The 55,747-nt window shown below is 68.1% G+C and carries 47 protein-coding genes and 16 pseudogenes (1 of these 63 cut by a window edge); 30 read left to right on the forward strand and 33 right to left on the reverse strand.

From position 1 onward, the window contains the following. Positions 1-137 precede the first annotated feature (137 nt). Positions 138-1,014 (forward strand): IS5 family transposase gene (locus ACZ4V1_RS32540; protein WP_468343638.1). Its coding sequence is split into 2 segments (ribosomal slippage): positions 138-344 and positions 346-1,014, totalling 876 coding nucleotides; the frame shifts between segments, so codons are not numbered across the junction. Between the two features lie 52 nt (positions 1,015-1,066). Here the strand turns inward: ACZ4V1_RS32540 and ACZ4V1_RS32545 are convergent. After that, positions 1,067-1,780, reverse strand: a complete 714-nt coding sequence (locus tag ACZ4V1_RS32545; protein WP_468343641.1) for an alpha/beta fold hydrolase — start codon at positions 1,778-1,780, stop codon at positions 1,067-1,069. Between the two features lie 354 nt (positions 1,781-2,134). Between ACZ4V1_RS32545 and ACZ4V1_RS32550 the strand changes: the two are divergent. Together ACZ4V1_RS32550 and ACZ4V1_RS32555 are read left to right on the forward strand one after the other, a co-directional pair. Further along, a pseudogene (locus ACZ4V1_RS32550) lies at positions 2,135-2,413 on the forward strand (DUF317 domain-containing protein); the annotation flags it as partial. A gap of 62 nt (positions 2,414-2,475) precedes the next feature. Beyond that, positions 2,476-2,811 (forward strand): annotated as a pseudogene (locus ACZ4V1_RS32555) (helix-turn-helix domain-containing protein); the annotation flags it as partial. A gap of 94 nt (positions 2,812-2,905) precedes the next feature. Here ACZ4V1_RS32555 and trxA read toward each other — a convergent pair. The 5 genes and pseudogenes from trxA to ACZ4V1_RS32580 form a co-directional block, all read right to left on the reverse strand. Then, complete coding sequence (gene trxA, locus ACZ4V1_RS32560; RefSeq protein ID WP_468343783.1) at positions 2,906-3,292, reverse strand: thioredoxin; 387 nt, start codon at positions 3,290-3,292, stop codon at positions 2,906-2,908. An 889-nt stretch (positions 3,293-4,181) separates the two neighbouring features. Next, positions 4,182-4,991, reverse strand: a pseudogene (locus ACZ4V1_RS32565) (transposase); the annotation flags it as partial. A gap of 155 nt (positions 4,992-5,146) precedes the next feature. Next, positions 5,147-6,831: pseudogene (locus ACZ4V1_RS32570) on the reverse strand (ISAzo13 family transposase). Beyond that, the gene (locus ACZ4V1_RS32575) at positions 6,828-7,181 is read right to left on the reverse strand and encodes a hypothetical protein (protein ID WP_468343644.1); all 354 of its coding nucleotides are present in this window, start codon (positions 7,179-7,181) and stop codon (positions 6,828-6,830) included. Before ACZ4V1_RS32575 ends, ACZ4V1_RS32570 begins: the two are co-directional and overlap by 4 nt. 54 nt (positions 7,182-7,235) lie before the next feature. Then, complete coding sequence (locus tag ACZ4V1_RS32580; protein ID WP_468343647.1) at positions 7,236-8,063, reverse strand: helix-turn-helix domain-containing protein; 828 nt, start codon at positions 8,061-8,063, stop codon at positions 7,236-7,238. Between the two features lie 114 nt (positions 8,064-8,177). On the opposite strand from ACZ4V1_RS32580, the gene ACZ4V1_RS32585 reads away from it, so the two are divergent. The 3 genes and pseudogenes from ACZ4V1_RS32585 to ACZ4V1_RS32595 all read left to right on the forward strand — a co-directional run bounded on the left by ACZ4V1_RS32585 (position 8,178) and on the right by ACZ4V1_RS32595 (position 10,515). Continuing rightward, on the forward strand, positions 8,178-9,038 hold the full coding sequence (locus ACZ4V1_RS32585; protein WP_468343650.1) for an alpha/beta fold hydrolase: 861 nt from the start codon (positions 8,178-8,180) through the stop codon (positions 9,036-9,038). Positions 9,039-9,225: 187 nt separating this feature from the next. Then, positions 9,226-9,633, forward strand: a pseudogene (locus tag ACZ4V1_RS32590) (transposase); the annotation flags it as partial. A 65-nt stretch (positions 9,634-9,698) separates the two neighbouring features. Beyond that, positions 9,699-10,515, forward strand: a pseudogene (locus tag ACZ4V1_RS32595) (IS5 family transposase). 28 nt (positions 10,516-10,543) lie between these two features. Here the strand turns inward: ACZ4V1_RS32595 and ACZ4V1_RS32600 are convergent. Both ACZ4V1_RS32600 and ACZ4V1_RS32605 read right to left on the reverse strand, forming a co-directional pair. Then, positions 10,544-11,629, reverse strand: a complete 1,086-nt coding sequence (locus ACZ4V1_RS32600; protein ID WP_468343653.1) for an FAD-dependent oxidoreductase — start codon at positions 11,627-11,629, stop codon at positions 10,544-10,546. A gap of 83 nt (positions 11,630-11,712) precedes the next feature. Next, a complete protein-coding gene (locus ACZ4V1_RS32605) occupies positions 11,713-12,153 on the reverse strand; it encodes a MarR family winged helix-turn-helix transcriptional regulator (RefSeq protein WP_468343656.1) in 441 nt (146 codons plus the stop codon). 341 nt (positions 12,154-12,494) lie between these two features. Between ACZ4V1_RS32605 and ACZ4V1_RS32610 the strand changes: the two are divergent. After that, positions 12,495-13,282, forward strand: a pseudogene (locus ACZ4V1_RS32610) (IS5 family transposase). Positions 13,283-13,344: 62 nt separating this feature from the next. Here ACZ4V1_RS32610 and ACZ4V1_RS32615 read toward each other — a convergent pair. After that, positions 13,345-13,641, reverse strand: a pseudogene (locus tag ACZ4V1_RS32615) (transposase); the annotation flags it as partial. On the opposite strand from ACZ4V1_RS32615, the gene ACZ4V1_RS32620 reads away from it, so the two are divergent. Further along, positions 13,624-13,896, forward strand: coding sequence for an RHS repeat domain-containing protein (locus ACZ4V1_RS32620; RefSeq protein ID WP_468343798.1), 273 nt, complete (start codon positions 13,624-13,626; stop codon positions 13,894-13,896). The pseudogene ACZ4V1_RS32615 and the gene ACZ4V1_RS32620 sit on opposite strands and share 18 nt — an antisense overlap. A 221-nt stretch (positions 13,897-14,117) precedes the next feature. On the opposite strand, the gene ACZ4V1_RS32625 is transcribed toward ACZ4V1_RS32620, so the two are convergent. Further along, entirely contained in the window at positions 14,118-14,750 is a 633-nt protein-coding gene (locus tag ACZ4V1_RS32625; protein ID WP_468343659.1) for a TetR/AcrR family transcriptional regulator, read from the reverse strand. A gap of 149 nt (positions 14,751-14,899) precedes the next feature. On the opposite strand from ACZ4V1_RS32625, the gene ACZ4V1_RS32630 reads away from it, so the two are divergent. The 3 genes and pseudogenes from ACZ4V1_RS32630 to ACZ4V1_RS32640 all read left to right on the forward strand — a co-directional run bounded on the left by ACZ4V1_RS32630 (position 14,900) and on the right by ACZ4V1_RS32640 (position 17,822). Next, the gene (locus ACZ4V1_RS32630) at positions 14,900-15,625 is read left to right on the forward strand and encodes an SDR family NAD(P)-dependent oxidoreductase (protein WP_468343662.1); all 726 of its coding nucleotides are present in this window, start codon (positions 14,900-14,902) and stop codon (positions 15,623-15,625) included. Between the two features lie 131 nt (positions 15,626-15,756). Next, a pseudogene (locus tag ACZ4V1_RS32635) lies at positions 15,757-16,463 on the forward strand (leucine zipper domain-containing protein); the annotation flags it as partial. Positions 16,464-16,754: 291 nt separating this feature from the next. Beyond that, on the forward strand, positions 16,755-17,822 hold the full coding sequence (locus ACZ4V1_RS32640) for a class I SAM-dependent methyltransferase (RefSeq protein WP_468343665.1): 1,068 nt from the start codon (positions 16,755-16,757) through the stop codon (positions 17,820-17,822). Between the two features lie 10 nt (positions 17,823-17,832). Here ACZ4V1_RS32640 and ACZ4V1_RS32645 read toward each other — a convergent pair. Then, positions 17,833-18,138: pseudogene (locus ACZ4V1_RS32645) on the reverse strand (helix-turn-helix domain-containing protein); the annotation flags it as partial. Positions 18,139-18,317: 179 nt separating this feature from the next. Beyond that, positions 18,318-18,905, reverse strand: coding sequence for a CGNR zinc finger domain-containing protein (locus ACZ4V1_RS32650; RefSeq protein ID WP_468343668.1), 588 nt, complete (start codon positions 18,903-18,905; stop codon positions 18,318-18,320). Positions 18,906-18,989: 84 nt separating this feature from the next. Between ACZ4V1_RS32650 and ACZ4V1_RS32655 the strand changes: the two genes are divergently transcribed. Then, the gene (locus ACZ4V1_RS32655; protein ID WP_468343671.1) at positions 18,990-19,883 is read left to right on the forward strand and encodes an alpha/beta fold hydrolase; all 894 of its coding nucleotides are present in this window, start codon (positions 18,990-18,992) and stop codon (positions 19,881-19,883) included. A gap of 243 nt (positions 19,884-20,126) precedes the next feature. Here ACZ4V1_RS32655 and ACZ4V1_RS32660 read toward each other — a convergent pair whose 3' ends face one another. Further along, a complete protein-coding gene (locus ACZ4V1_RS32660; protein ID WP_468343674.1) occupies positions 20,127-21,179 on the reverse strand; it encodes an aldo/keto reductase in 1,053 nt (350 codons plus the stop codon). A gap of 105 nt (positions 21,180-21,284) precedes the next feature. On the opposite strand from ACZ4V1_RS32660, the gene ACZ4V1_RS32665 reads away from it, so the two are divergent. Further along, on the forward strand, positions 21,285-21,914 hold the full coding sequence (locus ACZ4V1_RS32665) for a TetR/AcrR family transcriptional regulator (RefSeq protein WP_468343677.1): 630 nt from the start codon (positions 21,285-21,287) through the stop codon (positions 21,912-21,914). 30 nt (positions 21,915-21,944) lie between these two features. Here the strand turns inward: ACZ4V1_RS32665 and ACZ4V1_RS32670 are convergent, their stop codons facing one another. From ACZ4V1_RS32670 to ACZ4V1_RS32705, 8 genes are all read right to left on the reverse strand, one after another. After that, positions 21,945-23,027, reverse strand: coding sequence for a site-specific integrase (locus ACZ4V1_RS32670; RefSeq protein ID WP_468343680.1), 1,083 nt, complete (start codon positions 23,025-23,027; stop codon positions 21,945-21,947). Further along, positions 23,024-23,407, reverse strand: coding sequence for a hypothetical protein (locus tag ACZ4V1_RS32675; protein WP_468343683.1), 384 nt, complete (start codon positions 23,405-23,407; stop codon positions 23,024-23,026). Before ACZ4V1_RS32675 ends, ACZ4V1_RS32670 begins: the two co-directional genes overlap by 4 nt. Then, on the reverse strand, positions 23,404-23,730 hold the full coding sequence (locus ACZ4V1_RS32680) for a helix-turn-helix domain-containing protein (RefSeq protein WP_468343686.1): 327 nt from the start codon (positions 23,728-23,730) through the stop codon (positions 23,404-23,406). The genes ACZ4V1_RS32675 and ACZ4V1_RS32680 overlap by 4 nt, the downstream gene beginning before the upstream one ends. Beyond that, entirely contained in the window at positions 23,730-24,860 is a 1,131-nt protein-coding gene (locus ACZ4V1_RS32685) for a tyrosine-type recombinase/integrase (RefSeq protein WP_468343689.1), read from the reverse strand. Before ACZ4V1_RS32685 ends, ACZ4V1_RS32680 begins: the two co-directional genes overlap by 1 nt. 198 nt (positions 24,861-25,058) lie before the next feature. Continuing rightward, the gene (locus tag ACZ4V1_RS32690; protein ID WP_468343692.1) at positions 25,059-25,520 is read right to left on the reverse strand and encodes a hypothetical protein; all 462 of its coding nucleotides are present in this window, start codon (positions 25,518-25,520) and stop codon (positions 25,059-25,061) included. 444 nt (positions 25,521-25,964) lie between these two features. Continuing rightward, a complete protein-coding gene (locus ACZ4V1_RS32695; protein ID WP_468343695.1) occupies positions 25,965-26,684 on the reverse strand; it encodes an SGNH/GDSL hydrolase family protein in 720 nt (239 codons plus the stop codon). Next, the gene (locus tag ACZ4V1_RS32700; protein ID WP_468343698.1) at positions 26,681-27,151 is read right to left on the reverse strand and encodes a cupin domain-containing protein; all 471 of its coding nucleotides are present in this window, start codon (positions 27,149-27,151) and stop codon (positions 26,681-26,683) included. Before ACZ4V1_RS32700 ends, ACZ4V1_RS32695 begins: the two co-directional genes overlap by 4 nt. Positions 27,152-27,233: 82 nt before the next feature. Beyond that, positions 27,234-28,070, reverse strand: a complete 837-nt coding sequence (locus tag ACZ4V1_RS32705) for a helix-turn-helix domain-containing protein (protein WP_468343701.1) — start codon at positions 28,068-28,070, stop codon at positions 27,234-27,236. Between the two features lie 674 nt (positions 28,071-28,744). Between ACZ4V1_RS32705 and ACZ4V1_RS32710 the strand changes: the two genes are divergently transcribed. From ACZ4V1_RS32710 to ACZ4V1_RS32720, 3 genes are all read left to right on the forward strand, one after another. After that, positions 28,745-29,101 (forward strand): hypothetical protein, encoded by a 357-nt coding sequence (locus tag ACZ4V1_RS32710; RefSeq protein ID WP_468343704.1) that lies wholly within the window; start codon positions 28,745-28,747, stop codon positions 29,099-29,101. Between the two features lie 1,061 nt (positions 29,102-30,162). Continuing rightward, the gene (locus ACZ4V1_RS32715; RefSeq protein WP_468343707.1) at positions 30,163-31,158 is read left to right on the forward strand and encodes a hypothetical protein; all 996 of its coding nucleotides are present in this window, start codon (positions 30,163-30,165) and stop codon (positions 31,156-31,158) included. Between the two features lie 13 nt (positions 31,159-31,171). Next, positions 31,172-31,501 carry a hypothetical protein gene (locus tag ACZ4V1_RS32720; protein ID WP_468343801.1) on the forward strand — a complete coding sequence of 110 codons (330 nt, stop codon included), beginning with the start codon at positions 31,172-31,174 and terminating at the stop codon, positions 31,499-31,501. Here the strand turns inward: ACZ4V1_RS32720 and ACZ4V1_RS32725 are convergent. Next, positions 31,496-31,606: pseudogene (locus tag ACZ4V1_RS32725) on the reverse strand (IS481 family transposase); the annotation flags it as partial. The gene ACZ4V1_RS32720 and the pseudogene ACZ4V1_RS32725 overlap by 6 nt on opposite strands. Before the next feature lie 201 nt (positions 31,607-31,807). Here ACZ4V1_RS32725 and ACZ4V1_RS32730 point away from each other — a divergent pair. Continuing rightward, a complete protein-coding gene (locus ACZ4V1_RS32730) occupies positions 31,808-32,698 on the forward strand; it encodes a MerR family transcriptional regulator (RefSeq protein ID WP_468343710.1) in 891 nt (296 codons plus the stop codon). A gap of 98 nt (positions 32,699-32,796) precedes the next feature. Continuing rightward, a complete protein-coding gene (locus ACZ4V1_RS32735) occupies positions 32,797-33,225 on the forward strand; it encodes an IS5 family transposase (RefSeq protein WP_468343713.1) in 429 nt (142 codons plus the stop codon). A gap of 227 nt (positions 33,226-33,452) precedes the next feature. Here ACZ4V1_RS32735 and ACZ4V1_RS32740 read toward each other — a convergent pair whose 3' ends face one another. Further along, positions 33,453-34,082 (reverse strand): TetR/AcrR family transcriptional regulator, encoded by a 630-nt coding sequence (locus ACZ4V1_RS32740; RefSeq protein WP_468343716.1) that lies wholly within the window; start codon positions 34,080-34,082, stop codon positions 33,453-33,455. Between the two features lie 121 nt (positions 34,083-34,203). Between ACZ4V1_RS32740 and ACZ4V1_RS32745 the strand changes: the two genes are divergently transcribed. The 4 genes from ACZ4V1_RS32745 (at position 34,204) to ACZ4V1_RS32760 (ending at position 38,052) form a co-directional block, all read left to right on the forward strand. Beyond that, on the forward strand, positions 34,204-35,196 hold the full coding sequence (locus tag ACZ4V1_RS32745) for an aldo/keto reductase (protein WP_468343719.1): 993 nt from the start codon (positions 34,204-34,206) through the stop codon (positions 35,194-35,196). Positions 35,197-35,379: 183 nt separating this feature from the next. After that, complete coding sequence (locus ACZ4V1_RS32750; RefSeq protein WP_468343786.1) at positions 35,380-36,675, forward strand: ISL3 family transposase; 1,296 nt, start codon at positions 35,380-35,382, stop codon at positions 36,673-36,675. Between the two features lie 347 nt (positions 36,676-37,022). Next, on the forward strand, positions 37,023-37,127 hold the full coding sequence (locus tag ACZ4V1_RS32755; RefSeq protein WP_468343722.1) for a hypothetical protein: 105 nt from the start codon (positions 37,023-37,025) through the stop codon (positions 37,125-37,127). Between the two features lie 322 nt (positions 37,128-37,449). Continuing rightward, positions 37,450-38,052 carry an SMI1/KNR4 family protein gene (locus tag ACZ4V1_RS32760; RefSeq protein WP_468343725.1) on the forward strand — a complete coding sequence of 201 codons (603 nt, stop codon included), beginning with the start codon at positions 37,450-37,452 and terminating at the stop codon, positions 38,050-38,052. A 62-nt stretch (positions 38,053-38,114) separates the two neighbouring features. On the opposite strand, the gene ACZ4V1_RS32765 is transcribed toward ACZ4V1_RS32760, so the two are convergent. The 4 genes and pseudogenes from ACZ4V1_RS32765 to ACZ4V1_RS32780 all read right to left on the reverse strand — a co-directional run bounded on the left by ACZ4V1_RS32765 (position 38,115) and on the right by ACZ4V1_RS32780 (position 40,389). After that, entirely contained in the window at positions 38,115-38,237 is a 123-nt protein-coding gene (locus ACZ4V1_RS32765) for a hypothetical protein (RefSeq protein ID WP_468343728.1), read from the reverse strand. 22 nt (positions 38,238-38,259) lie between these two features. Continuing rightward, a protein-coding gene (locus ACZ4V1_RS32770) for an IS5 family transposase (protein ID WP_468343789.1) occupies positions 38,260-39,074 on the reverse strand; the annotation gives its coding sequence in 2 pieces (ribosomal slippage) (positions 38,260-38,714 and positions 38,714-39,074; 816 coding nt in all). A gap of 59 nt (positions 39,075-39,133) precedes the next feature. Next, positions 39,134-39,538 carry a type IV toxin-antitoxin system AbiEi family antitoxin domain-containing protein gene (locus tag ACZ4V1_RS32775; RefSeq protein WP_468343731.1) on the reverse strand — a complete coding sequence of 135 codons (405 nt, stop codon included), beginning with the start codon at positions 39,536-39,538 and terminating at the stop codon, positions 39,134-39,136. Further along, a pseudogene (locus ACZ4V1_RS32780) lies at positions 39,535-40,389 on the reverse strand (IS5 family transposase). The gene ACZ4V1_RS32775 and the pseudogene ACZ4V1_RS32780 overlap by 4 nt, the downstream one beginning before the upstream one ends. A 180-nt stretch (positions 40,390-40,569) precedes the next feature. Here ACZ4V1_RS32780 and ACZ4V1_RS32785 point away from each other — a divergent pair. The 3 genes from ACZ4V1_RS32785 to ACZ4V1_RS32795 all read left to right on the forward strand — a co-directional run bounded on the left by ACZ4V1_RS32785 (position 40,570) and on the right by ACZ4V1_RS32795 (position 43,274). Further along, positions 40,570-40,956 carry a hypothetical protein gene (locus tag ACZ4V1_RS32785; protein ID WP_468343734.1) on the forward strand — a complete coding sequence of 129 codons (387 nt, stop codon included), beginning with the start codon at positions 40,570-40,572 and terminating at the stop codon, positions 40,954-40,956. A 177-nt stretch (positions 40,957-41,133) separates the two neighbouring features. Next, positions 41,134-41,826, forward strand: a complete 693-nt coding sequence (locus tag ACZ4V1_RS32790) for a response regulator transcription factor (RefSeq protein ID WP_468343737.1) — start codon at positions 41,134-41,136, stop codon at positions 41,824-41,826. After that, the gene (locus ACZ4V1_RS32795) at positions 41,823-43,274 is read left to right on the forward strand and encodes a HAMP domain-containing sensor histidine kinase (protein WP_468343740.1); all 1,452 of its coding nucleotides are present in this window, start codon (positions 41,823-41,825) and stop codon (positions 43,272-43,274) included. Before ACZ4V1_RS32790 ends, ACZ4V1_RS32795 begins: the two co-directional genes overlap by 4 nt. A gap of 203 nt (positions 43,275-43,477) precedes the next feature. Here ACZ4V1_RS32795 and ACZ4V1_RS32800 read toward each other — a convergent pair whose 3' ends face one another. Then, a complete protein-coding gene (locus ACZ4V1_RS32800) occupies positions 43,478-45,628 on the reverse strand; it encodes an MMPL family transporter (protein WP_468343743.1) in 2,151 nt (716 codons plus the stop codon). Positions 45,629-45,890: 262 nt separating this feature from the next. Here ACZ4V1_RS32800 and ACZ4V1_RS32805 point away from each other — a divergent pair, with 262 nt between their 5' ends. The 4 genes and pseudogenes from ACZ4V1_RS32805 to ACZ4V1_RS32820 all read left to right on the forward strand — a co-directional run bounded on the left by ACZ4V1_RS32805 (position 45,891) and on the right by ACZ4V1_RS32820 (position 49,970). Next, positions 45,891-46,085, forward strand: a complete 195-nt coding sequence (locus ACZ4V1_RS32805) for a transposase (protein WP_468343792.1) — start codon at positions 45,891-45,893, stop codon at positions 46,083-46,085. 6 nt (positions 46,086-46,091) lie between these two features. After that, entirely contained in the window at positions 46,092-46,874 is a 783-nt protein-coding gene (locus ACZ4V1_RS32810; RefSeq protein WP_468343795.1) for an IS3 family transposase, read from the forward strand. Beyond that, positions 46,802-48,139 (forward strand): annotated as a pseudogene (locus ACZ4V1_RS32815) (IS30 family transposase). The gene ACZ4V1_RS32810 and the pseudogene ACZ4V1_RS32815 overlap by 73 nt, the downstream one beginning before the upstream one ends. Before the next feature lie 1,420 nt (positions 48,140-49,559). Next, positions 49,560-49,970, forward strand: coding sequence for a hypothetical protein (locus tag ACZ4V1_RS32820; protein WP_468343746.1), 411 nt, complete (start codon positions 49,560-49,562; stop codon positions 49,968-49,970). 50 nt (positions 49,971-50,020) lie between these two features. On the opposite strand, the gene ACZ4V1_RS32825 is transcribed toward ACZ4V1_RS32820, so the two are convergent. The 3 genes and pseudogenes from ACZ4V1_RS32825 to ACZ4V1_RS32835 all read right to left on the reverse strand — a co-directional run. Continuing rightward, complete coding sequence (locus ACZ4V1_RS32825; protein ID WP_468343749.1) at positions 50,021-50,188, reverse strand: hypothetical protein; 168 nt, start codon at positions 50,186-50,188, stop codon at positions 50,021-50,023. Positions 50,189-50,349: 161 nt separating this feature from the next. Next, on the reverse strand, positions 50,350-50,796 hold the full coding sequence (locus ACZ4V1_RS32830; protein WP_468343752.1) for a peptidoglycan-binding domain-containing protein: 447 nt from the start codon (positions 50,794-50,796) through the stop codon (positions 50,350-50,352). A gap of 1,438 nt (positions 50,797-52,234) precedes the next feature. Beyond that, positions 52,235-52,702 (reverse strand): annotated as a pseudogene (locus ACZ4V1_RS32835) (class I SAM-dependent methyltransferase); the annotation flags it as partial. Between the two features lie 739 nt (positions 52,703-53,441). Here ACZ4V1_RS32835 and ACZ4V1_RS32840 point away from each other — a divergent pair. Then, positions 53,442-54,045, forward strand: a pseudogene (locus ACZ4V1_RS32840) (LamG domain protein jellyroll fold domain protein); the annotation flags it as partial. 1,056 nt (positions 54,046-55,101) lie between these two features. Here the strand turns inward: ACZ4V1_RS32840 and ACZ4V1_RS32845 are convergent. Both ACZ4V1_RS32845 and ACZ4V1_RS32850 read right to left on the reverse strand, forming a co-directional pair. Continuing rightward, positions 55,102-55,287 (reverse strand): annotated as a pseudogene (locus tag ACZ4V1_RS32845) (transposase); the annotation flags it as partial. 331 nt (positions 55,288-55,618) lie between these two features. Beyond that, positions 55,619-55,747, reverse strand: partial view of a DUF6233 domain-containing protein gene (locus ACZ4V1_RS32850; RefSeq protein ID WP_468343755.1) — the final stretch only. The gene runs 141 nt beyond the window's last position; 129 of the gene's 270 nt are visible here — the last part of the coding sequence; its start codon lies beyond the right edge, outside the window; its stop codon occupies positions 55,619-55,621.

Genomic DNA, 55,747 nt, shown 5'->3' on the forward strand with positions numbered 1-55,747 from the left:
ACTCGCTACGACAAGACCCGCGAGTCCTACCAAGCCGCCGTCACCATCGCCTCAATCCTGCTCTGGATCTGACCTTTGAAGACGATCTCTAGGGCGTGTGTCGAAAGTGGATCTTGAGCTGTGAATGATCACGGTTCATGGGGCGTGGAGATCTCACGGACGAGCAGTGGACGGTGTTGGAACCGTTGTTGCCGAAGGGCGCCAGAGCGGGGCGGCCGCCCGTCTGGTCTCGGCGGCGGCTGATCGACGGCATACGGTTCCGGGTCCGGACCGGTGTTCCGTGGCGGGACGTGCCCATCGAGTACGGACCATGGAACCGGATCTACGACCTGTTCCGACGATGGCAGCGGAACGGGCACCTGGCACCGCATTTTTACCCACCTCCAGTCCCTGGCCGACGCGAAAGGCGCGATCACGTGGGACCTCAGCATCGACTCCACGGTCTGCCGCGCCCATCAGCATGCGGCCGGGGCCCGCAAACAGGGTGACCTGCAAAAGGAACCACCGGGCGGTATCTTCACCGAGCCCCGCGATCACGGGCTGGGAAGATCACGCGGCGGATTCACCACCAAGCTGCACCTGGCCGTCGAACAGGGGCAGAAGCCCATGTCGATCGTGATCACGGCGGGACAGCGCGGCGACTCGCCGCAGTTCGAACCCGTGCTGAAGAAGGTCCGCGTGCCCCGCATCGGATCGGGCCGGCCACGCGTCCGCCCCGATCGAGTGCGGACCGACAAGGCGTACGCCTCCCGCAAAAACCGCGCCTACCTACGCCGTCGCGGAATCCGCTGCACCATCCCGGACAAGGCTGACCAGGCGCGCAACCGCCAGAAGCTCGGCTCCCGCGGCGGCCGGCCCCCGCACTTCGACCCGGCCGACTACCGCGAGCGCCATGCGGTCGAGTGCGGGATCAACCGCCTCAGGAGACACCGTGCTGTCGCCACGCGATACGACAAGCTGGCGGTCCGCTACGAGGCGACCGTCCTTATAGCGGCCATCGGCGAATGGCTGTGACCAGCACACATCGAGCGCGTCCAGAACCAGCCCGCAGGCATGAGGGTGCTCTTCACTCCACGGCAGCATTGAGGAGGAGCTGCGCCAGCTCGCGCGGCTGGGAGAGCATCGGCCAATGGCCGGTGTCCATCTTGGCCAGCCGCCAGTGCTTGCTGTTCAGCAGCTCGGCCACATCTTCGTCGGGCTCGGCGTCGTCGGGCTCGGCTCCCGGGATCACGCACAGGATGTATGTCGCCGGAAGTTCACCGAGCGGCCCCGCCAGGACAGCGGGCTCGGTCAGCGTGGCCCCCGGGTGAGGCGTCGAGCCACGCACGAGGCGTGTGATCTGCTCATCGGTGAGACCTTCGCCGTCGTAATGAGCAGCTGGCGCGAGCGGCCAGAACCCTCCGTTCTCGGCGATCGATGCCTCCACTGCCGCCCCGCCGTCCGGCCAGGCGGAGACAAACGACTCACCGTCAGTGGGAACGCTTGAGTCGACGAATACCACGCGGGCCAGTCGGTCGCCGATCCGCTCCGCGGCCTGACCGACCGGGATGCCCGAGTAACTGTGACCCACCAGGACTACGTTACGCAGATTCTGGCGCTCTACCTCGGCAACGATGTCCTGGACGTGAGTCGCTTGCCCTGCCGGTACACCCTGCTTGTCAGCAAGACCGGACAGCGTCAACGGATAGACGCCGTGGCCGGCCGCACGCAGATACGGCACCACCTCGCCCCACGCCCATGCCCCGAGCCGTGCACCGGCAACCAGCACGAAATTCACCATGCCCGCACCGTAGCCGGGCAGCCTGACGATCTTCTAGGAAATACTTTCGATACACGGCCTAGAAGCGGCGAAGAGACAGGATGACATCCTCAGCCAGCGCGACGTTTCACGGATTCCAGAGCGTTAACTGAATCAACAGCGCCTACCGCAAGCACGAAGGCTGGCCGCCTGGCGTGGACCTGGCGGCCAGTCCCCACGACGTGGGAGCTGGCATCGGGGCGAGGCTGATTGCCTCGACTCCGCCGCCCCTACACGACTTGTCTTCTGCTGTCTCTGCTGGTCGTCGTCTGGCGTCGGGCGGCGAGGTAGGCGCTCCAGTCGGGTGCCGCGCGTCGGTGAATTCCGCCTCTTTACGGCCACACCACCGTCGCGGTCGGCACATACCTCCACCCAGGCGGCACGTCCGTCTACCTGCACGGCGAAGACCATCTGCGTCAGATCGCCGATACGTTCGACTCACCCGCGGAAGCAATGGTGGCCTTCGAGAAGGTCCACGCGGCCGAGCTGCGCCCCGGCCCCGCGCCCCTGACCGACACCGAACGCGCCGCCATCGCAGCGCGCTCCGTCTTCGACGTCACCACAGCCAAGACCGAACCGTCCCGCCCCCAGCCGGAGGCCGTCCCCGCCTACCTACTGAGGATTTCGGGCTGTCGTCGGGTAGTGACGGTTGATGATCCCTGCGGTATGTCGGTGGGGTGAGGTATCCGGAGGGTGGGGGCCTGACTGCTGAGCGTCGGGCGTTTCGTGAGGGGATCCGGCTTCGGGCCGGCGAGCGGTTCGCGGCAGGCGAGAAGACCGCGGTCATCGCGAAGGATCTGCGGGTGAGTGTGCGGTCGGTGGAACGCTGGCGTCGTGCCTGGCGCGAGGGCGGCGCGGAGGCCCTGCGCTCCGCGGGCCCAGCGAACTCCCCGACCGTCACCGATGAACAGTTCGCCGTGCTCGAGGAAGAACTCGGCAAAGGCCCATCGGCCCACGGCTTCGATGACGAACGTTGGACTCTGGCCCGGGTCCAGACCGTGATCCGCCGCCGTAGGTCACCGGCGGGCTGGGCTCCTCGGAGAACCAGCCACGGTTGAATGGGCGAGCCCCGCGGTGGCGGCTGGGCGGCACCGGCGTGGATGCGGGTCAGGCCAGATAGTCCGAAATATCCCTCTCGATGGCACCTTTGGGCTTCGCCCCCACGATGGTCTTCACCACCTCACCACCCTTGAAGACGCTCATGGTCGGGATGGACATCACACCGTACTTCGCGGTCGTGGCCGGGTTCTCGTCCGTGTTGAGCTTCGCGATGACGATCTCGTCATGCTCCGCGGCGATCGCTTCCAAGCTTGGGGCGATCTGCCTGCACGGGCCGCACCAGGTTGCCCAGAAGTCCACGAGGACGGGCTTGTCGCTGTTGAGGACAATCTCCTCAAAGTTGGCGTCGGTCACGACGACGGTTGCAGTTGCCATGTAAGTCTCCTCGGTTCTTTGGCCGTGCCGCGTCCCGGCACGAGGCTGATACGTGCTCAGAGTGTGGGAGTCGAACCCCTGTGCCCGCGCAGCCAAGGGGCACGGTTTTCGTAGATCGCGTGGATCCCGGTCGGCGCCCGGCTCCGGGTTCCGGGGGCCACTCGATGTTCCACTGCCTGGCGTCGTCGACCAGGCGCTGGGCTATCGGCTCGCGGTTCGCGGGTCGGGCGGCGGCCAGGTCCTCGTCGCGCTCCTGGAGCTTTCAGCTCCAGGTCGATCAACTGGGCCCGCGCCCGCCGGGGGAGCCGGTTCCCCGAGCTGTTCGACACGGTCCGGGAGATCCATACTCTCGTGCGTGCCTGAGTTGGCGTTCTCGGGTCTGGACGGCGGCGACGCGTAACGGGCATCGGGGGCTTACTCCGGCCCCCGGCTGACCTCGCAAGAAATGGTCAGCCGGCGATCGGACAGACTCGGCGGATGCGAAGACAGCTACCCCAGGCGGCCCAACGTGAACAGGTTCTCGATCAGGTTGATCGGCGTGTTGAGCAGCGCGTCGCCGGCGGCGAACAGTGTGCTGATGAGGTTATGCATGATGTCTCCTTGCAAGGTAATGAGTTGGTCTCGGAAGGGCTTCCCCCTGGTTTGGTCACCTCAGACGCGCTCTCCCTCGTATGGAGTGCGCTGTATCGATACTTCACCTCTTCGTCAGGGGTAGGTCCGGGGCGGGCCGCAAAGGGCTGTCGGGCAGCTCGCCCCCCGTACCCCATCTGCAATCGGTCCCGTGCCAACGCCTGATCCCGTTTCCTTCCCCTTGACGATGGAGAGGCCCGTGTGAGCGCCCCTGTTCTTCCCGGGCCCGGCGCGACCACCCTCCGCCAGCCGGTCGACTGAGCGAAGGCAGGCCGACCTGGCAGAAGGAGACAAACCCTTCCTCGTCCCGTTCGTGGGTCGTGCCGGTCACCGTGACCACGGACGGGACTGGCTGAGTCGCCGCATCCTCGAACGCGAACTCCGCCCCGCGCTTGGGCTTGCGCCCGCGTTTGCCCGCCGGCTGCGGCGGGGGCGGGAAGTACAGGACGCGGTCCGAACGCATCCGGCCCAGCAGCTCAACGGGCAGGTCCGCGAGCAGGAAAGCCAGGCGGATCACGTCGTAGCCGGCATCGACGACGACCAGGACGGGCGGATCACCGATCTGCCACTGGCCTGCCACATACAGCCGCTGGAACACTTCCCGGATCTGGGCGGCGGTGACGGCGATCGGGTCGTCCCACGGACACAGCCGGACCACGTCCAACATGGCGGTCCGCGACGTCCGCCCCGGCTCCAGAGCGGCAATGAACGAGTAGGGCCACCCGGGGATCATCTGTGCCGAGCCCCTGCCCCGACCATACGTGTGACAGAACAGCCGGTCCGGACTGGTATTTGCGTCCGGCCGCAGCCAGTTACTCACATCGACCGCCAGGACCAGCCGCCCTTCTACCGTCCGCGGAAGGGGCAGCCCTGCCAGGGCCCTGCGCAGCCGGGACAGACCCATACGTCCGCGGTTCAACCCGCCGTACAACGCACCATGCCCACGCCGGTGCTCAGGCGCCAGGGATAACTCGACCAGCGTCCTCACCGGGCCATCCGCACACAGCAAGGCATCGCTCAGCTCGAACAAGGCATCGGGGCGCTGGGTCAGGCAGGCATAGAACTCCGCCCGGAAGCATGACAGTTCGGCAAACGCATCCTGCGGGACATCCCGCTGCAGCAGACTCATCGCTACGGCCTTCGTACTGGTCAAGTGCCTCTGTGACGGAGCACAGGATCAGGCGAAGGCCGTTCTCACGTCAGGCACTCAGCCGAAAGCGTCAGCAAGTTCGAGACCACGTTCGACTACAGACGATAAACGCCAAGCTAAGGGCTCGCAGAGAATCAACATGTTGGTTTGATCTTTGTGGGGCTGCTGTTGGCGAGGAACTCGGTAACGTCAGCGGGTGTCCGGAACCTGGCTGTCGAGGGTTGGATGATGCAGCCGTGCTCGGCCAGAAGGGGCTGGACTTGGTGAACGGCCCTGGTGGGGGTGCTGGTGTTGACTCCGAAGAGCTGGGCGAGGAGGTCTCGGGTGCCGAGTTTGCGCAGGTGAGCACGGTGGCCAGGACTCTGTCGGCGGCGGTCAGCTTGTCCTTGGCCCCAGCGCCCCGGGCATGGGTGCGTTCGCCTCTTCGCTGCCGAAGCCGCCCTTGTTCGCGTAACTCGTCGATTTTCTTGTCCAGTTGGTTGATGAGTTCGCCCAGCGCCGGTTCGGGCATGCTGGTCAGCTCCGGGTTGCGCAGACACCCGGTGCAGGGCTGTGGGGACGGGGCGCCAGCTGCCCGTGGGGCCGTGTCTGCGCTGGTGGTGTCGCGAGGTCGGGGGTGGAGGGTGTAGTTCCAGTCGCCGTGGAAACAGTGCCGGTGCATGGGCAGGGCGTCGATATCGCTGTCGGTGACCTTGATGCCGGTGTTGTAGGTTCCCGGATCGAGTTCGGCGTGGACGGTCAGCCCGGTTCGGGTGGTGGTCGCCGCGATGCTGTTCACGACGACGTCATGGCTGATCAGCGGCCGGCCGCGCCAGTTCATGGAGATGTGGGAGAACAGCCTGTGCTCGATCTTGTTCCACTTTGAGGTGCCCGGCGGCATGTGGCAGACCGTGATGTCCAAGCCCGTCCCGGCGGCCAGGGCGGCGAGTTCGGACTTCCAGGCGCGGGTGCGGTAGCCGTTGGCCCCGCCCGCGTCCGCGGTGATCAGCAGACGGGTGGCGGCCGGATAGTCGTGCCGGCCCCGGGCCTGCCACCAGCGGCGGATCGAGGCGACGGCGAACGCGGCGGTGTCGTGATCAGTGCCGACACTGACCCAGCCGGTGTTCGCGGCGATGTCATAGATCCCGTAGGGGATCGCCTTGCCCGGTCCCTGCCGGTCCCGGAAGTCGTGCGTCTTGACCAGGACCGGCTCACCGGCCGGCCGCCACTGGTGGCCCGCGTTCTTGTAGTCGCCGACGAGTTCCTTCTTCTTCGCATCCACGCTGATCACCGGCTGGCCGGCGCCCATGTGTCCTCTGGCCTGTTCGTTGATGTAGCGGAACTGGGCGTCGCGGTCCGGATGCTGCCTGCCCTCGATGGTCTTGGCTCCGGCCTGCAGGCTGAAGCCCTCCTCCCGCAGCAGGTCACCGACCGTGTCCGCACACACTTGGTGGCCCTGACCGGTGAGCGCGGCCGCCAGGCTCCTGTTCGACTTCACCGTCCAGCGCAGCGGCGACATCGGATCGCCCCGCTCCTCGGATTCCACCAGTGCCAGCAGCGCAGTCCGCAGTCCCGGGTCAAGATCCGCGGACCTCTTCCGGCCACCACCAGGCCTGCGCACCCGGCCCAGGGGTTCCTCCCCGGCCTCCAGCTCGTCCACGCCCTTGCGGACCGTCGTCTCGCTGACCCGGGCCGCCCGCGCAAACGCCCGGATACCGCCGTGACCCAGGATTCGGGCCTCGGTCCCCATCATCAGCCGCCGCTGCCGCTCGTTGAGGTGCGGGAACAACACCTCGAACCTCACAGCAAGTTGACCGCGGACCTCGTCGGAGACGCTCATACCACAACAACGAGCCGCATCACGGGAAACAACACTTTGATTCTCTGCGAGCCCTTATTCCAGGCCTCTTCCTGGTAGAGGCGCAGCCACACGAAGGCGTCAGGAGTCGCGGGCAGTTCCTGGTAATCGCGTGTGCCTTTGCGGGTCACGCCGATGGTCTGCTGGCCGACGATCGCGCCGCCCTGGGGAGCGGTGAGAAGTTCCTCGGCTCGTGCGCCGGTAGCGACCCAGAAGGCGAGCAGAGCACGGTCCCGGCGCGAACGGAGTCCGGCAAAGACCTCGGTGAACTTAGAGGTGGCGCAGATAGGGGCGCCGATGCAGCGAGGCGAGTACGGAGTCCCGGCGATCATGGGTTGTGACACTCCGTGATTATGGATGTGAGTGCCCTTCTTGAGTGCACCGCCTCACTCGACGGCTACCGTCGCCTTCCATGCGCCCGGGCGCATGCCTGTCGCCTTGTAGAAGAACACCGAGAAGCTGGATGCGTCGGGGAAGCCGAGCGTGGCGGCGCAGCGGGCTGCGGTGAGGCGGTCGTGCGCGAGGAGCCGTTTGGCTTCCAGGATGATCCGGTCGACGATGTATGCCTTCGCGGTGCGGCCTGTGGCCTGCTGCACCGCTCGTGAGAGGGTGCGGGGCGCGTATCCCAGAGCACGGGCGTAGTAGCTGGCGTCGTGGTGGTTACGGAAGTGGGTCTCGACGCTGGAGCGGAACAACCGGAACACCGGATGTGTGAACCGTGCTTCGGCATGCGGGGGCCGCAGCCGGGCGATGAGCGCGGAAAGCAGGATTTCGGGCAGCTCCGTGGAGAAGTCCTCGGGTGGGACGGATGCTTCGAGGAGGAGATGGGTGCGCGCGGTGTCGACGAACAGCCAGTCGGCGTCGGGGATGCTCCAGTGCGCGGCCAGATCCGGGGAGGCGACGAGCTGCCGGGTGGCGTGGGTGACCGGCGCTGTCGGCACGAACAATACGATGTGCCCCGCCACATCGCCGATGTCGTCCCACCGGTGCACCGCTCCGGGTGGAATCCACACCGCGGACCGCTCCGTGAGCGGGTGGTGGAGGAAGTCCACCGTGACCGAGCCGTGTCCGGCGTCGATGACGGCGAGGACGTGGAAGTCGGCGCGCTGGGTGCCGCCGTCGTTCAGCTCGCGAAGGCGGTCGAGCGTCATGGTCTCGACCGCGGCGGCGCGGCGCCCTGCGGGCTGGTAGGTCATCTGCCGAATCACGGTCACGTGTCCAGTTTTCACCATCGGGCGACCAGTCACGCCGATGCCTCATCCGGGTGCAGAACTTTCAATGAACTCACAGGGCAATCGCTCAGAACTCTGATTGGGAGAAGAGCCACCATGAGCATGACGCAGCACACGCTTCTGCCCGTTTACGACCACCGGCCGGGGACCGGACCGACCCTGGTGTTCCTGCACTACTGGGGTGGTTCCGCCCGTACCTGGGACCTCGTCGTCGACCGCATCGCGGGCCGTGACGTGCTCACGGTCGACTTCCGCGGGTGGAGCCGGTCGAGCGCTCTGCCCGGCCCCTACTCGCTCGGTCAGCTCGCCGACGACACGCTCGCCGTGCTCGCCGACGCGGGGGTCACCGACTACGTCCTGGTGGGGCATTCGATGGGGGGCAAGGTCGCACAGCTGGTCGCGGCCATCCGGCCCGCCGGCCTGCGTGGCATCGTCCTCGTCGGCTCCGGCCCGGCGAAGCCCGCCGCACAGATCACCCCCGAGTACCAGGAAGCCCTGTCGCACGCTTACGACTCCACCGATTCCGTAACCGGGGCACGGGACCACATCCTCACCGCCACCGAGCTGCCCGCATCGGTCAAGGCGCAGATCGTGACCGATTCGCGGACCGTCACCGACGCCGCCCGCACCGAGTGGCCGCTGCGCGGCATCGCGCAGGACATCACCGAGCACACGCGCATGGTCAGCGTTCCCGCCCTCGTCGTCGCCGGAGAGAACGATCAGGTCGAACCCATCGACGTGCTCCGCGACAACCTGGTGCCCTACCTCTCCCAGGCCGACTTCGTGGTGGTCCCGCACACCGGTCACCTGATCCCGCTGGAAGCCCCGGCCGACCTTGTCGAGGCCATCACGGCCTTCGCACCAGGAGATCCCGAACCGGGACTGGAAATGGGGCACGGCAACGGCCCGGCATCGACTCGTCCACCGTCTCGGAATCGTCAGCCAGATGACCGCTGACGGCATGAGCTCAACGGCCTGGGACAACTCGCCGCGGCCGTCAAGGGAGCCATGCACACTCGATGGCCCACGCTTCAACCATTGCCCCTGCAAAGGCCGTAAGGCGTCAGCCCGCAACCTGGCCTGCGACGTGGTCTCGAACCACAAGCCATAGAGTTGCGACGTTCTGTGATCACTGGGGAGACCTGTGCCCGCGCTGCCCTCATGGCTGACCGAACCCCTCTGGGATCAATTCGCGGTCCTGCTGCCCGAGCGGCCGGAGTTCCACCCGGACCATCCGCTCGGCTGCCACCGCCGGCGCATCAGCGACCGGGTCATCTTCAACAAGCTGCTGCAGCTGCTGCAGCTGCTGCGCTTCGGCTGTTCTTACGAGGCGATCGCCGACACGACGTGCTCGGCCACCACGATCCGCAGCCGCCGCGACGAGTGGCTGCGACAGGGCGTCTTCGCCCGGCTCAAGCAGATCGCGCTGGACTCCTACGACCGGATCGTCGGTCTCGTCCTCGACCAGATCGCAGTCGACGGCTCCGTCACCAAGGCTCCCGGAGGCGGCGAGGTGGCCGGGCGCTCTCCGGCCGACCGCGGCAAACAGGGCCTTACTGGCGCTGACAAAAGCTGCTGATCATGAGGCTGTCGGCCCCTCTGCTCGTATGCCTGCGTATGGGAAACCGTCAGTCGCGGACGTGGATCGTGTCGGATGAACTGTGGTCGCTGATTGAGCCGTTGCTGCCGAAACCGGGTCCGAAGAAGGTCCAGGGCCGACCGCGGGTGCCGGACCGGCAGGCGCTATGCGGATCCTCTTCGTTCTGCACACCGGCATCCGGTGGGAGTACCTGCCGCAGGAACTCGGCTTCGGCTCGGGGAGGACCTGCTGGCGGCGCCTTGCGGCCTGGAACGAGGCCGGCGTCTGGGACCGGCTCCATCAGCTGCTTCTCAACGAGTTGCGGTCGAAGAACCAGCTGGACTGGGAGCGGGCAGCGATCGACTCCTCGCACCTGCGGGCTGTCCAACGGGGCCCAAAGCGGGCCCAGCCCGGTCGACCGCGCACGGCCGGGCAGCAAGCCCCACCTCATCGTCGACGGCCAGGGCATCCCACTCTCGGTGTCTCTGACCGGCGGAAACCGCAACGGCGTCACCCAACTCGAGCCGCTGCTCGACAAGATCCCAGCCGTCGCGGGCCGGGCCGGCAGACCCCGGCCGACGCCCCGACGCGCTGCTGGCCGACCGCGGCTACGACCACGACAAGTACCGTCGCCTGCTCTGGCAGCGAGGGATCCGCCCCGTGATCGCGAAGCGGGGCGAGCCTCACGGCACCGGCCTGGGCATCTTCCGTTACGTCGTCGAGCGCACGATCGCCTGGCTCCACGACTTCCGCCGCCTGCGCATCCGCTGGGAAAGGCGCGACGACATCCACGAAGCCCTCCTCAGCCTCGCCCTCTGCCTGATCACCTACCGCCACGTCCAACGCCTGCGGTGAATTCTCAGGCTTGTCCCGTTGCTGTGGGTCAGTTCAGTTTGAATTCGGGGTAGTAGGCTGCGGCGGCGGTCGCCGTGTCGATGTTCCGCGGGAAGAGCGCGGCTTGGTAGGCGCGGATGGCCGCGTCGACGTTCTTGGGCTGTTGGGCGATGGCGTTGCCGAGCTGGCCTGCGTCGAAGAGTGCCCAGTTCGCCCCTTCGCCGTCCGGCGGTGCCAGGTGGGCGGCGTCTCCGATGAGCGTGACCCCGGGTATATGTTCCCAGCGGTGTCCGATCGGCAGCCCGTACAGGGGGCGGAAGATTGGCGGGACGTCGCTGTCCGCGACCAGGGCGACGAGCTCCGGCGCCCACCCCTCGAACAACGCCGCGACCGTACGGGCGGCCGCAGGTCCGTCATTGAAGTCGATGCCGTCGAACCAGTCGAGCGGCTGGTCGAACATGGCGTAGGAGTGCAAGGTGTCCGCGCGCTCGCGCTGCACGCCGAGACCGATGCGAGTGGTTTCGTCGTAGGCGGTCATCGACCCGCTACCGACCAGCGCCAGGGTGGCAGGGTGCCGGGTGTCGCTCTCATACAGGTACGTCTCGATCATCGACCGTCCGGCATAGGCGGGAGTGGCATCGGACAGCAGCGGCCGGACCTTCGACCAGGCGCCGTCGGCACCGACGAGGATGTCGGTTGCGATCGTCGATCCGTTGGCGAAGGTCACTTCGTAACGACCGTCAGCATGGGTCCGGATGCTCCGAACCCTGTGGCCCCAGACGACCGTGCCGGGGGGCAGGGATTCCAGCAGCAACTGCCGAAGCTCGCCACGCTGCACCTCGGGGCGGCCTCCGGCGGGATCATCGGGTCGGTCCGCCAGGATGGTGCCGTCAGGTGCCACGTCGCGGGACGCCTGACGGCCTTCGAGGACGAGGGATCGGAAGCCGTTCATCAGGCCGGCGGCACGGATTCCGTGCTGTCCGTTGTAGTCGTGGATGTCGAGCATGCCGCCTTGGCCCCGGGCCTGAGCTGACGCCTCCGCTTCGTACACCGTGGACGGGATTCCGTGAACCGCCAGGGTTCGTGCCAGTGTCAGTCCCGCAAGACCGGCACCGATGATCGTGATCTGGGTCATGCCTGTGTTCCTTACTGCTGTTGGAGGAACCGGCGGTCCTGCCCGCGAGGTCCCCGGCCGTCGTGCGGAGCGGTAGAGCCGGGTCAGGGGGAGCTGGGTGGCTCGATCCGGGACGCGAGCTCTTCCAGCAATTCATGGAGCCGCGCCTGCCCAGCGGCGCCCAGCGGCGCGAGGATCGACTCCTCGACGCGGTCCATGGCCTCTTCGAACCCCTGGATCAGCTCGGAGCCCGCTGGAGTGACATGCACCCGGCGGCTGCGCGTGTCACTCTCCTGCGTCTGGCGCTCCACGAGTCCGCGCCGCTCGAGTCCGGTCAGGAGCCGCGAGACGCTCGGCGCACTGGTGCGCATGGCCTGCGCGACGTCACGCTGAATGGCGTCCGGGTTCTTCGACAGGTACGCCAACACGGCGCTCTGCTCGTGCGTGAGGCCGCGTTCCCGTATCCAGTCTTCAGCGATGCGCCGCTGCCCCCACACAACCCACCGCATCAGCTCCAACGTGCTCTCTCGGTTCAATCCACCCATAGTTAGCACGCTAACTGTTGCCAGGTTAACTATCAAGTCTTGGGGCTTTGCCTCACTACATGGACACACCCGCTGCCGCGCCGGGCCTCCGCACACACAATCTGTCCGCGGTCGCTCCGGCGATCAAACGGATGCACGGGTTCGTCATCCCGGCTGACGAGGGTCGGCTCGGGATGGTCGTGCCCATAACGTGTCCGTCGCCGCTACCGCTGTAGCGACCGCCCCGCGCCGATGACGGGGAACGCACCTACTGCTGACATGGCCAGAACTTGTCACCCACGCCCATATGGCCGCCGAGCTGACCCAAGACCAGAACCGGGAGGCCACAGTCCGAATGGGAGTTGATCGAGCCGGTGCTGTCTGCCTGGCGCTTCGAGCGCCGGGGCAGGGCCCTGGACTTCGGCCGGCCGCCGGAACATGACCTGCGCGACATCATGGACGCGATCTTGTACGTGGACCGGACCGGGGTTCAGTGGCGCTACCTCCCGCACGACTTCCCGCACTGGAACACGGTCTACGGCTACTTCGCCAAATGGGCCGACGAGGGTGTGTTCACCCAGCTCAACGGCCTGCACGGGCAGCTGTTACGAGAAGGAAGGGCGTGACGCCGAGCCGTCGGCCTGCGTGATCGACACCCAGAGCGTCAAAACCTCCACCAGCGTCCCGGCCACTGGCCAGGGCATCGACGCCGGAAAGAAGATCGTCGGCAGGAAGCGGAGCATCGTCACCGACAGGCTCGGGCTCCTCCTCGCGGTGCTGGCTCTCGGTGCTGGTCACCGCGGCGAGCGTGCAGGACTCCATCGCCGGCACGTGCCTGCTGGACCAGGTCGCCGCCGACCACCCCGGGATCCGGAAGGTCTGGGTCGACGGCGGCTACCGACAGCACCTCGTCGAGCACGCGGCCGCCCTCCGCATCGACATGGAAATCACCGGACGCAAGCCCGGGACCAAGGGCTTCCCCCCGATCCCGAAGCGGTGGGCGGTCGAACGAACCTACGGCTGGCTCATGCTCCACCGCCGCCTGGCCCGCGACTACGAAACCTTGCCCACCCGCTCCGAAGCCGTCATCCACATCGCCATGACAGACCTCATGGCCCGCCGCCTCACCGGCGAGAACGCCATCTCCTGACGCGACCCGACACCGCAGACCAACCATCCGATTCCGGGATGAAACAACGGGAGAAAACGATCTCTTAGCAGTCCGAAGTGCGCCTCGATCGGGTTCGCCCACGAGGCGTAGGTCGGGGTGAAGCACAACTCGACCTTGTGCTTCTTGGCCCAGCGGCGGATGTCGGCGCCCTTGTGAGCGGACAAGTTATCCATGATCACGTAGATCGGTGCGCCGTCGGGCCTGGCGGCGCGGATCGACTTGAGCGCGGCCAGCGAGTTCGTGGCACCCTTCTTGCGGCGGTTGACGCCCCACAGGCGGTCGTCGCCGACCGAGTAGCAGCCGTGGAAGTAGCACACCCCGTGGGTGCGGTGGTACAGGTCGTGACCGCCCGCGGCAACGCCGCCGGAGCGGACGCGAGGCAGTACACGTGGACGTTCGGCTACGACAAGGTCGGCAACCGCAAGACCGTCACCGACCCGCTGGGCAAGACCACGGCCTTCACCTGGGACGCCGACAACCGCCCGCTGTCGGTCACCGACCCGCTCAACCACACCCGCAGCGTCACCTACGACGACAACGGCCACGTCGAGACGACGCGGGACTGCCTCGGCCACGGCATGACGCTGACCTAGGTGTATTGACCACGAGCGTTGTTGACGGTGGTACAACGCCTGGCTCGGGGTGAAGGCGCTTGAGACACGTTCGCTCCCCAGGCGGCACCGCGGTGGTGTGGGGCGTTTCTGGGGTCGAGGTGGCGCCGTGGGCAGCCTCGCTGTGACAGTCAGCGTTGGCCAGACGAGCGACCTGCGGGCATGGATGTGCCGCCGGGTCGCGCGTGCCAGCCTCGATCGTTCTATGCCTTGTCGCCGAGGCTTGCCATAGCGTCGTGGACTTGTTGTGGGGTCGGCTGGCTCGCGGGCAGGGGGTGGCGGGAGGACTCGGTGCGCAGGCCGTCAAGGAGGAATGCGGCCTGGCGGCGCCACCCGTTTGGTGCGGCCTCGCCGGTGGCTCGGGCCAGCAGGGCATTGGCGGCAAAGGCGAACACCAGATCCGCGTTGGTGAAATCGGGACGAAGTGCGCCGGCTTCGTGGGCCCGCTCAACGATCTGCTGTGCGGCGCCCATGCTCCGGGCGCAGGCGGCCATGAGGCGTTTCGCGTCCGGGTAACGCCCGCTGACCACGTCGGCGACGGCTGGGTCGGTGGCCTGAAGTTCGCAGAGCTTCTCGACGTAATACGTGAATCCCTCCCAGGCATCCTCCATGGACAGGGCCTGCTGGCCGGCCTGGTCCAGGAGGTGTGCCGCGCGGTCGGTCACCACCTCGTCGATGAGGGCCTCACGTGTGCCGAAGAGGTTGTAGAGAGTGCCGTGGCTCACGCCCGCCCGTCGGGCGATCTCCTTGAGCGGCACCTGCAGACCACGTTCCTGGAAGAGCTCGGCGGCGGCTGCTCGCAGCTTCTCCGCGTTCCGTTGCGCGTCGGCCCGCATGTGGTGATTCCTCCTGGTCCCCTGGCCTGGCATATCCCTCGCCTCGTGCTGCCGGTCAGCAGAACGTGACCATCGGGTCAACTTACATGTTACCGTCGAACCGTAAGTTGACCAGTGAGTCAAGTTGGTCAGAGCAAGGAGTCCACCACATGTCCAAAGTGATCGCCGTCTTCGGGGCCGGCACCGGTCTCGGCGCCTCCGTCGCCCGTCGCTTCGGCCGCGAAGGCTTCCGTGTCGCCCTGGTGGCGCGCCGCAAGCAGCGCCTCGATGCCCTCGTCGAGCAGCTGGCGGTGGCCGGCATCGAGGCAGCCGGGTTCACCGCCGATCTGTCCAGGCCCGCTGAAGTGCCGGCCTTGATGGCGAGGATCCGCGACCGCTTCAGCCGCGTCGACGTGGTCGAGTACGGGCCGTTCAGCACCGAGCAGAATCTGATGCCAGCCGCCGAGGTGGATGCTGCCACCCTGGAAGAGGGCATTCCGATGTTCTTGCTGACGCCGGTGGAAGTGGTACGTGCAGTTCTGCCGGAGTGGACAGAGCGGGGCGATGGAGCCTTCCTCCTGACCACCGGCGTCACGGCCGTCCACCCCATGCCCAGGCTCAGCGGCCTGGCCCCCGTCGGCGCCGCTGCCCGTAACTACCTACACTCTCTCCACGGTGAGCTCGCCGAGACGGGAATCTACGCCGGCACCCTCTCCGTCGGTGCGACGATCGACCGCAGCGAGTTGAGCACCCTCATCACCACAGCCGGACCCTCCACGGGATCGACTACAGAGTTCCCGCTCGTCGACCCCGACGACCTCGCCGAGCAGTACTGGGACATGTACACCAAACGAGACCGGATCGAGCAGCTCTACCCCCAGCCTCAGAACGTGTAGCCCAGTACGTGCTGACGACCGGCCCCGACGCCGTCGCGCGCGGCCGGGCCCGTAATCCCCACTCAGGGCGAGGAGATGGGGCCGTTCCTCACCTCCACGCATCTCCTCTCCCCACCACCGCTGAGGTCGTCGTGTCTCACCCCGATGCCCGGCTGACCATCCACGGCCGCAGGCTGCTGGTCGACCGGGTTCGGTCCGGCAGACCCATCGCCCACGTGGCCGATGAAATGGGCATCTCCCGCACCACAGCCCACAAGCGGGTTCGGCGCCGGCACGCCGAAGGCGACGCGGGGCTGTCTGACCGCTCCAGCCAGCCCTGGACCACACCGCACCGCACGCCCGCAGACGTCGAGAACCGCATCTGCGAGCTGCGGCGCGAGCGCAAGCTCGGGCCCGCACGCATCGGACCGATCCTGGCCATTCCACCCTCGACGGTCCACCGCGTCCTGACTCGGCACGGCCTGAACCGCCTGTGCTGGATGGACCGACCCACCGGACAGGTCATCCGCCGCTACGAACGCGAGCGTCCCGGCGAACTCGTCCACATCGACATCAAGAAACTCGGCAACATCCCCGACGGCAGCGGACATCGGATCATGCCCCGTCAGCAGGCCACCAACAATCGGCAGAACACCACCGGAATCCGCAAGGGCAGCAGTCCTGTGATCGGCTACAGCTTCGTCCACACCGCCATCGATGATCACTCCCGGCTCGCCTATAGCGAAGTCCTGGCAGACGAACGAAAGGAGACCGCCGCCGCTTTCTGGCACCGCGCGAAGCCTTCTTCGCCGACCACGGCGTCACCGTCGAACGCGTCCTCACAGACAACGGCTCCTGCTAGCTGGTGGGGGATGCGGCCGGGTACGAGGACGCCCTGACCGGCGAGGGCGTCAGCCTCGCGGTCGCCCAGGCGCAGGCCGCGGTCGACGCGCTGCTGGCTGGCGCGCCGAGCGCTTATGAGCAGCGCTGGGCGAGCTTGACCCGCTCCTACCGGGTGCTCACCCGCGGGATGGTCTTGGCGACGGGCAGCGCGCCGGCGCGGCGACTGACGGTGCCCTGCTGCGCCGTTGTACCGGGACTGTTCCGATGGGCTGTCAATCACCTGGCACGATGAAGGCGAGGACACCCTATGCGCATCACCGTACGAGGCGAGACGCTCCTGGAACGCGTTGCCCTGCGCGCCCGCCTGGCACCCGTGCCGGCCTTCGAGTCGATGGCCGGTATGGGCCTGTCGGGGGTGCTGATCGCCGGGGTCCGACTCGGGCTTCTCGAACGGCTGGCAGCGCAACCCTCCACCGCCGAGGAGTTGGCTCAGGCGCTGTCCTTGCGTCCGCAATCGCCCCGGTTGCTGCTCGACTGTCTTCACGCCCTGGGGTATGTGCGCATGCGCCGGGGCCGGTACGCACCCACCAGGCGGGCTCGCCGTTGGCTGCTGCCGGGCTCCCCGACGTCCGTCGCCCACTTCATTGCCAGCCATCAGGACTACTGGGGCTGGTGGGCCGGTCTGAGCGACATCGCCCGTGGCGGCCCGTTCGCTGAGCATCACACTGCGGCCAAGGACGACCCCTACTGGCGCGGCTACGTCATGGGCCAGTATGAGCTGGCCCGCTTCAGCGCTCCGGAGATCGCCTCGGCGCTGCGCGTGCCGGCGCACGCGCGGCGGCTGCTGGACGTCGGCGGCGGCCATGGCTGGTTCTCGGCGGAGCTGTGCCGTCGCCACCCTGGCCTGCGCGCGACCGTGGTCGAACTGCCCGGAAGTGCCGCAGTGGGCAAAGAGATCATCCGTTCAGCGGGATACGGCAGCCTGGTCGAGCACCGCGACGGTGACGCCCGCACGGCGGACCTTGGGCAGGACTACGACGTCGCGCTGTGCATGAACCTCATCCACCACCTCCAACCGCGCGAGATCACCGGACTCCTCCGGAAGATCCACGCGGCGCTGCGCCCTGGCGGCCTGATCGTCGTCCTCGACCTGTTCAGCGAACCTGCACGGCGGCGCAGGCCCAGCCCCGTGGCGAGCGAACTGGGCCTGTTCTTCCACCTCAGCTCGGGCGCCTGCCTCTACGGCCCCGGGCAACTGAGCGAATGGCTCCAGGAAGCCGGTTTCCACGCGCCCAGCCGGACTCGGCTGCGCCGCATCCCGGCTCAGCCCCTGTATGTATCCACCACGCGGGCAGCCCTTCCCCTCCCAGCGTGATGACCACGACCGCTTCCACCCGGTCGACGCCGGTGGTGGGCGGCCGACCCGGCCTCGGCTCGTCGGCCAGACCGTCCTGCCGTTCGGCGAGGAAACGCCGCCGCCAGTTGCGGACCGTGTCCGCGCTCACCCGCAGATCCCGGGCGACCGCGACGACCGGCGGTACCTGCGGCCCCGCACACGCCGGCACGATTCGCGCCCGCAGGGCCAGTGACTGGCCGACGTCGTCGGCGCGTCCACCGCTTTGACACCGTCCCCTCGTCCTCAGACAGCAGCACCGGTTCCAGCTTCGGACCCAGATGAGGGACTGACGCATCAGCAGCAGACCTCACGCGACTACTAACGATCAACTACCGGCGCAGGAGACTGGCACTCCAACTGTAGATCGTGATCTCGCTGGAGGTGAAACGGAGCGTCCGAGTTGGCCCTGTGAGATCTCGGCCTTGAGCGGTCTCAGCCTTGAGCGGGCAGCCGCGGGAGTGGGCGCTGCCTCCGTCAGGTACCGGAGGCGTCGGCCGGGTTGTGGCGCCGGTAGTAGCGGGCGACGCGGGCCCGGTTGCCGCAGCGAGTGGGGGAGCACCAGCGACGGCGGGGGTGTGACGGCAGGAACACCATGACGCAGTCGTCGGCCTCGCACTCTTTGAGCCTGCCGATCGCGGGAGCGCTGAGCATCTCCGCAGCGGCCTCGGCCAGCAGCGCGGCGAGGCGGGTACCGAGGGCGCCGGTGCGGCGGGAGATGGCGGTGACCGCGGTGCCGTCCCAGCCGAGTTCGCGGACAGAAGGTGCCGCACGCTGGGCCTCGGTGAGTCCACGCAGGGCGGACCCGGGGGGTTCGGTTTGGTCCAACAAAGCCCGGACGGCGGCTTCGGTGTGTGCTCGGACGCCGTGGACGGGGGCGAGGTCGGCCCGGGACGGTGCGGTGTCCCGGACCTCTCCCTGGAGGCGGTCGCCCTCCAGGGTCAGCCAGTCGGACAACTGCCGCGGGGTGGCGAGCAGATCCACGCGCCCGTAGGCGCCCACCGGGCGGGTGTTGACCAGGTCCAGGGCCAGGACCTCACCGGTCAGAGGTGCACTGTCAGCCATGCCCTAATGCTACATCACGCACTTGACGCGTTAGTCCCCGTGAGGTTAGGACTAATGCATCTTTGCGCCAAGGAGGCATGTGACATGATGTCCGCGACACCGCCCCGCATCCCTGTTCCGGCACGGACCGTCCACCGGTTCGTCAAGGTCGATCAGGTGGAGGTCTTCTACCGGGAGTCCCTGCCCGAGCGTCCCGACGCCCCGGTGGTGCTGCTCCTGCACGGCTTTCCCTCCGCCTCGCACCAGTTCCGTCGCCTCATCGACACCCTCGGCCGCCACTACCGACTGATCGCCCCCGACTACCCGGGCTTCGGACACACCCGCACCCCGGACGGGTTCACCTACTCCTTCGAGCGGCTCGCGGATGTCGTCGAGCGTTTCACCGAACGCCTGGGCCTGACCCGTTTCGCGATGTACCTCTTCGACTTCGGCGCCCCCCTCGGCTTCCGCCTGGCACTCCGACGCCCGGATCGTGTCGCGGGCCTGATCGTGCAGAACGGCAACGCATACGCCGAGGGGCTGTCGGAGGCGGCCCGCGAGTTCACCGCCCTCACCCCCGACATCCCCGGCGCCGAGCAGGCCGTCCTCGACCTGTTCACCTTGGACGCCACCCGCGCCCAGTACGAGGGCGGCACCGCCGACCCCGAACTGATCGCCCCCGAGGGCTGGCTGCTCGACCAGTACTTTCTCGACCAGCCCGGCCGCAAGCACGCGCAGCGCGCGCTTGCCTACGACTACAAGAGCAACATCGCCGCCTACCCCGACTGGCAGGCGTGGCTGCGCAAGCACAGGCCGCCGACTCTGATCACCTGGGGCAGTCGCGACCCGTTCTTCCCCGAACCCGGCGCGCTTGCCTACCTTTCCGACCTGCCGGACGCCGAACTTCACCTGTTCGACACCGGTCACTTCGCCCTGGAGGACCACTTGCCCGAAATCGCCCCGCTGGTCGCCGACTTCCTCACCCGCACCTGGGCCTGACTGGCCCGTTTGCACTCGTCGTAGGGGCGTGACACTGGCGACCTCGCGTATTCGGCTGTCGCGTATTCCTCTGCGTGTGAGGTTCCGTGGTGACCGTCTGTGGTCGTGCCGACATATTGGCGGACAGAGGGAGAGGCTGTCACCGCAGCGGTCCAGGGTTCGGACAGGCGTTGGGCGAGGCAGCATCCCCCCAGTCCGAGTCCGGAATGCGCAGCTATGCCCTCCAGTTTCTTGACGGCGATGTCATGCAGCAGGCGGAGGCGCGACAGCTGGTGGGTTGAGGCGGGCGAAGCCTTCCTGGCGCTGGTAAGGGAAGTACGGGTAGGGCGCTGTCTTGCCGCTCGCCGCATCGAGTTTGGCCATCTGGTCGTGTGTGAGCGTCCAGCCGATGGCACCGAGGTTCTGGCGAAGCTGCTCCTCGTTGCGGGCGCCGATGATGACGGAGGAGACGGTCGGTCGCTGCAACAGCCAGTTGATGGCGATCTGCGGAATGCTTTTGCCGGTCTCCTGTGCAATCTCGTCGAGAGCGTCGACCACGCGGTAGAGGTGATCGTCTTCGACCGGCGGGCCGTAGTCCGCGGTGTGGTGCAGTCGGCTGTGGGCCGGTAGCGGCTGGCCGCGGCGGACTTTGCCGGTGAGCCGTCCCCAGCCGAGCGGGCTCCAGGCGAGGGCTCCGAGGCCCTGATCGAGCCCGAGGGGCATCAGCTCCCATTCGTAGTCGCGGCCGATGAGGGAGTAGTAGACCTGATGCGCGACATAGCGCGGGTGGCCGTACCTCTCCGCGTTCGCGAGGGACTTCATCGCCTGCCAGCCGGAGAAGTTGGAGATGCCGAGGTAGCGGACCTTCCCTGCTCGTACGAGATCGTCGAGTGTGGACAGGGCTTCCTCGATCGGTGTGCCGGCGTCAAAGGCGTGCAGCTGGAACAGGTCGATGTAGTCGGTGCCGAGTCGGCGCAGGGCGTCCTCGCATGCGGTGATCAGGCGCGAACGAGAGGAGCCCGCATCGCCTGGGCCGTCGCCCATCGGCAGACCGGTCTTGGTGGACACGATCACCTGGTCCCTGCGGCCTTTGATCGCTTCGCCCAGCACCTCCTCGGAGGCGCCGCCGGAATATACGTCGGCGGTGTCGAACATCGTGATCCCGGCGTCGAGGCAGATGTCCACGAGACGGCGTGCTTCTTGCGCGTCGGTGTTGCCCCAGGCGCCGAACAGCGGCCCTTGGCCGCCGAAGGTGCCGGCGCCGAAGCTCAGTGCGGGGACCTTGAGGCCGGATGCGCCCAGCCGCCTGTATTCCATGGCTGTTCCTCTCTTGTCGCCTGACCTGACTAATGGCCCTGAAGTTCCGTTAGTGTGGGCCTCAACGTAGCAGGCGTAAGCAATTAACGAAACTGGAGTCCCGTTATGGCGTTTGGGGGTGCGGATCCGGGGACCGTCCGTCCTGGTGGGCGCACGGCGCGGGTGCGGGCGTCGGTGCTGCAGGCGGCTGGGGACGCCTTGGCGGAGCAGGGCTTTGCCCACCTGGACCTAGCCGACATCGCGCGCCGTGCCGAGGTGGGCAAGACCACCGTGTACCGCCGCTGGGGAACGGTGACCAGCTTGGTGGCCGACTTGCTGCTGGACATGGCCGAGCAGTCACTGCCGCGGACCGAGACCGGCTCGCTGCTCGGCGACCTCAAGGCCAATGCTCGGCTCGTGCGGCGCACCTTGGCCGACCCGCGGCAGGGGGCGCTGTTCAAGGCAGTGATCGCGGCCGCCACCTGTGAGGCGAAGACAGCCGAAGCCCTGCACCGCTTCTACGACATCCGCATCAAGGAGTGGGCACCCTGCGTCCAGCAGGCCATCGACCGGGGCGAAGTGCCTGAGGGCACCGATGTCCGCGAGGTGATCCGTGCTGTCTCCGCCCCCCTCTACTACCGCCTGCTGACCAGTAGCGACCGCCTCGACGAAGCCGCAGCAGACCAGGCCGCCGAGGCCGCCGCGGCTGCAGCGCGTGCGGGAGCGTACCTGCGGGGCGACGAAGGTCGTGCGTGACCGGCTTCCCGCATCCGTCGCTGAGCGCGGTCACCATGCGTGATCTCCGGGGGCGTAGCGTTTCCAGGTCCCTCCGGCCTCTTCAGCGAGCCGGGCTGTGATTTCGTCGTTGTAGCCGAGCATCCGGGCGATCACCGGGGCGGGGGCCTGGAGGACGAGTTGGCGGATCGCCGCTGTGCGTCCTGGCCTGGTCGGGAAGCCCAGTTGGCGGAGCCGCAGTGCCATGGCTTCGGAGGTCATGGGCTGTCCGGCCCGGCGGCCGGGGAAGAGCCATCGGGCATCGGGGTTGGTCGCGGTCTTGGTGTTCGGTCGCTGCCCCAGGTAGTTGAGCGACATTTCGTCGAACGGGGCGGGAACGGGCGACGGTGGGTCGCCAAGCCGGAGGAGGACTTTGCCGTCCTCGTGCTGGACGTCGTCGCTGCTGAGCCTGGCGATGCGCGTAAGCGGCTGGGCGTAGAGGAGGACAAGGACGGCGGCCACGCGGTCCTGGAGCGGGATGTCATCGCGGTCCACGAGCTGTCGTAGCAGCGCGAGCCGTTGGTGCTGGGTGACCGGCGCGGGATTCGCCGTCGAGCGGTGCGGGATGGTGACGGTGGGCATGTGCTTGGACTGCATGGCCCAGCGGAGGAAGGAGTGGGTGAGGTGCCGGGCGGTGTAGCCGCCTGCGTACCAGGTGTCGACGTCGGTCTGGGTGCAGTCGGCGAGGGCACGTCCGCGCTGGGCGATGTGGTCGAGGAAGTTGATTGCAAGGCAGAGCTTGTTGCGGGCCTGCTGGGTCTGGCTGCTGGTGAGCGGGCCACGGCCGGCCAGGGTGCGGAGACGGCGTTGGATGTGCCAGGTGGCGAAGAGGTCCAGGAGCTTGCGGTGCTCGGGGTCGCTGACGGTCGGCAGTTTCCCGGCGAGCCACCGCTGGAACAGCAGCAGGTGCCGGTCGGCCGGCGGGAGGACGCCGCATTGCATGAGCAGGTCGCGCGGGTAGGCGACCGCCCGCCAGGGCGTGAGCTGGCTCAGTCCCTCGTGGGTGAGTGGGACTTGGTTGCGGGCCAGGGCCGGCAGGTTCTGCTGGACGTGCGGCTGGTTGGTCCAGGTGAGCCCGCCCCAGGGGCGTTTCATCTGTCGGAGGGTTCGAACAGTGGGAGGAGTTCGGGCCGGATGCTGCCGGCGCCGTCGTCGAGGAGTTCGTGGAGGCGCTCGGCCAGGACGCATCGGCCGCAGATTCCGCGGCGGTAGCGTCGTGCTTCCTGGCCGCACTGTCCGCAGGTGAAGTCGCCGAGGCCACCGGCGCAGTCGGTGCAGAGCTTGCCGCCGTCCGGTGCGAGGCCCGGGGTGAGCCGTTCGACGCCGCAGCCTGTGCAGGTGCCGTAGGTTTCCAGGGCCTGGGCGTAGCAGCCCGCACAGATGTAGCCCTCGGGCCAGTGGGCTGCCCCGAGTCGGACGACCCGGAGGCATCGCACGCAGAACGGGTCTTCGGTGCGGACGCGGGTGCGGCTCATCCTTCGGGCCGGATGCGGGCGCGTTTGGGACGGACGGCCGACAGGTCGACGACTGAGTCGCCGGTGGCGACCTTGCGGATGACAGCGTTCTCCGCCTTGGTGGCGATCAGATCGGTTGGGGTGCAGTCGAAGATGTCGCAGAGCGCGGCCAGCACCGGCAGGGACAGCCGCTCGGGAGTGCCGGTAACCAGACGGTGGACCTGCGAGAGGGAGAGGTTGATACCGCGCTCGGCAAGCGGCGGGGCGAGCTCGCTGGTGGTGAACATCCCGGCGGCAGCCATCTTCTCGCGCAGTCGCCACTGGTAGCTGACCTGGCGTTTCATCAGGTCCTCCTCGCGGGCTTCAGTGCGGCCTCGATTGTGGCGTCCAGGGCGCGACGCAGGGTGCGAGTGCGGAAGTCGGAAGACACGCAGGTGTAGATGGAGGTGGTGGATGCATGGTCGTGGCCGACCTGCTGTTGCACGAACAGCGGATCCCAGCCGTCCTCGATCAGGTGGGTGACGTATGACCTTCGCAGCGAGTGGAAATCCAGGACCGCATCCAGGCCGAGGTCGTCGCGGTAGGCGGCGAACCGGGAGTCCAGCCGTTGCAGTCCGACCCGTCGGCCGCGTTCGGACGGCCAAAGGGCGGGCCCGTCCGCATGCCGCATCGCGGGCCTCACCTCGCTGATCCACTGGTCGACGATCTCGGCCGACCACTCCCACACGGCCAGCACGCTGCGGCGCTTCGGGGGCGAGCCCTTCTTCGCCTTGCCATGGCGGACGTAGCAGACGCCGTACTCGCCGAACTCCGCCCCTTCGGGGTTGCGGCCGAAGTCGGCCGTGTCCAGCATCCGCGTCTCGTTGCGCCGCAGCCCGTAGGCGTACGCAGTCTTGAGGAGCATCGCGTCGCGAAAAGCGGGCAGCCAGCCCTTGCGGCCGCGTCCGCGGACCCGGCTCACCTCGTCGTCGGCGTGGTCGAAGAACGCTTGTAACTCATCCCGGGTGAAGGCCCGTTTCGGGGTCTCTGCCTCGCACTCCTGCATGTGCACGGCGGTATTCCACTCGTGACACACCTGGATCGGATGGGTGCCGAAACGGCGTTCACACTCCGCCGCCCAGCCGTAGGCCGGGTCGGTGGCGTAATCGCAGAACAGACGCACCGCCACCTGGTAGCCGCGCAGCGTCGAACGGACACAGCCACGAACGGCCCGCAGGTCACCGAACCACTCGTCCGCCAGCATCGAGGACCAGCTCCACGGAAAGGCATCCGCGTGCGCGGCAAAAGCCCGCACCTTCCGCTCCCGACCGTTGATGGTCGACAGCGCGAGGTTCCGCGCCAGCCGTCCAGCATCGCCTCGAAGACCTGCTCCTCCGGCCGCAGCAGCGGCACTCCGTCGGTCAAGTGAAGCCGCGCGACCCCAGGCGTCGCCCCGTCCTTCCGCACCACATTCATCACGCTCCGTAGATCGCATCCGGCGCGACAATCTCGCATCAGACGCGAAGCCCGGAGTGGAACGGCAGGTCAGCCATCCGATCGTGTGAAGCGAAACGAAACGGGCACAGCCTGTCCGCTACCGTCTCATCAGGCACACGGTGAACCTTCAAATCACTGATCAGCGGCTTCCTTATGTCCTATCGACCAACGCGACCCAAGATGCATCCAGTTCGCATTAGATGCGATTCCCGCCAGTTCCGAGATACGCGCCAAAGAGGCAACGGGATGATCTTGAAGCCCTGATCTGCTCGGATTCACGTGCGGCGCCGTGCAGCGGGGTCGCGTTCGGCGAAGTGCCGGGCGACCGAGTCGACGCCGGGACGGATGTACCGCTCCAGGGAGCCGACGGATGCGTGGCGGGAGCGGCCGGCAGCATCGGGATCGAGGTGCCGTCCTCCGCGTCGTGTGTGAGGGCGCCATGACGGAGCCGGTGAAGCGTCCAGCCGTTCAGGTCCTCGATGCCGTCGGGTGAGGGGGTGACGGTGTCGGTGTCCATCTCGTCAGCCCGCGCCGTCAGCTCGGCCAAGACCTCCGGCAGCGCCGGGTCGTCGATCGCGGCGGCGGGGAAGAGGGGCGGCTTCGCGCCCCGGCGGGCGGTCCGGTCGGCGCCGGTTCGCCGGCGAGCATCCATCCCCACGTCGGGAGGGAGATCGAGACCCGGTAGCCCCGCGCGGAGGACTTCACGATGCCCTCGCCGGTGAGGTACCGCTCGACCGCCGCGGTGTACGACGCGCGCGGGGCAGACAGAGGTACGACCCGAGCGCGTCCCGGGCCTCGGACGAGCAGCGCGCGGCGTCTTACCGATCGGCACCGAGCTGCTGCCCGAAGCCATCGATATCCAGCACGGGGAGTGCCTCCCGAACTGCCCGAGAAACGCTGCTCCTCGTCATCGACCGAGCCACCGGCTCGCCGAACGGGGTCGCGGTCGACGACAGCAGCTGCCACGGGACCGTGAGCCAGGTGGGCCTCGCGGTGGCCACGCAGCCAGACGAGCCGGATGGCCTAGGCGTTGACCGCCCGGCCGGTCGGACGCCACCTCCGCGCGGTAGATGGCATCCGACTGGCCGGGCGCCGGAACCGGCTACGCGCTCCGGGTCAGCAGACCGGCGTCGATGACCTCGGCGATAAGGGTGGCACCGCGGCTGTTCTGGTGGATGTGGTCGGTCGTGAGCACGAGACCTCGCCGCCGCGAGATCGTGTCGAGGCTGCGGCGCAGCACTGCGTGCTGGAGGAGGACACCGACGACCGCTGCGGGCGTCGCCTCCCGGTATGGAATCGGCGCCGGGTCCGCTTGGCGCAGTTCCTCGGTCTGGCGTTCGTGGAGCGGAAGGTAGGCCACCTCGTTGGTGGCGGTGACCTCAGAGATCATCCGGCTGTACGCCTGCGATGCCTGTGCCGCTGCTCCGTCGAGTTGTTGGCCGAGTACCGGTAGTGACAGCAGACCGATCGTCGCGTCGGTCTCCGCTCGCAGCCGTGCGACGACGGCTCCCAGGCACTGTTGGAACCAGCCTGCCGACGGGCGTTCGGGGAGCTGCTTGCGCTTCATGGCCTGCTCGATGGGGTAGCCGGCAAGGCTCGATCGGGCGTCGTTGGTCCCGATCAACACGGTGATCACATCGGGTGGGTTCGTGACGACGGTATCGAGGCGCTGCAAGAGGTTGTAGGCGAAGTCGCCGTTGGCGCCGAAACGGGCGAGCCGCACGTCACCGGGAGGGGGGCGTCGTCCGAGAAGATCCAGGTAGTCGACGCTGAACTGCGCGCGGGTGAGACTGTCGCCGAGGCACGCGATGCGTGTCGTCACGGCGCCACCTCCGGGCTGGGCGGGCCGACGCGTTCGGTCGGGCGGGTGTCGGTCCGAGGACGGTGGTCGGTGCCGAGGGTCGCGGTGATGGCCAGGATGGACGTCGGCCCCTCCATGTCGACCACGTGCCACACCCCGGCCGGGTTGATGGTGGCCTCGCCCGGCCCGAGCAGGACGCGCTCGGGCGCCCCGTCCACGTCGCGGGTGACCGTCACGGACCCGCTGAGGCAAACGACCAGTTCGTCGCCTGCAGGGTGGCTCTCCCAATGGTCGCCGAGCCCGTCGCCATCGAAGATCATCACCATCCGGCCCTCGGCGCCGTCCGCCGCGACCGCGGCGCTGTAGGCCTGGAGCACCTCCGGCTCCCAGGCGAAGCCCTCGACGGGTTTCGCTCTCGATCCCAGTCCGAGGTGCACCGGGGTGGTCCGCAGGTCCATGGCATCGCGTTCGTGGTTGAGGAGTCTCATGCCGTCGATCGTCCACGACAGCGATCGGGCGGTCTTGAAGAAAAGGGAAGAGAAGCCGACGCGACGGGCAGACGGTTGGCGGCTACCCGGCTCCGAGGAGGACTTCGCCGCGGCGCCAGGCCGTCGGCGACCGGCCCGTGAACTCGCGCCATTCCCGCACAAGATGGGCCTGGTCGGCGTAGCCGGAGACGGTTGCCACATCGCCCCATGGGAGCGGGTCCCGCGCCGCCGCCAGTTCGTGCGCGTGCTCGAAGCGCAAGACTCGGGCGAAGGTCTTCGGCGACAGCCCCACCTCACAGCGAAACCGCTCGGTGAGGTACCGACGGCTCCAGCCGAGTTCCGCGGCGACCGCACCAACCTGGACGCAACCCCGCGCGGCGACGAGGCGGCGCCACGCCTCGGCCACCTCGGGGCGCACCCAGCGCACCTGGTCGCCGCAGGCGCCACGGCCGACAGCACGGAGGAGCAGTTCGTCCAGCGCGGTGAACCGCGCCGCCCATGTTGTCGCCGATCGGAGCCGGTCGACCAGCTCGACGGCAAGCACTCCGAGGAGCTCGTCAAGAGGGACCAGTCGGTGGGCGAGCTCGGCGGCGGGCATGCCGTAGACGGCCCGGGCCCCGAGCGGTGTCAGCGATATCTGAACACCTCGCTGGCGTCCGTCGTGGTGAATCGCGACGGACCGGCACATCAGACCGCCGGCCACGCTGCCGAATCGGGTGACCGGTGACCCGTCGTCAACGCCCGCCGCCACCTCCAGAGGATCTGACAGGCTGATCACCGCAGTGAGCGCGCGGCTCGGGGGGCCGCAGTGCACCCCCGGCGGAAGCCCGCGGAGGTTGAACCCGACATACGAGTCGACGTACTCCCGCAAGGCTGGCGCCGGACGTGCAGCGATGCCGGTGGCCGTGTGGTCCTCCATTCTCGTCAGTGTACGAGCCGCCCAGCGGACACCCGCTTGAAGAGCCCGCCGTCACGCGAGTCGTCTGACCTGCATGTCACCACTCTCACGATCCACCTTCACGGCGTGACCGGCCTGCGTGAGGATCGCCCAAGGCGCATGGCACAGAGCTGAACGGGTGCCCCCATACTCGGCATCCGGCCGTCCGGCCGGATCCAGCTCCTCCCCTCCCCAGCCCACCACCACGGCTTCCGCTTCGCGGTGCACCCACAGGCCCGCCCCCCTCTCCCTGCCGGCCGAGGCGACATCGAACCCGGCACGGTGTGTCCGGCAGCCTGTCTCATCGACGTTGCGCGAATGCTCCCGTGCGCGTGAGTACGAGTACTCACGCGCACGGGGCGGCTTGATCACAGACTTGGCGCATGAGATGAACCTCTGTCCTGACCGGCACGGTTGCTCGCTTCCCGCGCCGCCCACGGCACACGCTCGCGATTACAGCTCTTGCCGCTCTGGCGCTCGCCGCCTGCGGCACCGAGAAGACAAGCGCCGGCGGACTGCAAAGCGAGCCCGCTGACACCGCCGAGGCCCGACCCAGCCTCACGGAGGTACTGGACAGGGTCGAGCAGTCGTGTCCCCCGAGCGCCCCTCCGGAGCCGCCGCCGAGCGGTCCGGCACTGCCACTGCCGCCCGGTGCGGTGGAGATACCGTCGGACGTCGAGCCCATCGCCCCCACGGCGGGGCCGGAAGTCGAGTTGAGTGCTCGTGACTGGTGCGCGAGTAATCTCCACGAGGAGCGCATCGCCCAGGCGCTCTGGGATCTGGCGGATCCCACCCCCGCCAAGGTCAGGACAATCCTGAACGACCTCGGCTATGTCGACGAGCGCATTCACGACCTGAAGCAGTCGGGTGCGACCACACGGTTCTTCCTTGACCTGCGTGACAAGGGCGGACGGCTTTGCTTGGAGGGCTTGGCAGCCGACGAGGAGACCGTCGTCGAAAAGTGTGTAGCCCCCGTGTCCGGCCCATTCATGTCAGGAAAGCGAAATCAGTGAGTCGGAGGTCGGTGCCTCAGTCACTCAACTTCGGTGAGACTCGTTCAAGGTTTGGTGGGACAGGACAACCGGCCTCGAACGGCTCCTCGAACTGAGCCGCTCCCTTCCGGCCCTGCCCGACGGCCTGTCAGGCCGTCTGCACTTCGTGTACGAGGGCATCGCCTGGACCGGCAAGGGCCGCAAGCGCAAAGCGCAGGGTCGCACCTGGCTCAGGACCGCCGACCTCGTCCACGACTACGGCGCCGACCGGGTGCTCGATGTCGTGGCCGCGGCCCTGAGCGCGGGCGGAGAGGGCGGAGACGACGACGGCGTGCGCCTGGCCTGCCTCCGCTACGCCTGCGCGGTGTCCCACACACTGGAGACCGATGGGCGCAGGGCTCCACGTCTGAAGGATCTCCGGGTACCGACGCGGGGAGGCTGGTCGGAGGCGAGCCGCGCCATGTTCGGGCCAGGGTGGTCCGGCGAGCATTCCTCCGTCGATGACACTCTGACCCGGCTTTTGGAGCGCGTCCGGGGACTGTCGTCCGTGCTGATCCAGACCGAGCGGCGGCTTCTCCTGCGTCCCGACGAGCTGTGCGGGGGCATGCCCCCCGTCGAGGCCATGCGGCGCTTCGTCGAACGGCACGGCGTGGCTCACGGCCTCCGTCCCCGGCACGAGGTCTTCCGCACCGAAGTGCGAGGCGAGGCCCTCGACAGGCCCGCCCAGTTCTGGTCCCCGAGCAGGCAGGATCTGCTGCCCCAGTGGCGGACGACCGCCGAGCGCTGGCCGAACCGGCGGCGGGTCGGCTACCTAAAAGTCGCATACCACTCACGCTTCCGTACCGCGGCCGTGCTGCCGGGACAGGACGACTACGCCGCCTTCGGCGAGGAGGACCGCAGGCTCTACGCCGAACTCGTCGTGCATGGCCTCGCCTTCTCCTGGCCCGACTCCGCGCTGGACTCACTTCGTACGTCACACCGACTCCGCCGGGACCCCGTGGCCCACTCCGCTGGCCGCCTTTCTCGCCCTCGCGCCGTGGATCCCGCAGACCGCCGTCCCGGGCGCACCCGCGGAGGGGACCGTGTTCGCCACCGCAGGGCGGGCCTGGTGGTGGCAGGGCACGCAGTCCCCGCCGCCGTTCCTCGGCGTGGTGCCCGCGACCTTGCGCAGGAGGCGGTCCGTCAAGCTCGTGGCACGCCTCGGTCTGCTCGGCATCCGCTCCTGGGACGACCCCGGCGTCGCGCTCGACCGGCTTGGCCACCTGCCTGAACTGGTGCAGGCCGGCCCGCATCTGCGCGAAGGCAGGCACGCGCACGAGATCGGGCAGGAGTACGAGAAGGCGTGGACCCAGCTGCTGCCCGCCGAGGGCGGCACACTCACCGCCGAGGGCGGGCCCGCCACGCCACCGCACCGGCTGCTAGTCCACCGGGCCGGTGCCCTCGAACCGCTGGACCCGGCGGAGACGGACGAGACGGTCTTCGTCCCGGATCCTGACGGGGCCCAGAACCGGGCCCTCCTTGACCGCGTCCCGGTGCCCGTGATCCCGATCAGGGACAGGGCGCTGGGCGCCCGGGTCCACGCCTTCCTCGACCAGGGGACGACGTTCGACATCCAGCGATGCGGCGACGCCGCACACGACATCCAGGTCGACGCGCTGCCCGTCCGTGAGGCGATGCGCCTGCCGCTGACCCGGTACGCGGGCCCCTGGCTGCTCACCCTGGTCGCCGCTCTGCTGGAGTTCGACGAGGAGCGCGCGTCCCGGACGGCGCCTGTGGCCGTGGCCGAGGCGACCGGCAGGTTGAGGGCGTTGCCCGGGCCGTCGTCCCATACGGCGCTGGTCGTGTCTGGGGTCGAGTCGCCGGAAGTTGCAAGGAGCCTCGGCAGGGTGCTGGTGGGCCTGCTCCTCGGCGCGGTGAGATGCAATGTCAGTCTTGCAGCCGCTCTTCTCGTAGGAGGGGCGGACGATCGGGAACAGCTTGTGGGCGACGTAGTCGAACTGATCGGGGCAAACAACTCATTCGTCACTGACGGCGAGATCCCTCTTCCGCGACACGAAAAGGAACGCATGGCTCGCTGAGGGCCTGCTTCATGTGCTTCTGGTCTTGCAGAACCGAGATCCCGGAGAGCTTCTTGGCGGACGTATTCACGCGCTGCGTCAGATGCATCCCATTCCGACCCAGCAGGGTTTCGACGCCGTGGCTCTTTACGTGCATGGGGATGTGCTGTCTCTAGCGATAGGGGAGAGCAAGGCGTCCCGTCTCGATGGCAGCGGGCAGTCGACTCAAGCAGCGAAGATGTTCAAGAGCCTTGATTCGGGAGATCATCTGCGTCACTTGAGGCAGGAGCTCATGGCGCTGGAAGAATACCTGTCGCCCGACCTCGCCGGGCAAGTGGCCAATTCCGTCCTGAACCACGCGTGAGATGCCCATCTCGGCTGCGACATGCGCGACCGGGCGGCCTGTGCGGACACGCTCGATGAGCAGCCGCCTGCCGTGAACGGTCAGCCGGGCATTGCGGTGGGACACGAAGACTTCCGTGCGGTGCAGTCCTAGACAGCTCCACCACACCGGAGGTCTTCGCCATGATCAAGTCCCGCCAGCGTTAACAACGCTCGTGGTCAATACAGCCAGGGCCTGGCTCCGGTGGCACCTGGATGGGGTTGTTGCACATGCCGTAGCGGCATGTGGTGGGGTCGGGGCACCACAGCACGAAAGGCTCTGTCTGCGATGTACCCCTCCCTCGCGCCTCCTCGGCAGGTCAAGATCGGTGATGCCGCTGCGTTCGCCGGGATCACCCCACGCGCCATCCGCCACTACCACGAGATCGGTCTGCTGCCGGAGCCCGAGCGCGGCGGGGACGGCCGCCGCCGCTACGGCTATGACGACCTGACCCGCCTGCTGTGGATCCGCAAGATGGCTGATGCCGGTATCAGCCTGGACGACATGCGGGCCGCCTTCGGCGAAGCCCGGGACGAAGCTGGAGACGAAGCCGTGGCCCAAGCCCCGGATATCGAGTCGGTCCTGAGCAGGCTGGAGGAAACCTTGGCGGCGCAGGAGGCCGCCATCAAACGTCGGCGCGCCGCTGTCCAGCGCCTGCAGGCGGTGGGCAACCCGCTGGGGCTGCTCTCCGAACTGGTCACGGACCGGCTCAGCCACCTGCCCCCGGGCGCGTTGCGCCCCTCCGATCTGGACACCCTGCTGGTCACGGAACGGATCTTCGGGCCGCTGGGCGCCGCCATCCAGGCCGGCACGTTCATCGTGCTGGCCACCCACCCCGACCTGCGGGCCGAGGAGGACCGTCTTGAGGCGGCCGAGGCCGCCCTCGACGACGGCGTTGAACCCGACGACCCGCGCGTCGAAGAGCTCGCCGTACAGCGATGCACTCACCAATTAGTCCTGAATCAGGCCATCGAGGCAGCTGGTCTCGACGCGGCCGAGGAGAAGATCTTCGAGATCTACGACGCCGACCTGAAAGGGGAGGAGGGCACAGAGATGAGTGCCGCCGCAGCGATCACCAAGACGCCTTACGACTTCTCTCCTGCCCGGATGCGCTGCGTGGAACTCGCCGGACGGCTCTTCGGCGAGGCCCTTGCCGACGCCCACTCCGCGGACAGCTGATCCCGCCTGTGCCTGGCACTGACGTGGCCCGACAGCCGGTCGCGTTCATCCGCATGTGACCGGTTGGGTCAGACGTCGAGCCCGGGTCGTAACCTAGAGTGACATCACAACTGGCCGTACGTGGGGATTCCGAACTGGCCGCTGACATACGTCGCCATGGACTGTCCGATGCTGAGTGGGAGTTCGTCCGACCGTTGCTGCCCGAGTCATTGCGGGGCCGGAAGCGGCTGGACGACCGCAGGGTCCTGAACGGGATCGTGTGGAAGTTCCGGACCGGGACGGCCTGGCGGGATGTGCCCGACCGTTACGGTCCGTGGGCCACGCTGCATACGCGCTTTCGCAGGTGGGCGGCGGACGGGTCGTTTGACCGGATGCTGCGGGCCGCGCAGGCGAAGGCGGATGCGGCGGGTGACATCGAGTGGCTGGTGTCCGTCGATTCCACGGTCGTTCGGGCTCACCTGCATGCGGCGGGGGCCCGAAAAGAGGGCTCCGCGCCCCGGCCCTCAGCCGGTCCAGGGGTGGTCTGACGACCTCGGAGGAATCGGCGGAGGCTACGCGCCGATGAAAATCTCCCGGACCCGGCCTACCGGTCCGTGCGCACGGATGAGAGGTTCGGGTGAGCGGCCGGCGACGGCTCTCCTTCACACTGCCCGCCGTGAGCCCCGACCGCAGTACCGCCGTCATCTGCTGGCGACGCCATCTTCGACGGACACACCCGGGGTGTGCGTCAAACCAAACGGTTTGAGCGTTGTTCTCAGCCCGGGCGAGGGAACATGCGCTCGACGGCGGCCACCAGTGCGGCGCGGCGGGCGGTGATGGAGGGAGCTACGGCCTGGTCTGCGGCAGCGGCGGCGATTTCGGGCTGACCTGCCCAGGTCATGGCGATCTGGTTGATCAGGGCGAGGACGTCGACCGGGTCCCAGGCCGGGTCGAGCAACCCGGTGCGCTGAGCGTCGCGGAGTTGGTCGAGCTTGCCGGCGATCGTGGTCTGGAGGCGGCTGGCGGTGCTGCCTGCGGGCTCGACCAGCTCCAGGCGGCCCCACATGATCAGGCGGTAGTGGTCCGGACGTGCCGTGAAATGGTCGAAGAGGGTGCCGACATAACCGGGCAGGTCGGTCGGGTCCAGCTGAGTCGCCTCGACGAGTGCGGTCGTCTCGCGTTCGGCGACGTGCGCGTAAAGGGCTTCCTTGCTGCGGAAGTAGGCGTAGACACGTTCCTTGCTCGTCCTGGCCTGCTTGGCGATGCGGTCCACGCGGGCGCCAGCGATCCCGTGCCGGGCGAACTCCTCCTTGGCTGCGGCGACGATCCGCTGGCGCGTGGAGTCGGCGGGCTCACCCGCGATGGCGGCGTCCGAGGTCTGGCCAGGGTTGGTGGAGGAAGGCATGAGCCCAGGATAGGCGACCGAACCGTTCGGTTTTGCGTTGCACTCCGGGCAGGCGTAGGTTCACACCGAACAGTTTGGTTTGGTCGGCTATAAGGTGCCGACATACACGAGGAGCGATTGCATGCAGCACCGCAGCCTGGGACAGCAGGGACTACGCGTCTCCGCGCTCGGACTGGGCGTGATGGGGATGTCCATGGCCTACGGCCCCTCGAACGACGAGGACGGCATCTCCACCATCCACCGCGCCCACGAACTCGGAGTCGACTTCTTCGACACCGCCGAGGTGTACGGCCAAGGCACCGGCAGCAACGAGACGCTGCTCGGCAGCGCAGTCAAGGACTTCCGCGACGAGGTCATCCTGGCCACCAAGTTCGGCTTCGACATGACCAGCAAGACGCCGGGGAGCGGTGTCAACAGCCGCCCCGAGAACATCCGCAAGGTCGCCGAGAACAGCCTGCGCTACCTCCAGACCGACTCCATCGACCTCTTCTACCAGCACATCTCCGACCCCGACGTGCCGGCCGAGGAGGTCGCTGGCACTGTTGGTGGCCTGATCACCGAGGGCAAGGTGCAGTACTTCGGCCTGAGTAACGTCGGCCCGCAGTACATCCGCCGCGCCCACGCCGTCACCCCGGTCACAGTCCTTCAGTATGAGTACTCGGTCTTCGAACGCGAGGTAGAGGACGAGATCCTGCCGGTCCTGCGGGAGCTGGGGATCGGCCTTGTGCCGTACTCGCCGCTCGGCCGCGGCTTTCTCTCCGGCGTGGTCAAGCCCGCCGACGAGTATCCCGAGGGCGACATGCGTCGCTGGGACGAGCGCTGGCAGGGCGAGAACTACGCCTACAACCTGAACGCCGCCGAGCAGCTCCGAAAGCTCGCCGCCGCCCAGGGCATCACCCCCGCCCAGCTCGCCCTGGCCTGGCTGCTCGCCCAGGGCGAGGACGTCGCCCCGATCCCGGGCACCCGCAGCGCCGCACGTCTGGAGGAGAACGTCGGCGCCACCGACGTAGAACTCACCGAGACCGACCTGGCCCGTATCCGGGAAGTCCTCCCCCAAGGCTCCGCAGGCAGCCGCTACCCGGCCTCGATCATGGCTGGCTACCGCACCGCCTGACAGCCTGTCCACCAAGTTCGGCGGTCGGGTCTGTCAAACGAGCGGCTCTTCCAAGATTTTCGTAGGCGTTGATCGTTCCAGTGATCTGCCGCGAGGAGGGGGCTGCTGCTGCCAGGCTGCTGACGTGTGAATGTCGCTGTTGAGGAACTGCTGCCCCAGCTCGCGGGGTTATGGATCGAGCGTATGGATGCCAGTCCGGTGATGTTGAGCATCACCGCGTTCACCAGGAATGACGTGTCCCAGCCCTGCCCGGGGTGCGGGCAGGGCTGGGACTGGACGCACTCTCGGTACGTGCGGCATGTCGCGGACGAGGCGGTCGGCGGACGGCCGGTGGTGATCGATCTGTCGGTACGGCGGCTGTACTGCGAGAACCCCGCCTGCCCAAGGGCAACGTTCGTCGAGCAGGTCGACGGGCTGACGGAGCGCTACCAGCGCCGGACCCCGGCTCTGCGGCGGTTCGTCGAGGCGGTCGCGGTGGCACTGGCGGGTTCGGCAGGGGCCCGGCTGCTGGCGGTGCTGCACCAGACCCTGTCCTGGGCGACGGTGCTGAACTGTCTGATGCGTATCGCGCTGCCGGACCGGCCGCCGCCCGTGGTAGCCGGGATCGACGAATTCGCCCTGCTCAAGGGGCACCGCTACGCAACGGTCATCATCGATGCCGACAGCGGGCGGCGCGTCGACGTGCTGCCCGACCGGAAGGCGGCCACCGTGACCGCCTGGCTGCGCGAGCATCCCGGCGTCCGCGTGGTGTGCCGCGACGGCTCGGGTTCCTTCGCCCAGGCAACCACCAATGCCGACCCGACCATCGTGCAGGTCGGCGACCGCTGGCACCTCTGGCACGGCCTGGCCGAAACAGCCCTGAAAGAGATCGGCGCGCACGCCTCGTGCTGGAGCAAGTTCGGCCCGCCGCTGCGCGAGGGCAAACGCGCCGCCACCACCCGGGAACGGTGGCAGCAGGTCCACGACCTCCTCAACCAGGGCGTCGGCCTGCTCGCATGCGCCCGGCGCCTGGGCGTCTCCCTCAACACGGTCAAGCGCTACGCCCGCCACAGCGAGCCGGACCGTATGGTCCGCGCCCCCGTCTACCGGGCCTGCCTCATCGATCCCTACCGCGACCACCTGCGCAAACGACGAGACGAAGACCCAGCTGTCCCTGTCACCCACCACGCCCACGCCTGCCCCGAGATGGCCGTACTGGCCGGCCAGATCCATGCCTTTGCCGACCTACTCATCCCGCGCGAGGGCAACGCGGAGAAGCTGACGGCCTGGATCACCCGGAGCCACAGCGCTGACCTGCCCTTTCTCCACTCCTTCGCGAACGGTCTGGAGCGTGACCGAGCCGCCGTCGACGCCTCCCTCACCCTGCCCCACCACAACGGCCGCACCGAGGGCGCCAACACCAAGATCAAACTCCTCAAGTGCCTGATGTACGGCCGTGCCGGCCACCGCCTCCTGCGTCACATCATCCTGCTCAACTGACGCGCAGTCACGGACGATCAACGCCTACGAAAATCTTGGAAGAGCCGAACGATTTACAGTCCCACTTTTGATCGTCGATCACGGCCGTGTGGTGGGGAACGTGTCTCGTGCAGCGATCATCCGCGCCCGGAGGGTCACGGGCCTGTCGGCCAGCGTGATCACTGAACTTGTCGCAGAGTTAGGCCGTTGTGGCAGGAACGACACCAGATCGAGCTTGCGTCCCGTTCGCGGAAGCGCGCGGTGGGCGCGGGTGCGAAGCGGTGGCTGGTGTTCATCGACCGGCTCCTGGCCAGGCTCGTACACTCCGGCATGCCGCCACGCACGACGTGCTCGCCTGCTGGTTCGGTGTGGACCGCTCCACCATCACTCGGGCCATCGCAGAGGTGCCGCCCTTGCTTGCCGAGCAAGGGGGGCACCATCAGCCCGGGTGTGCGGCTGCGGACCCGAGCTGAGGTCATCGACCACCTCGGTTCCGACGGGAAGACCGGGATCATCGACGGCACCGAGATTCGGGTCCGCCGCCCGGCCGCCGGAGGCAAGGATCCCGACAAGAGTCCGCGACGTCTGGTCGCACTGGGCTACCGCGCAGTTGAGGCTGCCCGGAGATCCGGGCAGCACGATCAGCTGACCCTTTTGTCGCACGGCCCGCCATGGTCGGACGGCCAACTCTGCGTCGCAGCCTCTGTCGCCGCTCACCAAGGGATCAGATTTCGTGACCAGCGATGAGCTCACTTCTCATGACCGATGGCGTTCCTGTTTCCTAGGGTCTGACTCATGACTGATCAAGAGACTGCAGGCCGGTCGCAGGGAGTGAGTGCGGCGTGGGAGTGGATCGTTGAGTGGCTGAGGGTGAATGCCCCCCGTTCACACGCGGCACTCCGACCGGGCGCTTCGGACGCATTGCTTATAGAGGCTGAGGAGCGCCTGGGCTTTCCCGTGCATGCGGATCTGAGGATCCTGTGGGCCTTGAACGCTGGCGTGGCGGATGACCACATGTTCGGCGCGCATTTCCTCGACGGCGATGGGTTGCTGCCGCTCGAGGTTGCGCTGGATACACGGGAGTTTCTGACTGATGCGTGGCCCGACTGGGCCGAGGGATGGGTGCCGTTCACGGCGGACGAGGTGACGGCGCCGTGGTCCGGCTCGTTTGTGGACTGCCGTACTGGCAGGCTCGGCGTGTGGGGCATGGAGACGGAGCCCGAGGAGGAAGACGGACTGGATCTGGCCGGCTGGCTGGAGTTGATCATTCAGGCCTTGAGAGACGCCGCCGGGCCTTTGGTGGGACCCGGCAATGCTCCCGGGCTCGCGGGCGGGGCACTGGTGTGGCTTGACCCTCGCGACGTGCACGTGGAGGGGTGGGCTTCGCTCCGCCGCTAACCGCTGTGCCGCCCCAGTCGAAAAAGGCCGGGGCGGCACAGCAGCTCATGTACGCGCCTGTGTCAGGGGATAGTGACGGGGTCGAGGTCGGTGATCTCGCAGGTGACGATCTCCTTCATCACTGCGTCGTCGCAGCCGAGGTCAGCCAGAGGCGCATAGATGTAGAAGGGGTCCGTGTCGAGCATGCGGTAGGACTTAGAGGTCCTGTCAAAGGCGTTGGACATGGCGGTGAGTGATCAGGCAGGCGGCGAGGCCGAGGAAGGCTTCGTGGATGTCGTCGCGTCGTTCCCAGCGGATCCGCAGGCGGCGGAAGCCGTGGAGCCAGGCGATGGTGCGCTCGACCACGTAGCGGAAGACGCCCAGGCCGGAGCCATGTTCGACGCCTCGTTCGGCGATGACCGGTCGGATCCCGCGCTGTCGCAGCAGGCGGCGGTACTTGTCGTGGTCGTAGCCGCGGTCGGCGAGGAGTGCGTCGGGCCGGTGTCTGGGCCGGCCCACGACGCCGGCCACGGCCGGGACCTTGTCCAGCAGCGGCAGCAGCTGGGTGACATCGTTGCGGTTTCCGCCGGTCAGCGACACCGCGAGCGGGATGCCCTGGCCGTCGGTGAGGACATGGTGCTTGCTGCCCGGTCGTGCACGGTCGACCGGGCTGGGCCCGCTTTTGGGCCGCGCCGAGCGGCCCGCACGTGGGAGGAGTCGATCACCGCCCGCGACCAGTCCAGCTTCTTCGCCGACCGCAGCTTCTGCAGCAGTATCAAGTGCAGTTCGTCCCACACACCGGCCTCGTTCCAGGCGGCCAGGCGGCGCCAGCACGTCATGCCGGATCCGAAGCCCAGCTCCTGGGGCAGGTACTCCCACTGGATGCCGGTGTGCAGCACGAACAGAATCCCGCACAGTGCCTGCCGGTCGGGGACCCGCGGCCTGCCCTCCACCAGCTTGGGACCCGGCTCGGGCAGTAACGGCTCGATGAGCGACCATAGTTCGTCCGACACGATCCATGGCCGCGACTGTCGTTTCCCCACGAACAGCCCAACGACACTCAAGCCGAAAGTCACATGATCAACAACTTCTGTTAGGGCCTCTAAGTCCGTTTCTGATAGCGGCCGCGTCCGGGTTGTTCGAGAAGTCCTTGGCGGACGAGTCGTCCCAGGCGGGAGCGGGTGACGTTGATCGAGGGCTCGTCGGTGGGCAGGCCGAGGTGTTCGTGCAGATCGCGGACGCGGAACACCTTCCCGGGGTGCTCGTTGAACGTGGTCACGATTCGCTGGTAGACGGTGGCGGTGGCGGTCTCCTCAGGTGCCGTTGTGTGGTCGGGAGGGGTGAGGCCGTCGATGACCTTGCGGGTGGCGGCGAGCTCGGCCAGGCGGGCTTCGGTCTCGGCGAGGGCGGTGGTGAGCCGCTCGATCTGCTCGCGCAGGTGGTCGGCGCGGGCTGCGGTGTCTTCGTGTTCGGTCTGCAGCAGCCGCAGGAGTTCGCTGACGTTCACGCGGCCAGCTCCACGTCGTCCCGCCAGGCGGGGGTAGGGGTGGTGAGGCGGCGGAGCATGCCGGCGGTGGAAGCCCAGTAGACGCGGGAGGCCGCATTGTCGGGCCGGTGGTCGTAGTCGCGGGCGAGGCGCCGGTGCAGCATGAGCGTGCCGTTGACCTGCTCGACCACCCACCGCTTCGGTTGCGGGACGAAGCCCTTGCCCTGGTCGTCGGGGTTGCGGCGGACCACCTGGACGGTGATGTCCTTCACCGCCCCGTGGATGACCACGGCGTCCTTGAAACCCTGGTCGACCAGGACCTTCTCCAGGCACATCCCGCATCGTTGGGCCGCCTGGTCCAGCAGGGCGATGCCGGCCTCGTTGTCGTGGGCGCTCGCGGCGAGGACAACCACGCCGATGATCAGGCCCAGCACATCGACGGCGAGTCCCCGCTTCCTGCCGGGCGTCTTCTTGTTCGCGTCCAGTCCCGTCGTTTCCCTCGGCACCCCGGCCGCCACGCGGACGGACTGGGTGTCGATGATCACCAGGGACGGGTCCTCTTATCGTCTGGACCGCTCCCGCACCTGGCAGCGCAGGATCTCCTGGATCCGCTGGTCAAGGCCGTCCTGGCGCCACAAAGTGAAGTAGTAGAATACCGCCGACCAGGCCGGGAGGTCATGTGGCAAGAGCCGCCACTGACAGCCCGTCCGGTTCTGGTGGAGCAGCGCGTTCACGACCTCGCGCAGGTCGCAGGAGCCTGGGTCCCCGGTCGCCGACCGGGCCACCCGCTCCTGCTTCCACGCGGTGACCAGCGGCTCGATCAACGCCCACTGCTCGTCGGACAAGTCGGTTGCGTACGGCATCCGTTCCAAGCCTGCGACCCCATCATGCACACGACATGACGCGAGGGGGGGAAGGAACCACCCCATCACCCACGAACGGGCGACACCACATCACCCAGGAACGGGACTTAACACCCTCTCAAAGCCCTCGATGTCCTGCTGCGAAGCGACCAGGACATCACAGTCTCCGGACTGGCCCGCGCGGCACGAGTGGACCGCACCTACCTCTGCCGGCACCGCGACCTCCTCGAACGCGTCCACGCCGCCGCAGCAGCCCCACCAGAAGAAGGCCGGATCGCGGCCGTCCGCCGGGCCTCGCTGCAGACAGACCTCACCAACGCGCTGGAGCGAAACAGACGGCTGACAGCCCGGGTCCGGCAGTTGGAGAAGCGTCTGTCCGAGAGCCTTGGTGAAACCGCCTGGAAGGAATCCGGCCTTGGCGCGTCCGCCGACATCGACCAGCTTCAACGTCGCATCACGTTGCTCGAACAACACCTGGCCGACATAGGGAGCCAGCTCGATGAGCGGACCGAGGAACTCGATGCTGCGCGGGCGGCTAACCGGGGACTGACCCGGGCACTGAACCAGGCCCGCTGACGCCAGCTGCCGGGTGCGATGCCGGTCATCTGGACCTGCCTTGCTCATGAGCCGACGGTGGGTTCCATTTCGCAGGTATCCGTAAGAGCGTGGTCCCCAGCGACGCTCTAATCGTGGCCTCAGGTTGATCGGGGACAATGAGCGCTAAAAACATCGACTGGAAGGGGGCGGGCTGGCGTGCGGATCATGATTGCGGATGATGAAGCGGCCATCCGTGAGTCGCTGGAGCGGGTGCTCCAGGTCGAGGGTTACGACACCAGCACCGTCGCCAACGGTCTCGCCGTGCTCGACGGGGTCGATGGGGCCGACGGCGACACGCTGGATCTGCTGATCCTCGACGTGATGATGCCCCGCCTCGGCGGGTTGGAGACCTGCCGGCGGTTGCGGGCCGCGGGGCGGGATCTGCCGGTGCTGATGCTGACCGCCCGTGACCAGGTCTCCGATCGGGTCACGGGGTTGGACGCGGGCGCCGACGACTACCTGCCCAAGCCGTTCGCCACGGAGGAGTTGCTGGCCCGGGTGCGGGCCCTGCTGCGCCGGCGCACGCCGACCGACGGGGAGTCGCAGATCCTGTCGTTCGCCGACGTCCAGCTCGATCCCGACAGGTTCGAGGCGTGGCGGGGCGGGCGGCCGCTGCGCCTGACCCGGACCGAGTTCTCCCTCCTGCAGGTCCTCATGAGTAACGCGACCCGGGTCTTGACACGCGACACGCTGTTCGAGGCGATCTGGGGCTTCGACATGAGCGCCACCGCCAACAACCTCCAGGTATACGTGAGTTACCTGCGCCGCAAGATGGAGGCCGAGGGTGAGCCGCGATTGATATACACGCTGCGCGGCCTGGGTTACGTGCTGCGGGAGACTCCTCCGTGAGCGGGCCCGCCGGCCGGTTGCCGCGCTGGCTGACCCGATGGTGGCGCCGGCGGTCCCTGCGGGCCAGGCTGACGGTGATCGCGGCGACGGCCATCGCGGTGAGCGTGTTCGTGGCCTTCCAGGTGGCCAGCGAACTCCTGGGCTGGGAGCTGCAGGACAGCGCGAAGAATCAGCTGCGCGCCGACTCCCGCGTCCTGGCGACGAACGCGCAGCGCGCCGGTCTGGCGCAGGTTCAGCTACCGCCGTATCCCGGATCAGGTCGGCTGGTGCGGGTCATCCTGCCCGACGGCTCGACCCGGACGCCGGCCGGCCAACCCGCGCTGCCCCCCGTCAGCGAGCACGCCGGGCGCGTGGCGCAGGGCGCGTCGGCCGACCTGATGGAGTCCAACGACAGCGACGAGGACGGCTACATCATCTACACGCTGCGGGCGGGCGACGGCGCAGTCCAGGTGGCCCAGGTCGCCGACGACAGCCCGATCAACCAGTTCGGGTTCGGCATGCTGCTGATCGGGCTGCTCTGCGTGGTCGGCGGCGCCCTTGTCGGGCGGACCGTGGCACGGACCGGGCTGGCACCGATCGACAGGCTGACCGCCGCCGCGGTACGTGTCGCGCACACCCGGGATCTCGACGCCGACATCCCAGATGAGGGCGGTGGGGAGATTCGGCGGCTGATCCAGTCGATCAACGACATGCTCGCCGCGCTCCGGGACTCCCGTCGGGCCCAGCGGCTGCTCGCCGAGGACGCCGCCCACGAGCTCAAGACCCCGCTCACCAGCCTGCGCCTCAACGCCGAGCTGCTGATACGGCTCGATCGGCGCGGCACCCTGGACAGCGCACTGCCGGCGGAGAGCCGGACCCGGCTGCTCAACGATCTCGGCGCCCAGGTGGCCGATTTGAGCACCCTTGTCGCCGAGCTGACCGACCTGGCGCGCGGTGACGTCAGCGACGAGAACACCGAGCTGCTCGACCTCGCTGACGTGGTGGCGGCCGCCGCGACCCGGGCGCGTTCCCGCGTGCCCGACGTTGAGGTCGCGCTCGACGTGACCTCTGTGTGGGTGAGCGGGCGTCCCGCTGCGCTCGAGCGGGCGGTGCTCAACCTCATTGACAACGCCGGTAAGTGGTCCCCCGCGGAGCAGCCGGTCCAGGTCCGGCTCCGTGCCGAGGACGCGTCGGTGGTGCTCGAGGTCGACGACGCCGGGCCGGGCATCGACGCTGCCGACGTACCGCGAGTGTTCGACCGGTTCTACCGTGCCGAGAGCGCCCGGGCGTTGCCGGGATCCGGTCTGGGGCTGTCGATCGTGCAGCGGGTCGTCGACGCCCACGGCGGCCGGGCCAGCGTCGCCCGCTCCGCACGCGGTGGTGCGCTGCTTCGCGTCGACCTTCCGGCCGCGGCCCCGCCCGCCCCGATCGCGCGGGTCACCGCCGGGGAGGACACCGCGGCGTGCTGACCCGCCCTGCGGCGCGGCGCAGGACGAGGGACGGCGGCCCTCGGGCATGGCCCCGCGCGGCTCACCGTCGGGCTGGACTCCGCGGTGCGCCGGCCCCAGTCCCGGCGTGTGGCGCAGGACCAAAGGGCGGCGGCCGTCGGGTCCTTGAAAAAGATCCGGGGCGGGCCTGGGGCCTGTCCCGGATCTCGTCCGTGTCGCCGCGCTCACCGTTGCAGTGCGGGCTCCTCGTCGTCGGCGAGCGGCTGTTGACCGTCCGGCAGCTGTGCCGCTGGGCGGGACAGCCGGCTCGGCCACCAGATCCGCCGGCCGATCAGCAAGGTGAGGGCGGGTACCAGGACCGACCGCACCAGCAGGGCGTCGAGCAGCACGCCGAAGGCGACCAGGAACCCGACCTCGATCAGCATCACCAGCGGAAGTGTGACGAGGACCGCGAACGTGGCCGCCAGGACCAGGCCTGCCGAGGTGATGACGCCACCGGTGGCGGAGAGGGCTTTGAGCATGCCCTTTCTGGTGCCGAGACGCATGGTCTCCTCCCGGGCCCGGCTGGCCAGGAAGATGTTGTAGTCGACGCCGAGCGCCACCAGGAACAGGAATGCCAGCAGCGGCACCGAAGAGTCGATGCCCTTGAACCCGAGGATCGTGTCGAAGACGAACACGCTGCCGCCGAAGGCTGCGGCGAATGAGACGATCACGGTGGCCATCAGGACCAGCGGGGCCAGGATCGCGCGCAGCAGCAGCCCGAGGATGATCAGGACGACGGCGAGCACCAGCGGGATCACCAGCTTCTCGTCGCGCTTGGTGGTCACCTCGGTGTCGAGGTTCTCCGCGCTCGGCCCGCCGACGATCGCCTCCGCCCCGCTCACCGTGTGCACGGCGGTGCGCACCCGCTTGATCGTGTCGTACTCCGCGGCGGTGTCCGGCGCGTCTTTCGGGAACACGGAGATGTTGGCCCAGCCACCGTTGGTCTGCTCCGGGATGGCCAAGGCCACCCCGCGAGTGTCCTTGACGATGTCGAGCACTTTCTCCTGGTGCGCCGGCCGCGTGAAGACCGTCATCGGCTGGCCGCCGAGCTCGGGGAAGTGCTGGCGCAGAACGGTGAAGCCGGTGACCGACTCCGGCGCGGACAGGAACTGGTCCTGCTCCCGCAGGGCGCCGCTGTTGCCCGCCAGCCCGATGGCGAGCACGCCGAGGACTCCGAGCGAGCCGAGCGTCGCCACCCACCGGCGGCGGCTGATGGCGGTGCCGAGCCGTCCCCACAGCCCCGGCTTCTCCTCCACGGCCGTGCTGAACCGCGGGATGGCCGGCCAGAAGATCCGCCTGCCGAGCACCACCAGCACCGCCGGGAACAGCGTCAGCATGGCCACCAGCGCGCACAGGATGCCGGCCGCACCGATCGGGCCCAACCCGCTGGTGCTGTTCAGGTCCGCGACGAGCAGGCAGAGCAGGCCGGCGACCACGGTGGCAGCGGACGCGACGATGGCCGGCGCCGCGCCGCGTAGCGCGTGGACCATCGCGACCCGGACGTTCTCATGGTGGTGCAGTGCCTCCCGATATCGGGCGATGAGCAATAGCGCGTAGTCCGTGCCGACGCCGAATACCAGGATCGTCAGCAGCGCCGAGTTCTGGTCGTTGACCACGATGCCGAAGCCCTTGACGAGCAGGTAGACGGTCCCCATCGCGGTCAGTGCGGCCGCGCCAACGGCCATCAGCGGGATGATCCACAACACCGGGCTGCGGTAGGTGAGGATGAGCAGGAGCGTGACGACGGCGATGGTGGTGAGGAGGACCTGCTCGTCGATGCCGTCGAAGACGGCATCCATGTCGCCGTCGATCGCGCCAGGGCCGGTCACGTCGAGTTCCAGGCCGCCGGGGCGGTCCTTCGCGGCGTCACGCAACGGGCCGACGATCTCTTCCGGTGGGCCGTAGGCCATGCTCACATCGAGGGTGAACGTCATCGCCTTGTGGTCGGTGGAGAGGCTCGTCGGTGAGCCCTCGTCGTCCTCGTCGGCCGCCGTCGTCGTCTTCGGCGGGTACTGCTTGGCAAGGGTGTTGTAGTGGCGCTCGACCGTCGCGCGGTCGGCGTCGGTCATGCCGTCGGCCCGGTGGTACACGAAGACGAACGTGTTGTTGTCACCGCCGGGGAGACTGTCGTCCAGCGCCGCCACCTTGGTGGACTCGGCACTGGCCGGCAGGGTGTCCACGGCGCTGTCGGTGGTGACCGAGCTCAACTTTCCGCTCAGCGGCACCATGCCCACCGCCAGCACCAGCCACAAGCCAATCACCAACCACGGCACCCACCGGCCCGCCAACCGGCCGGTCGGCGCTCCCCCGGACGGCGCTGCGTTGTCTGCCATCACTAGCCTCCTACATACGGGTTGCATCGCTTATCTGGATGCCGACTTCCTACGGAGCGAACCTGAGATGACTGTTAATGCGGTGCTCAGGCCGGTTGGCCGAACCATGTGCCCGGCGCACGCACCGGCGTGGTGGCGTCGCGGTCCTGCCCGGTGGGCAAGGCCCGGGCGACACAGCCGTCGGGCCCGATGAGCAACGCGTGCGGCCTCGGGCCGTCCGGTCGCGCACATCGCCCGGGATCTGGGCATCGACAAGGAAGCCCTGCGGCAATGGGTCCGCCAGGCCGAGACCGACCAGGGCGACCGGCCTGACCTGCTCAGCACGGCCGAAAAGAGTGAACTCGCTCAACTCCAGAGGGAAAACGCGGAGTTGACAAGGGCGAACGAGATCCTGAAAGCCGCCTCGGTGTTTTTCGCGAAGGAGCTCGACCAGCCCCGCACGAAGCCGACGCGGTGATCAACCATCTCCGCGACGACTTCGGGGTCGAGCCGGCCTGTCGGGAACTGGGCCTGTCGGGAACTGGGCCTGTCGGTCTCGGCATACAACGCCCGCCGCAGGCGGCCGAAGTCTGCCCGGCGTCTGCGCGACGAGCAACTGCTGGCCAAGATCCGTGCAGCTCACGCCACGTCCGGCGAGACCTATGGCGCCCGCAGGATCCACCACCAGCTGCGGCGCGAAGGAGCCACCGCGGCCCGCTGCACCATCGAACGCCTCATGCGCGAGGACGGCCTGGAGGGCGTCATCCGCGGCCGGCGACGTCGGACCACGGTGCCCGAGCCGACCGCCCAGCGCCCGCCAGACCTGGTCAACCGGCTCTTCACCGCGACCCGGTCGAACCAGCTCTGGATAGCCGACCTGACCCATGTCCGGACCTGGTCCGGCTGGGTCTATGTCGCGTTCGTCCTGGACGTGTACTCACGCACGATCGTGGGATGGCAGCTCGCGACCCACATGCACACCGATCTCCCGCTGGACGCCCTGAAGATGGCGCTGTGGCGCCAGGGCATCAAGAAGGGATCGGGCCTGATTCACCACAGTGATCGCGGCAGCCAAGGCGAATTCAACCGGTCGTCGCAACACCTTGATCACGGAGGTCTTGGATGGGACGACAGGGAAAGCCGATGCCGCAGGCGCCGGCCGGGGCGCGACGGCAGTGGGCCGCGGATCGGGCGATGCGGGCGCCGATGCGCTCGCCCGGGCGGCCGGAGCCGTCGCGCGCTGTGCAGCGGGAGTTCTGGCACCTGATCGCGTCGGGGGTCACAACGGTCCAGGCCGCCGAGGGGGTCGGCGTGTCGGCACCGGTCGGGATCCGGTGGTTTCGGCACGCTGGCGGGATGACGCCGCTGAGCCTGGATGAGCCCACGGGCCGGTACTTGTCGTTTGCCGAGCGCGAGGAGATCGCCCTGCTCAAGGCCCGGGACAAGGGGGTACGCGAGATCGCTCGCACGATGGGCCGTGACCCCGGAACTGTCTCTCGCGAACTGCGCCGCAACGCTGCGACCAGGGGCGGGAAGCCGGTCTACCGCGCGGTGGTGGCGCAGTGGAAGGCACAGCAGGCCGCAAAGCGTCCGAAGGCGGGCAAGCTGGTGGGCCACGAGCGGTTGCGTGAGTACGTGCGGGACCGGCTCGTCGGGAACGTGCGCAGGTATGACGGCACGATCGTCCCGGGCCCCAGGACACCGCGGTGGAAGGGGTTGAACAAGCCTCGTCGCCAAGACCGGCGCTGGTCGACGGCATGGAGCCCGGAGCAGATCGCGCATCGGCTGAAGCTCGACTTCCCCGATGATGAGTCCATGCGCATCAGTCACGAGGCCATCTACCAGTCGCTGTTCATCGAGGGGCGTGGTGCGTTCAAGCGTGAGTTGGTCACGTGCCTGCGAACGGGTCGGGCGTTGCGGGAGCCGAGGGCCAGGTCACGCAACAAGCCTCAAGGGCATGTCTCCTCCGATGTCGTCCTCAGTGAGCGCCCTGCCGAGGCCGACGACCGGGCCGTGCCAGGGCACTGGGAAGGTGACCTGATCATCGGGACGGGCAGGTCCGCGATCGGAACGCTCGTCGAGCGACGCAGTCGTTCAAAGCTCCTGGTCCAACTGCCACGCATGGAGGGCTGGGGCGAGAAGCCGTATGCGAAGAACGGGCCGGCCCTCGGCGGCTACGGGGCCGTTGCGATGAACGCCGCACTGACGGCGGCGCTGACCATGTTGCCCGACCAGTTGCGCAAGACGCTGACGTGGGATCGAGGGAAGGAGCTCTCGGGCCAACGCGGGTGTTCTTCGCTGACCCGCACTCACCGTGGCAGCGCCCGACGAACGAGAACACGAACGGTCTGCTGCGGCAGTACTTTCCCAAGGGCACCGACCTGTCACGCTGGTCCGCTGACGATCTCGCGGCCGTCGCTCACACGCTCAACAACCGGCCACGAAAGATCCTCGGGTGGAAGACGCCCGCCGAAAGTCTTCGAGGAGCAACTACGATCGCTTCAACAAGCCGGTGTTGCGACGACCGGTTGAACTCACCCTGTATTCGATCGACGACTTCAAGTCTGACGTCGGGTTCGTCGGATCGACTGCGACGATCGGCGGAGTCATCGGCGGCGGCGTCGGGTCCGTCGTCCCAGTGGTCGGCACTGGCTTAGGCACCGTGGTAGGCGGTGTGGCAGGGGTCTCCTTCGGGGTCGGCTTCCTCGTCGGTGAAGCTCTGGGGAGCTAGTCACACTCTGAAACGACCCCCAGCTCACCTGACTGAAGCTCCGGGGCGGCGGCAGCGCCACCCCGGAGCCGAGTCACTTCCCAAGGAGAAGGAATTGGATAAGCGCCAACTGGTCCTGTTGCTGACAGTAATCATCGCCTGCGGGGTAGCGGGACTGGCCATCGGACTGATGGGTTTCTCACGGACAACAGCACTTATTGCCTTCGCCATCATCGCGGCGCCCTTGATCTACCTGATTTTCAGTCGGTCACAACAGGGCAGGTAGCAACCCCGGCCCCAGACTCTGGAGTGGCCGGGCGAGGCGTACTTCTACCAATGACGTGGCCGCATCGAGTGACGGACTAGGGCTCACCATCCCGCAGGAGGTGTCGGGACAGGCATCAGCGAGGGGGAGGCCCGCTCCAACAGTGCGCGGTCAATTCGGAAGACGCGTGCCCTCTCGTCCTGCTGCCTACGACTTCGGCGCCGTCTGAAGCCGGGGCCGTCATGGAAGGCACCGGTCTGGACGGCTCCGCCTCCTGGGCTGTGCAGTGTCGGCGCCAGAGGGCGAGTGGGCTTGCGTGGACCGAGGGCTACATGTCCTGTACCGACAGGGTCACGCCCCCAGGCAGCGCGGTCAGGTGCGCCCGCTTCCGGTTTGGTGCGTTGTCCGGGTAGGGGAGGGGTCCGTAACGATGAGGCGGGGCGAGGACGGGTCCGGGCGCGGCCGTTGGGCTGCCCGTGTCCGTCGCGTGGGAGCTGTGTGGCTTATCGGGCCGCCGACCGGGGGCTGGCGAGGCGTCGGGTGGGGCCGGCTGGAGAAGGGGTAGGACAACTCCGAGCAGGTGCCGCACCTCTTCGAAGAACGAAGTGTCCTCGATCAGTGGGGTGCTGTCGGTGAGGGAAGGGCTGCGGCCAGCGGACGCGGTGAGAAGCCGCTGGGCGTCTCCGTGCCCGTGCCGGGCGGCTTCGGCGATGAAGAACCACGCGTCGTCTTTCCAGTCTTCACCGGCGAGGAGTGCGACCAGAGCGAGCCGGAACAGCGCGCCCGGGTGGCCGGCGGCGGCCGCTGCTCCCAGCCAGTCGGCGGCCGTGGACAGCTCGTCGCGGCCCAGAGCTTTGGAGCCGAGCCGGTACTACGAGTTCGCCTCCTGGCGCGCTTCGATATCCAGCTCGTAGAGGACGCTGAGGGGGCCGAAGTCGCCGTCGGGACGATCCCAGACGTCGGGGGGGCCAGCGAGCTTGTCGATCAGTGTCAGCAGCTCGGCCGGTACCGTCGGCTTCGGGGCGGCCGCCGCTGCCCTCAGTGAAGCGGCGCACAACCGTCACTCTACGGATCGACATCTGCGTATCGGCACCGGCGGTCACACGCACCAGGCCGCGTTCGTCACGGAGGTCTGGGACGAGGAGCCCCGTCAGGCGGAAGCGGGCGCTTGGGAGGGGGGCGCGGACGCTGAGTGGTACTGCAGGTCTGGTGAGGTGATGCTGTGGTCGTACGGTGGGCCGAGCGAACCGGTGATCGAGCTGGGAAGGCCCGACACGTGGTGGCGCGTGCGGGTTCAGGTGGCCGGCCGACGGCGTGTGCGGGAACTGGCGCAGCAGGAAGTCCCTGCCGGGGTAGAGCGGTCCCTGCTGCAGTTCTGGCCCGTCTGAGCCGGGGGCGGGCTGTGCGCCTGTCTCCCTACAGCCTGCCCCCGGAACTGTCAGATGATCTTTATAAGGAACCCGTCGTCGGATCCGTCGATGATGCGGTTGAGACGGTAGAAGTCAGCCATGAGCCGGCCACCCGCGCCGTTGTCTTCCTTGAGTATGGGCCTGGCCGAGAACTTCTTGTCCCTCCCCAGCCCCTTCTCGCACTTTGCCGCTGTCATCGTGTGCGCTGGTTCTGCATACAGACCGGCAGCCGCCGTAGTGGCGCTCAAGGCTTGCGGTGCAGGAGCCGGCCCCGATGGGGCTGAGGATCTCGGTGCGTACGAGGCTGCAGGTCCGACCGCTTCCATGGCCGCTCGCCGTCAGGCGCTGAATCGCGGTGTCAGAGGCGGGCGCAGCCCAGCGTCGAACTGTAGTGCTTCATGCTGTCGCGGGTGTTCGGGCCGTAGATGCCGTCCTGGAAGAGGCTGTACTTGCCCTGGAGGGCCTCAACGGCGAGGAACGTCTGCGGGCCGTAGAAGCCATCGACGTCCAGGTAGGAGTAGCCCTCGCAACTCTTCAGGCTTCGCTGCAACGCCTTCACGGCTGGGTTCTCCGTGGTCTGGTTGAGTACCAGTTTGCAGGTCAGGCTCTTGGAGCTGCCATAAGCGGGGACCGTGACGGAGTGGCCCGAGCTAATGGAGACGGCCTTGGTGGTGTTGCAGGTCGGGTGAACACCGGCCGCGCTCGCGGAAGGGGAAACGGCGACACCGCAGGCGAGAACGGTTGCCAGGGCGCCCAAGGCGGCAAGGGCGCGGGGCTTGTTGCGGGACGTGCGCGAAGACATCATGCTCCTCATGGGAGGTGTCGGGCAGGCACGAGAATCTTGATCAGGGATCATGATGCTTGCTCTCCCTTGGCATGTCTATGCCTCGTCCGCACACCGTTGCGCCTGACACCTGCCTCCAAGGCGACCAAGGTCGCCGTGTCAGGTGCTCAGACGGGCCTCACCGAGATGCGTACCGGTACGGGACGGTCGATCGGTTGGGGCTCACGGGGCACGTTCGAATGCGGTGGTGCCCTTGACGACGCGCTCCGTCGATGCCGCCGTCACTCAGCTCCGCATCGAGGGTCTCGAAATCCGTGACGAGGGTGTGGATCGGCTCTGCTCGTCTCAGAACCGTGAGCCCAAGGTGCTCGGCCGCTACAGTGCAACCGCCTCCCTCCTGGCCGCCGGCGCTTTTGCGCCCGCTGCGCGATCCGGGCCCGGTCGACCTTGACTACGATGACAACGACGACGAGTGAACCCGGCGCCTCACCGAACACAGCCCGGCCCGCACCACTGGCTCCGCCCGTGTGAGTGCTGCGAACACCATCGGTAACGCCAGCCTTTGGCCTGCGCCATCAGGTGGGCGGGACCTTGTGTGCCGGGCTGCCCGGAGAGCGGTCGGGCTTGTGGGGAATCAGGTGCGGCGGGCGGCCCAGACGGTGCGCTCGGTGCGCATAGCCAGGTTGTCGCGGCGCAGGGGGTTGTGAAGACTGTCGGTGTCGATGAGCTGGTCGAGCGCGGTGAGGTCCTCGTGGGGAGGGGGCCGGCGACGGCGCTGTGGATGCGCTGCAGGCTGCCGAGGCCGTAGCGGCCGATCGCTTTGTTGCGGGAGCCCTCGATGTTCACGGTGATGGTGTGTTCGCCCTCGACGGTGAATCCGGCGGCGATGGGCATCGGGCCCCAGCCGGCGCCGCGGTGGGGCAGATGCTCGGTCTGTACGCGGTCGGAGTGGGCCATGTGGTGCATCGGGCCGATGCCCAGACCACGTCCGGTGAGCCGAGACCGGGCCAGGTGGCGCCATCGAGGTCGGCCTGCGCAGTGCGCATGCGGTCCTCTACGCCGCGGGCGCACGCCTTCTCGCGCAGGCGCTGGAGGCGTTCCGCGGAGGTGCCGACGGCGGTGACGCTCGCACCGAGGAAGCAGTCCAGGAGGTCAAAGGTGCCCGCCCCGGTCCGTAGCCCAGAATCACGATCTGGCGGAGGCCGGTGGGCATCCGGAGCCGTGCGGTGACAGAGGGCGAATGCTCGGCGAAGGCCTCGGGGGGGCATCAACCCGGCCCGGTCAAGCACGAGGGCGCACCCAGAGCGTCCTGCGGGGTGAGGAGGTCCAGTGAATCCACCCCGAACTGGCGCGAGACCTGAACCTCGAACCAGACACCTTGCCGGGCCAAAACGCTCTTTTATCCCTGACCGCAGGGTCCCAAGGGCGGCAGCAGTGCGGCGTGTTACACGGCGGGCTGGGCGAGGGTAGAGAACACGAGACGGCCGCCAGGGCGCAGCGCTGCGGCGGCCGCCGGCAGTAGCTCGCGCGGCTCGGCGAAGTCGACGGCCCTGGAGACGCTGTAGAGCACGTCGTAGCTGTCGGACATGGCGTGCAGGTGCCGTGTGACGTCGGAGTGGACCAGACTCAGCCGAGAGGCGAGGTGCCCGTACAGGTCGCCGGCCATGCGGTGCTGGGCGGTCGAGGCGTCAACGGCGATGATGCGGGCGGGCTGGTGGTGGGCGGCCAGGTGCGCCGCGTGCCAACCAGCACCGGCGCCCAGATCGCCGGTACAACGCCCGGTGATGTCGCCGAGAGCTTCGGCTCCGGGTCCACTGTCCTGGCCCCAGCTCCAGACGAAGCGGCCGGGGACGGTGCGGTCGGCGGCGTGACGGGTAGGGCCGTAGTGATGCCAGAGATCGGCGGTGGGGGTGGTCACCCCGCCCATCCTGGCGGGCGCCGCCGGCCAGCGGGCCGGTTCGACGGAATCTCACCCAGGGGTGTGCCAAGAGGCCCTGGCCAGGCGGCCGGGGCCTGCGGTCACGATGCCGGGCCAGTGCGAGTCGCTGTCCGGGTGGCAGGGACCGCACTTGGCAGCGTCCGCCCACAGGGACAGGTCGGCCTCCCAGCCGCCGGCCGTGAGCAAGTCTGCCGTCCGCAGCACCGAGCCGTCGTCCTTGAAGTTGACCTCGGGGACGTGGTGGAGGAAGTGTCCGCCGTTGCAGCTCCAGAAGAGCGGGGTCGTTGGCGAATAGCCGTCTCGACGAGAGCCCGCCTACGTGGTGGGCCGGTGATGACCGCGGACGACCGTGCTGACGCCGCTGTTCGTTCAGCGACCTTGTTGATCTTGGCGTCTTCGCATGGGTGCGGAGGTGTGATCTTGGTTCGTACAACCCTGGGTAAACGTCGGGTTCCTCACATGGCCTTCCGGAACTTGGCGTGGTGATGTCCGTTTCCTTCCCGTTGACCTGACGTTCTGTTGAGGCGTTAGTTGCCCCTGACTGCTTTGTGAATCTTGTGGGTGGGGTGTGGCGGCGATGTGGACCCGGTTGCGGGACGGGCAAGGAGTTTGGCCCGGACCGAAGGACCGTGCGGGGGAACCCGGCGGGAGACCTGGCCGTCGTGTCGCCACGGTCGTGACCGCGGCAGTGTGTGCGGCCGTGATCGCGGCCCTCGTGCCCGGGCCAATGGCTCAGGCGGCCGGTGAGGAACCGGCCGCAGCGCCGCTTACGGAGAGCCAGAAGGCTCTCGAGACGGCGCAGGAGTCCGGGCAGCGGGTGAGGTGACCGGGGAACGCACAGCGCGGGCCACGGTGTTCGCCAACCCCGACGGTCACACGTTCACGCTGGAGGAGTCGTCCACCCCGTTCCGTGTTCCGGCCTCCGGTGGCGGCTGGCAGGCGCCGGATCCGACGCTGGTGAAACGGGTGGACGGCACGGTCGGGCCAAAGGGAGCCGCCGTGCAGATGGCGAGGACGAGGGCCGCGCGCTGGCGCTGGACTGGCCGGGCGCACTGCCCGCCCCGCGCCTGGACGGGCCCAGTGCCGTGTACCCGCAAGTGCTGCCGGACGTCGATCTGCAGGTCACCGCCACCCCGGAAAGCTTCAAGTACGTACTCGTGGTCAAGACCCCCGAGGCGGCGGCGAGCGACGAGCTGGAGAAGCTCACGTTCGGGCTGGACACCCAGAACCTGTCGGTCCGTGAGGGTGCGGCGGGCAACCTCGCCGCGGTCGACGGCAAGGGCAACACCGTGTTCAAGTCCCCGCCGGCCCAGATGTGGGACTCGGCCGGCCTTGGCGGAGATCTCCTGGTACAGCACCGTCGCGGTGTGCTCGCCCTCCTCCCAGCGCTGCCGCAGGTACTCCAGGTATGGATCAAGACTCGTAGGCCGACGAGGCGGGATCCGGCGTACGCATTCCTGCCAGGTGGCTGCCCGGGCGTACTTTGAAAGTCGTCCCGGGCGAAGCCCTCGTTGCGGCGATGCTGGCGGGTGGGGTTGCTCTTCAGCGGTCCGGAGACGGTGACCTGGTGTTCGCGGGCAGCTTGTTCCAGGTGGGGCAGGGAGGTGTAGCCGGCGTCGGCCAGGTGCTCGGCGGGCAGGAGTCCGCGGCGGGAGAGGCGGGTGTGGATGCCGGGCAGGACCTGGCTGTCGTGGGTGGTGGCCGCGGTGGTGGCGACATCCGTGATCACGTTGGGGCCGCCGGGAGCACAGGTCTCGGTCAGATGAGCGGCGAACCCCTTCCAGCTGATGATGTGTCCGTGCCGTGCGTAGCGCCAAGGTGTCGTAGGGGGAGACAACCGCCTGGGACGAGGGCGGCAGACCCGCCCCGCCTTCCTTCTCGGCGGTGCGCCAGCGCAGATGTCCTGCGGCGTCACGGTGGTAGTTCTGCACCATGATCTGGCGCAGGGCCTGGATACGAGGACCGGATGTGCGATCTGCTCCGTGCCGGTAAAGGTGTTCCAGGAGCCGGACGGCGGCATCTCCGGTGGCAAGAATCCTGGTCTTGGGCTTGGTGGGGTTCTTGCCCAGGCGGACCGGCCGGCCGTAGCGCAGCCCCCAGTCCTCGTCGACCAGCTCGTCGAGCAGGTGCGGGGAGATGCTGGCGACTTCTTCGAGTGCGGCGCGGACCGCCTCGGTGACCATCTCCAGGCGGGTCAGGTCACGCACCGCGGCCAGGACGTGGGTGGAATCGGTGCGCTGGGTGGTGCGCTCGCGGACGAGACCGGCCTCCTTCAGGCGCGCGAGCGCGAGGTCGAGGAGACGGTCGGCTCGGCCGTCCTCGGCGAGGCGGTCGCGGAAGTCGGCCAGCACGCTGTGATGGAAACCAGGATCGTCCAGCTCCATCGCCATCGCGTACTTGAAGTCGACGCGGCAGCGGACCGCCTCGGCGGCCTGCCGGTCCGAGAGGCCGAGCAGGAACTGCAGGACACAGACGGTGGCCAGTTGAGCAGGCGAGAGACCCGGACGCCCGTCCCGCGGGTACCAGTCGGCAAAGTCCTCGTCGCACCACAGCCCGTCCAGCCGGTCACGCACTCATATCGCCGTCGTGCCACCCGGGTTGCTCGCCCGCGCTACCTGCGCGGTCAAAGGCGGGACTTGGTCACCGGAACGGGGGCGCAGGGACAACGGGCACCTCGACAACTGCATCGGTCGGCGGAACCACCCGAGTATGCCCGTTGATCACGCTGCCGCACCGGGAAACTCCAAGATCCCCGACAGAGTCAAGCTAAAGACGAGTCGGCTGCTGACCTCTTGGCGGAGGCGTGCCGTGCCCCCAGTCTCGGCTACGCCAAGTTGACACACCCGTCCGAGGAACACGTGCTGTAGACAGCCGTGACAGTAGGGCGACCCGGGGGTACGACGCTCAGCTGTCTGGATCGAAGCCCCGGTCGGATCCGTTCAGCAGCGGCTCCAACTCCTGGCCAGCACCGCACAGCGAGCACAGCCGGACGCCAGCCTTCTCGGCAGCGTCCAGGGTGCGCTCCAACTCCAG

The organism is Streptomyces sp. NPDC028991 (genome assembly GCF_055564775.1).

Bases quoted from the DNA above. Each gene is read 5' to 3' on its own strand.
- ACZ4V1_RS32545 (WP_468343641.1), bottom strand. From the start codon at position 1,780: ATGGTGAATTTCGTGCTGGTTGCCGGTGCACGGCTCGGGGCATGGGCG.
- ACZ4V1_RS32575 (WP_468343644.1), bottom strand. From the start codon at position 7,181: ATGATCGCCGGGACTCCGTACTCGCCTCGCTGCATCGGCGCCCCTATC.
- ACZ4V1_RS32585 (WP_468343650.1), top strand. From the start codon at position 8,178: ATGAGCATGACGCAGCACACGCTTCTGCCCGTTTACGACCACCGGCCG.
- ACZ4V1_RS32600 (WP_468343653.1), bottom strand. From the start codon at position 11,629: ATGACCCAGATCACGATCATCGGTGCCGGTCTTGCGGGACTGACACTG.
- ACZ4V1_RS32605 (WP_468343656.1), bottom strand. From the start codon at position 12,153: ATGGGTGGATTGAACCGAGAGAGCACGTTGGAGCTGATGCGGTGGGTT.
- ACZ4V1_RS32625 (WP_468343659.1), bottom strand. From the start codon at position 14,750: ATGCGGGCCGACGCGCAACGGAACGCGGAGAAGCTGCGAGCAGCCGCC.
- ACZ4V1_RS32630 (WP_468343662.1), top strand. From the start codon at position 14,900: ATGTCCAAAGTGATCGCCGTCTTCGGGGCCGGCACCGGTCTCGGCGCC.
- ACZ4V1_RS32640 (WP_468343665.1), top strand. From the start codon at position 16,755: ATGCGCATCACCGTACGAGGCGAGACGCTCCTGGAACGCGTTGCCCTG.
- ACZ4V1_RS32650 (WP_468343668.1), bottom strand. From the start codon at position 18,905: ATGGCTGACAGTGCACCTCTGACCGGTGAGGTCCTGGCCCTGGACCTG.
- ACZ4V1_RS32655 (WP_468343671.1), top strand. From the start codon at position 18,990: ATGATGTCCGCGACACCGCCCCGCATCCCTGTTCCGGCACGGACCGTC.
- ACZ4V1_RS32660 (WP_468343674.1), bottom strand. From the start codon at position 21,179: ATGGAATACAGGCGGCTGGGCGCATCCGGCCTCAAGGTCCCCGCACTG.
- ACZ4V1_RS32665 (WP_468343677.1), top strand. From the start codon at position 21,285: ATGGCGTTTGGGGGTGCGGATCCGGGGACCGTCCGTCCTGGTGGGCGC.
- ACZ4V1_RS32670 (WP_468343680.1), bottom strand. From the start codon at position 23,027: ATGAAACGCCCCTGGGGCGGGCTCACCTGGACCAACCAGCCGCACGTC.
- ACZ4V1_RS32675 (WP_468343683.1), bottom strand. From the start codon at position 23,407: ATGAGCCGCACCCGCGTCCGCACCGAAGACCCGTTCTGCGTGCGATGC.
- ACZ4V1_RS32680 (WP_468343686.1), bottom strand. From the start codon at position 23,730: ATGAAACGCCAGGTCAGCTACCAGTGGCGACTGCGCGAGAAGATGGCT.
- ACZ4V1_RS32685 (WP_468343689.1), bottom strand. From the start codon at position 24,860: ATGCGATCTACGGAGCGTGATGAATGTGGTGCGGAAGGACGGGGCGAC.
- ACZ4V1_RS32700 (WP_468343698.1), bottom strand. From the start codon at position 27,151: ATGAGACTCCTCAACCACGAACGCGATGCCATGGACCTGCGGACCACC.
- ACZ4V1_RS32705 (WP_468343701.1), bottom strand. From the start codon at position 28,070: ATGGAGGACCACACGGCCACCGGCATCGCTGCACGTCCGGCGCCAGCC.
- ACZ4V1_RS32730 (WP_468343710.1), top strand. From the start codon at position 31,808: ATGTACCCCTCCCTCGCGCCTCCTCGGCAGGTCAAGATCGGTGATGCC.
- ACZ4V1_RS32740 (WP_468343716.1), bottom strand. From the start codon at position 34,082: ATGCCTTCCTCCACCAACCCTGGCCAGACCTCGGACGCCGCCATCGCG.
- ACZ4V1_RS32745 (WP_468343719.1), top strand. From the start codon at position 34,204: ATGCAGCACCGCAGCCTGGGACAGCAGGGACTACGCGTCTCCGCGCTC.
- ACZ4V1_RS32750 (WP_468343786.1), top strand. From the start codon at position 35,380: ATGGATGCCAGTCCGGTGATGTTGAGCATCACCGCGTTCACCAGGAAT.
- ACZ4V1_RS32760 (WP_468343725.1), top strand. From the start codon at position 37,450: ATGACTGATCAAGAGACTGCAGGCCGGTCGCAGGGAGTGAGTGCGGCG.
- ACZ4V1_RS32765 (WP_468343728.1), bottom strand. From the start codon at position 38,237: ATGCTCGACACGGACCCCTTCTACATCTATGCGCCTCTGGCTGACCTC.
- ACZ4V1_RS32800 (WP_468343743.1), bottom strand. From the start codon at position 45,628: ATGGCAGACAACGCAGCGCCGTCCGGGGGAGCGCCGACCGGCCGGTTG.
- ACZ4V1_RS32825 (WP_468343749.1), bottom strand. From the start codon at position 50,188: ATGACAGCGGCAAAGTGCGAGAAGGGGCTGGGGAGGGACAAGAAGTTC.
- ACZ4V1_RS32830 (WP_468343752.1), bottom strand. From the start codon at position 50,796: ATGATGTCTTCGCGCACGTCCCGCAACAAGCCCCGCGCCCTTGCCGCC.